The organism is Sphingomonas sp. MMS24-J13, assembly GCF_044905095.1.
GTDB lineage: Bacteria > Pseudomonadota > Alphaproteobacteria > Sphingomonadales > Sphingomonadaceae > Sphingomonas_I.
On the sequence record NZ_CP173258.1, the window covers coordinates 2,137,672 to 2,195,342 of the forward strand.

Below are 57,671 nucleotides of genomic sequence, written 5' to 3' on the forward strand. Positions count from 1 at the left end.
CTCGATTGGAATGATGCCGACGTTTATGCCGGGCTGTTCGTCGCCGATGGGGAGATGGAATGGCCCGAAGGCCGTGCCAGGGGCCATTCGGAGATCCATGATGCCTGCGTCCGGATCGGCGCCTATTTCGGCCGGATCGCGGCGGCCGCCGCGCCGACCAAAGCGTCGCATCTGCGCCACTTCGTGACCAATCAGGTGATCGACATCCAGGGCGATACCGCGCGGGCACGCGCCTACTGGTTCGATCTGGACAACGATAACAAGCCACGTTGGCCCTATGTCGCGGGCTATGGCTATTACGAGGACGATCTGGTGCGCACCGCTGAGGGGTGGCGGTTCACGCGGCGGTTGATCGTGAATGAAATGACGGGCGTATCGCGGCCGGAGAATCCGTGCTGGTGAGGAGCACTCCTCCCATTTCTATTGGACGGGCAATCCCAGCACCCTTGCGGGATTGGCCTTGAACATCAGGTTCAGGTCGTCCTCGCCGAACCCAGCCTCGCGCAGCACGCGAGCGGCGTGCACCAGTGCGTCGGCATGGGCGAAGAAGCCCGGCAGGCCACTATCCGACGAGACGAAGCAATGGGCCGGCCCCAGCGCCCGGATCATGCGCAGCGTAGCGTCCCTCGTCTTCCCGACCAGTTCGGAGGCCACCACCTCGGCATAAGCCCCCTGCGCCGTGACCCGTTTGAGCTGATCGATGGTCGGATCGGTGTACATCGGCCCGAGCCCCGGATGGGTGATGATAATGTGCGCGATGCCGCGCTTCTCGGCCTCGGCGACAATCTGAAGCATCTCCTTCGTAGAGACATGCCCGGTCGCGAGCGTCAGTTTATAGTGCGCGATCAGATCGAGCACCTCCAGTACCGACGGCAGCAACACGCCGTCCTTGGAGACGATGACGTAGGGGCGGACCTCCTTGAGGTAATTCACCTCGTTGGCTGAATCGTGGGTCGGCATCCACACGACCTTGGCGTAACCGCCCTCCACCTCGGCAAAATAGCGCACCGCCTGCGGGTTGATACCCCCACCGTCGCATTGAGGACAAGCCCCCCGAACACTTCGAGCCCCGGCACGTCCGCATATTTGCGGACGAGATACGCCTCGCCCGCGGACTCGCTCCAATGGTTCTTGAGCACCAGCCCGCGCATGCCCCGTTGCTTCGCGATCTTCGCGATCTCGAACGCGTCCCACTGGCGATCGTAAGCGTCGGGGCCGAAATGGGCGTGGATGTCGATCGCGCCCTTGAGCACGGGATCCTCGAGATGCTCCTCGACCGTCTTCTTGGTGAGCTTGCCCTTGAAATCTTCCCACGCATCGAGCCCCTCGTTCTTTGAGGGGGCGATCACCGATTGTGGTGCAGATGCCCACGTCGCCGCCGGGCCCTCCGCCCGTGCGACCCCGGTAACGAGCATTGCCGCACACGCGGCCATCCTGCCGGCTGAAACCATCTCCGCACCCTTCCACCCTGCCCGCTTCGCAGTCGCGCGGGTTTGCTTGTCCTGTATCGCGCCACTTCCCACCGGCACTGGCCCGGAAGGGAAATCCGCTATGTCGTTGACACCGATACTCCCGAAATATACTTATCATGTTATGTTTTGTGAAGCAGGTCAATGAACGGCCTGCGCACAGGAGGGGCACGCATGGATCTGGAGCTGGGCGGCAAATCGGTCGTGATCTGCGGCGGCGCGCGCGGGATCGGCCGAGCTTGCGCCGAAGCTTTCGTGCGCGAAGGTGCGCGCGTGGCGATTTTCGACTGGAACGCCGATCTGCTGGCAGAAGCACGCCAGGCGATGGGGCACGATATTCTTGCCGTACAGGTCGATGTATCCGACGCCGCCTCAGTCGATGCCGCGCACGCGCAGGCGATCGAGACATTCGGTGCTATCGACGTCGGCTTCAACAATGCCGGGATCAATTCGCCCCCGCGCGCGATCGAGGATACGAGCGAGGAAGATTGGGATCGCGTCATCAACGTCAATCTCAAGGGTATCTGGCTCTGCACTCGTGCACAGGTGCGCCACATGCGACCACGCAATCGGGGCTCGATCATCAACACGACGTCCAACGTCGCCTTCACCGGTGCGCCGGGTTTTGCCGCTTATGTCGCCGCCAAGCATGGTATCGTCGGCATCACTCGCACGGTCGCGCTGGAATTGGCCAAGACCGAAGTCCGCATCAACGCGATCGCGCCAGGCACCGTACGGACTTCGCTCGGCGGCGAGATGCGCAAGTTCGTCGATCCGTTCGCCGACGCCCTGATCCGCAAGGGGCTGCCGATCGGACGCTTCGGCGAACCATCCGAGGTGGCCGACGCAGTGCTGTGGCTCGCGAGCCCGCGCTCGAGTTTCGCGCTGGGATCGACTTTGGTGATCGATGGTGGCTTCACCGCCCAATAGGAGAGAGCGATGCGCACGAACACACCACGGCTGGGGCCGTTGACCGACGCCGAGCTCGACGAGGAGCAGGAGGCGATCATCGCGCCGTTCCGGGAGGTCGGCGCCGATTTCGGCGTTTCACGTGCGTTCGTGCGTCATCCCGCCGCGCTGAAGGCGTTCCGGGTGTGGGCAACCTATGTGATGATCGACCGCAACCCCCTGCCCGAGCGCGAGCGCGAGATCCTGGCGCTTCGCACGGCATGGCTGGTCAAGTCCGGCTATGTCTGGTCGCGCCACATCCCCTACGGCCGGAAGGTTGGACTGACGGAAGACGAGATGGCCGCGCTCAAGCGGCCGATCAAGGAGCGCGACTGGAGCGAGGCCGATGCCGCTCTGATCGCGGCCGCCGACGCGCTCGTGGCGCAGCATTTCATTCCCGACGATATCTGGACGACGCTGTCCGCTCATTTCGACGACCGGCAGTGCATGGATGCGATTTTCGTCGTCGGCCATTTCGTGATGCTGGCGATGTTCCTCAACACCGCCGGCGTGCCGATCGATCATGACGTGACGCTCGATCCCGATCTGGATCTGCGGTCCTGATCGCATCAAGTGTTAGCAAAGACCCATCCCACCCATTCGTCATTCCAGCGAAGGCCGGGATCTCAGGAGGATAGCAGGGCATCTCATCCTTCCTGAGACCCCAACCTTCGCTGCGGTGACGGCAGAAAGTTTAGCGCGTTGACAGGCAGGACTCGAGAATATACTTATCACGTTATGTTTTTGGCGTAATTCTGCGACTTTCCTCTGGCCAAGGCTCCCAAGCCGGCGCCCGACCAGATTCCGAATGATCGAAGCAAGCGGGCTGATCCGGCTTTGCGCTGGGTCAACGCGATTCCGGTTGAGATCATTGTAGATGAGTGAGTATGAGGCTGGAATGACTGAACGCTTCTTCCTTCGCGACCTGATCGACGACCGCCCCCAGGATGGGGTGTTCCGCATCAATCGCGCCTTGTTCCGCGATCCGGCCCTGTTCGCGCTCGAGATGAAGCATGTATTCGAGAGCGGCTGGGTGTTCATCGGCCTTTCGACCCAGGCCGAGAACCCGCACGATTATTTCTCCAACTTCATCGGGCGTGTGCCGATCATCGTCAGCCGCGACGGCCAGGGAGAATTGCGCTGTTTCATCAACGCCTGCCCGCATAAGGGCGTCCGGCTGGTACAGAAATTGTGCGGCAATGCCGCGCGCCACGTCTGCCCCTACCATAGCTGGACGTTCGACAGCGCGGGGGTCAATCGCAACATCAAGTGGAAGAAGAGCGGCTGTTACGGCGCCGGCTTCGACGATCAGGACCATGATCTGGCGCCGGTCGCCCGCTTCGGCGAATATCGCGGTTTCCTCTTCGCCAGCCTGAGCCCCGATGTGCCGAGCCTCGAAGAGTATCTCGGCGAGACGCGCAAGTTGCTCGATCTGGTGGTCGACAAGAGCCCCGAGGGGGTCGAACTGGTCCCGGGGCGCGTGTGCTTCACCTATGCCGCCAACTGGAAGATGCAGCTCGAAAACTGCTCGGATCAATATCACTTCACCTCGACCCACCCGAGCTACATCCGCATCCTCGAGCAGCGCGCCAAGGAGAAGACCGCGGAGGTGGTGCAGGCCACGCTGGGCGCCGCCGATTTCTGGCAGGAGGAGGCGAGCGGCGTCACCGGCGGGACGATGAGCTTCGACCATGGCCACGTGCTCAACTGGGGCATCATGCCGGTCTCTTCGGCTCAGCCCGATTTCGAGCGTGCCGAGCAGATTGCCGAGTTGCATGGGGTCGCCCGGCGCAACTGGATGTTCAACATGCGCAACCTGACGATCTTCCCCAACCTCCAGATCGCCGAGAATGCGTCGAGCCAGATGCGCGTGATCCGTCCGATCGCGCACGACCTGACCGAGATGCAGACCTGGTGCATCGCCCCGCGCGGCGAGAGTGCGCAGGCGCGGACGCTGCGCATCCGGCAGTATGAGGATTTCTTCAATCCGACCGGCATGGCCACGCCCGACGACACCGTCTGCTACGAGGAGGCCCAACTCGGCATGGCCGAACAGGAGCGGCCCTGGCTGCAGGGCCACGCACGCGGGCTGACCGCCTCGGTCGACGGCGGCAACCAGTTTTCGGACATGATCGATCTCAAGCCGGCGCGCAGCGTGCTCGCCGACGCGCAGCTTTGCGACGAGAGCCTGTTCGCGAGCTACTACCGCGCCTGGGCCCAGCGCATGGGGGAGGTGCTGTCGTGAGCACGCTTTCGCAGGCCGAAGCGGCGGCTTTCCTTTATCGCGAGGCCTTGTTCCTCAATTCGGGCGATTACGACGCCTGGCTCGCGCTCTACACCGCCGACTGCCTGTTCTGGATGCCGGCATGGCGCGACGATGGCACACCGACCGACGATCCCGAGCGAGAGCTGTCGCTGATCTATTATCGCGGCCGGCGCAATCTGGAGGATCGTATCCAGCGCATCCGATCGGGTTTCTCCGCGGCGTCGGTGGTGATGCCGCGTGTCGCGCACATGATCGGCAATGTGCTGACCGATCCGGTGGACGATGTGCGGGTGCGGCTCGATTCCTCGTTCATCGTCAATGTCCACGATGTGCGGACCAAGCGGGACCACGCCTATTTCGGCCGCTACGAGCACGAGCTGCGCCTCGAAAACGGCGGGTGGAAGATCTCGCGCAAGATCATCCGGTTGATGAACGACGTCGTCCCGACCATGCTCGACGTTTACGGCGTGTAGGAGCGGACTTATGCTGTCTTCATCATCGGCGCCCAGCGTCACGGTCGTCGGCGCTGGTGCGATGGGGTGCCTGTTCGCGGCGCGGCTGGCGGAGCAACGTGCCAACGTGACGATGGTGGACGTCGATCGCGAGCGGCTTTCGATCATCGGCCGCGAGGGCATCACGCTGGTCGATGACCATGGATCGCGGACGGTGGCGGTAAGCGCGGCGCTGGCCGCGGATGTCGCCGGGCCGGTGGATCTGCTGATCCTCTTCACCAAAGGTATCCATAGCGCTGCCGCCATCAGGTCGGTGGCGCATCTGGCGGCCACGAGGCCGGTCGCTCTGACCTTGCAGAACGGCATCGGTAATGCCGAGCTCCTTGCCGAGGGTTTCGGCCCGGAACAGGTGGTGATGGGAACCGCGCACGTGCCGGCCGATCTTACCGGGCCTTCATCGGTCGTGACGCACGGGTTCGGCTTGCTCGACGTCGGCGGCTTTACCCCCGCCGCGCAGGGCTTCGCGCCCGCCGTGGCAGCTTTGCTGCACGATGCGGGTTTCAAGACCAAGGTCGCGGGCGACATCAAGGCCGCCGTCTGGGAAAAAGTGGCCTTCAACGCGGCGCTTAACGCCACCGGCATGATCTGCCAGGTAGCGAATGCCGGCGTTGACAACGAGCCCGGCCGTCGGCTCGCTGCCAAGGTGGTGGACGAGACTGCGAACGTCGCGGCAGCGGCCGGAATTCACATCGATCGGGAGCAGATCATCGCGACGATCGACGCGGCCTTGCGCGAGCATGCTCATCACAAGGCTTCGATGCTGCAGGACCGCGAGCATGGCCGGATGACCGAGATCGAGACGATCAACGGTGCGATCGCGCGCGAAGGTGCGCGGCTGGGCGTACCGACACCGGTGTGCGATACGCTGACCGATCTGGTGCGGATCATCGAGCAGGCGGAAACCTGAGGGCGAGCAACAGAAACCTCACTCGCCTCCCGTTTCTTCGTCATGCTGAACTTGTTTCAGCATCCACCGGGCAATTTGCGCGGACAGTGCGGTCCGCACGGTGGACCCTGAACAAGTTCAGGGCGACGGGTGGATAAATCGCGGTATCCCTCTCCAAACAATAACCGGAGCGCCGCGCGAGGAGTGCGCGACGCTCCGGCAGTCGGGAGATCAGGCCAACTCGGCGGGCGCGCCGTCGAGCAGGATCGTCTTGGTTTCGAGATAATGCATCAGGCCCTGCGATCCGCCTTCGCGACCGATGCCCGATTGCTTGTAGCCGCCGAAGGGCAACGAGAAATCGCTGCGCATCCCGTTCTGGCCGACATTGCCGGTCCGCACCCGCCGCGCGACCTTCCACGCAGCATCGGCATCGTGGGTCAGCACCGATCCGTTGAGACCATAATTGGAATCGTTGGCGATGCGGATCGCGTCATCGACATCGTCGCACGGGATCAGGCTCAGGACGGGACCGAAAATCTCCTCGCGCGCGATCGTCATATCGTTGCTGACATTGGCGAACAAAGTCGGCTCGAAGAAATAGCCGCGGTTGAGGTGCGCCGGGCGGCCACCGCCGGTGACCAGATCAGCGCCCTCTTTCTGGCCCTTCTCGATATAGGATTCGACCCGATCCAGCTGTCGCTGCATCGCGAGCGGTCCCATATTGACCGAGGCGTCATCCGAATGGCCGACCCGCACCTTCTTCATCTCGGCTGCGATCGCATGGGCGATCTCGTCGTGACGGCGCCTGGGGACGATCGCGCGGGTCAGCATCGCGCAGACCTGCCCGCTGACGAGCGTGATCGCGCCGGCCAGCACCTTGGCGGTTTCCTCGGCCGAGAAATCGTCGAGGATGACCGCAGCCGATTTGCCGCCGAGTTCGAGCGTGCAGCGCGCAATGCGCGAACCGCAGACCGAGCCGATCCTTTTGCCGGCAACGGTCGAACCGGTGAAGCTGACCTTGTCGACGCCCGGATTGCAGACGAGGTGATCGGACGCCTCACGATGCCCGGGAACGAGGTTGATCACCCCCGCCGGCAGCCCTGCCTCTTCGGCGCACTCGGCGATGATATAGGCTTCGAGCGGGGTCTCGGGCGAGGGCTTGATGATGATCGTGCAGCCCGACAACAAAGCCGGCGCGAGCTTGGCGGCCATGATCATGTAGGGCACGTTCCACGGCGCGATCGCGGCGACGACGCCGACCGGCTCGTGGACGACATAGGCGACGGGGGATGCCTTGCTCTCGACCTTGGTAATGAACGGGAAGGTCCCGCCGAGATCGATCGCTTCCTGCAGATTCTGGGTGCCGCGGCCGGTGAGATAAGGCGCGATCGCAGTCAGGCCGCCCATCTGCTGGGTCCACGCCGCAGCAATCTCGGGCTCACGCTTGCGCAGCGCCTCGACGAGCCGCCCCATCGCGGCGACGCGCTCGGCCGGCGGCATCCATTGCCACGGCCCTTCGTCGAAAGCCTTGCGCGCAGCAGCGACTGCGCGATCCATGTCGGTCTCGTCGGCCTCGGCGACGCGCGCCACGACCTGCTCGGTATCGGGCGAGACAATCTCGATCTGGCGGCCCGAATGGGCTTCGACCCAGGCACCGCCAATGAACAGGCGATCGGGATGGCGAAGAACGGGGGCGCTCATGCGAAATCCTCCAGCGGATAATGGACGAGGGTATAGCCACCCGACGCATAGTTTTCGGCATCGGCCGCGACCTTCTGGCCAGCCTCGGACTGCATCGCCGCGCCGAACGCGGCCTCGTCGGCGAACTGGCCTTCCCAGATGCAGAAGAAGGGCGCCTCGCCCATCGGCGAGCGCACGTCGAACGTGTAGCGGCACGCCTCCAGCCCGGGCAGCTGCTTGGCGAGCGGCAGATGCGTACCCAGATAATAATCCTTGAAGTGCTGGGGATCGTCGGGCGTCTGATAGAGAACCAGAACCTTGTACATATCGTCTCTCCTATGATCGGCGAACCACCGCTTCTCGTTGCTTATGCACCCGCCCGTCAGTGGATTTCCATGTCCGCGAAATCGGGATGGAGCAGAAATTCGCGCACTTCATAGCCGGTGAACGGGATTTGCGAGGCGGTGCGGCCATGCTTGGTCCACCAGTAATTGTGCGCACGCGGATCGGCCCACACTTTCATCCGGTTCCCCTCGTCGACCAGCTTGTTGTAGCGCCAGTAAGCGTCTTCCTTGACCTCGATCGTGTCCTTCCCGTCGAGGATCAGCTTTTCCATGCACTGGAGCGCGTAGATCGTGGTCATTTCGTGGAACTGCGCCACGGGCAGCCCGCCATTGGTATTGGGTCCATAGAGCGCCCACAGATTGGGGAAGCCCGGCATCATGCAGCCGAGATAGGCACGCGCGCCGTCGGCGGCCCATAAAGCCTCGATCGTCTGGCCGCCGCGCCCGGTGATCGTCATCGGATAAAGGAAATCGTTGGCGCGGAAGCCGGTCGCATAGACGATCACGTCGACATCGTGCTGGACGCCCTGCCCGTCTTCGATGCCGGTGCGGTTGATGCGGCGAATGCCGTTGGTCACGAGCGTGACATTGTCGGCCTGCAGCGCATCGAGGATGCTGTACTCCGGATCGACCACCACCGGCCGCGCCGACCACGCCGGATGGTTCGGCGTCATGATCTCGACCAGCTTGGGATCGCTGAGCTTGCTTTCGAGAAAGGCGATGCTCGCGTCGCGCGCCGCCTTGTTGACCGCACTGCAGGCGAAGGGATCGTCGAAATCGGGATCGATATCGAAGATCTTCGCAAGATCGGGCCCAGCCGCATAGAAGGCCCGAAAGCGCATGAAATTGGTGTGATAGGGCAAGTTGCGATCGAGCCACTGCACCTGCGGCGACGATTCCGAGAGATAGCCTGGCACGGGAAACAGCCATTGCGGCGTACGCTGGAAGACGGTGACGTGGCCGGCGGTATGCGCGAGTTCGGGTACGAGCTGGTAGCCGGTGCAGCCCGTGCCGATCACTGCGATCCTTTTGCCGGCAAGATCGACATCCTCGGGCCAGCGCGCGGTATGCCATGACGGGCCTTCGAAATCACGCATGCCCTCGATTTCGGGCATGTTAGGCCGATTGAGGAAGCCGACGCCGGTGATCACCGCATTGGCCAGCAGGGTGTGCTCGCCTTGGGGCCCGTCGACATGGATCTCCCACATCGATGCCGCTTCGTCCCAGGTCAGCGCGCGCACTTCGGTATCGAAGGTGATGTCGCCGCGAAGATCGAATTCGTCGGCAACCCAGTCATAATATTTCTGGTTCTCGACGTGATTGCCGAACGCATAAGGATACGGAAAGTCGACCCCGAACAGGTTCATGTACGACCGGCTCGGCGTATCGACCCGCGCGCCCGGATAGCGGTTCTCGTACCAGGTGCCACCGACGCCCGAATTCTTCTCGACGATATGATAATGGATGCCGGCGCGCTTCAATTGCACCGCGGCGTTCAGCCCGCCCATGCCCGCGCCGATAATCATCACGCTGAACGTTTCGAGCCGCGCCGGATCGGGTTCAGCCTGCCATTGGAGCGACCGTGCCCACGGATCGAGCGCGGTTTCCTCGACCATCAGGTCGATCGCCTCCGCCTTGATCTCGTGACCGACGATCAGCGCCAGGCTCTCGGGCAGCCTTTCCTCGGGTCCATAGCCGATCCGGCCCGCACCTGAGTCGCGATAGGCCTTGAGGAAGTCGACGGCCTTGCGCCTTACCAGCGCGGCGTCCGCGTCGGTCGCGGGCGCCACCACTTCCGCGCGGCCCATCTTCACGCGCTTCAATTCCATCGCCTTGAGCTCGGGATCACCGGTCAGCTGATAGAGCAGACCGCGCAGCACCATCAGGTCCGCATGGCCGACCGCGTCCTCAATCTGTGCGTCACTCGCCATGCGCAATTCAGGGCGCACCGGCGCTTCGATCGTCGCCATCCTCAACCTTCCCGCTTTCGATCAAATTAACATGATAATCAGTTTAGGAGCAATGATGATTCGGTGCCCAACGCCCGCCCGAAAGCCCTTTCCCTTTGGGAGAGGGCGTAACTTCAATCGTTCGGATTGTGCGGCGGCCAAGGCGGCATCGGGCCGATGATCTTCTCCAGATCATCGGTGATCCGCCCTGCAACCATCACCACCAGCACCCGGCAATGCGCGCCGCTGCGATTGACCCAGGCGTGGTTGGTCGCGCGTTGAACGATCGTGTCCCCCCTGCGCAGCACCACTTCATGATCGGCATCGTCGAGCAGCATGACGATCTCGCCCTCGAGCACGTGGAGATAATCGATCGAGTTGGTGCGGTGCATGAAAGGTTCGGCACCCGGCACCGACGGCGGAATATCGGTGATCCGCACCCGGACACCCGTATTCGGAATACCGAAATGGACCGGGCCATCGGTCGGATCGCGTTCGGTCGCATCGATCGGCGCGGGCACGACGTCCGACTCCCAGATGTCCTGCACGCCCCAGCTGCCGGCGGCGAGATCGCCGTGGAAGGTGGGAAATCCATCGATCAGCACGATCGACTTGCCGGCCGCGTCATGCCCGGTGACGACGCGGCGAAGGCGCGGATACCGCTCCGCAATTGCTTCCTTGTCCAAGGCCATGCTCTCGCTCCCCATCCCTCTTGCCTGTCGTTTGACGGGTTATTATTAACGTGTGAAGTATATATGCGGCACGGGGCACTGCACAACCTGATTCTGACGGGGTGGCACTGGCCCTTCACATCATTAGGGTGGAAATGGATGATCGGAGTGGTGATGTCTTGCCTGGCGCGGCGATGAAGGCGTTCGATTATATCGTGATCGGATCGGGATCGGCCGGATCAATCGTGGCGGCGCGCTTGAGCGAGGATCCCGACGTTTCGGTGCTGGTGCTTGAGGCGGGACGGCGCGACGATCATCCCTTCATGCCGATGCCGATCGCCTTTCCAAAGGTAGCGACCAACCCCAAATTCGTCTGGCCATATGAGACCGAGGAGGAGCCCGGCCTAAACAATCGCAAGCTACCGATCTGGCGCGGCAAGACGCTGGGCGGATGCTCGTCGATCAATGCGATGATCAACGTCCGCGGCAGCCGGCATGATTACAATATCTGGCGCCAGCGCGGGCTGGAGGGCTGGGGCTATCGCGACGTCTTGCCCTATTTCAGGAAACTGGAGAGCAGTTGGCGCGGGCCGGGGATCTATCATGGCACCGACGGGCCGGTCGGCAATGCGCCGGTCGATATTGCCGATGCGTACTTCCCCACTCTCGAACGCGCCGCCGCCAATGCCGGGCTTCCGATCTGTGCCGATCACAATGGCGCCGATCAGGAAGGCGTGAGCCGGATGGAAATCACCACCAATTCCGGTCGCCGCGCGAGCACGTCACGCGCCTATCTCCATCCGGCGATGAAGCGGCCGAACCTGACGGTCCTGACCGGCGCGCAGACGACCCGCATCCTGATCGAGGGCAAAACCGCGATCGGAGTCGAATATCGGCGCAAAGGCGCGATCGAGCGCGTCTATGCCGATCGGGAGGTGGTGCTGAGCGCCGGCACCTACAGCTCGCCGCAAATCCTGATGCTCTCGGGCATCGGCCCGGCCGATCAGCTCCGATCGCTCGGCATCGATGTGGTGCAGGATCTGCCGGGGGTCGGCACTAATCTGCAGGAGCATCCCAACCTGCTCAACATCTACCGCACCGATGGAAAGCTGGGGCTGTCGCGCCACCTCCGGCTCGATCGCGCGACGCTCGCGGTCGCGCGCTGGGCCTTGTTCGGTGACGGGCCGTTCGCGACCGCAGGCACGATGGCGAACATCTTCCTGCGCACCCGGCCGGAACTCGAGCGCCCCGATGTTCAGATCATCACCATGCCGCTGCACCAGCATGCCGAACTGTGGTTTCCACTACTGACCAAGCCGCCTATCTACGCCTTCACCGCGCGGGTCGGCATCCTCCACGCGCAATCGCGCGGCTGGGTTAAGTTGCGATCGGCCGACCCGTTCGATCTGCCGCGCATCCGCTTCAACATGCTCACCGAGCAAGCCGACGTGGATGCTATGGTCAATGCGGTGAAGCTGAGCCGCGAAATCTTCAGCCAAGAGCCGATGTGCCAGCTGATCGCCGAGGAATTGCTGCCCGGGCCACAGTGCCAGACCGACGCCGAACTGGCGCAGGCGATCCGCGAGCAGGCCGAGCATCGCCACCACGCGGTCGGTACCTGCCGGATGGGGATCGACGATCAGGCGGTGGTCGATGCGCACCTGCGCGTGATCGGCATCTCCAATCTACGCGTCGCCGATGCCTCGGTTATGCCCGAAGACCCTTCGGGCAACACCAACGTGCCGACCATGATGATCGGCGAGAAAGCCGCCGATCTCCTGAAAGGACAAGTTTTAGAGCCGATCGACGCATAGTTTGGGGCTGGTCGGCTCAGGCATAGCCAGCATCCCGCCGTTGACTCGATCGACCGCAAAATATACTTATCATGTTATGTTTTGAAACGCAGCTGCACGAGCGGCCGGCGCGGAGAGGAAGCGGCTGATGTACGATAAATCGGACCCCCGATCGAAGCTTTCGACCGCACCGCGCGACGCCAACAACACCGGCAGCACCGCGACTCCGGCCAGCTACGGGCTCTATTATCGCGACGATCCGGTCGAGAGCGATGCCAACGGCAAGGCGTGGTACACGCGCGGCCAGGACCTGCTGGTCAATTATATCGAGGCGGCGCCGGGCGCGACTTTCTCCCGCATCGGCCAGCATGACGAATATATGATCGTCCTGCCTGACGAGAACACGCCCTACACGGTCTCGGCGTTGGGCGAGACGAAGGAGGGCCCCGGCCATCAGGTGATCATTGTGCCGCCGGGCGACAGCGAGATCACCCTGCCCCAGGGCGGTGTCGTGGTGCGCCTGTTCTCGACCCAGTCGGACGATCTCAACGCGAAGTGCGCCAATGCCGCGACCTATGCCGTGCATGATCCGGCAATCCCCGAGTTCAAGCCGTGGCCCGATCCGGTCGATGGCTTCAGGCTGCGGGTTTACGATCTGTGGAAGGATCGCGTGCCCGGAAAGATCGGCCCGATCTGGCGCTGCACGACGATCATGCTCAACTTCCCGCCGCCGGGCGGCGGCCCGCGCGACATCACGAAAATGTCGCCGCACAGCCACCCCGATTTCGATCAATGCTCGCTGGTTCTGGCCGGGTCGTTCCTCCACAATATGCGCTGGCCGTGGGGGCTCAACAAGAATGAGTGGCGCCCGGACGAATTTCCGGTGACCGAGGCGCCGTCGGCGACGATCATCCCTGCACGCGTCATCCATTCGTCGGAAAGCCTGCACAAGACCGGCAACCGCATGGCCGACATCTTCGCCCCGCCGCGGCTGGATTTCTCGCTGCTGGAAGGCTGGATCCAGAATGCCGACGAATATCCGATGCCGACTGAGACAAGCGCCTGACCGGGCCGCGATCTATGCGCGCGCCTCCCGATGCCGTTCGAAAGAGTTGACCCGATGACATCCGCCCCCCGCCCAGATCCGCGCGATTTCCGCAAACGGCTGCTCGCCCGCGAGCCGTTGATCGGCAGCTTCCTCAAATTCCCGGGGCCGCAGGCAACCGAGATTTTCGGTTCGATCGGCTATGATTTCGTCATGCTCGACGAAGAGCATTCGCCGTGGACGCGCGACCAGCTCGGCATGGGGCTGCTCGCTGCCAAGGCCTATGGCACCGCCGGCTTCGTGCGTGTCTCGCGTCCCGATGCTGCCAGCATCCTTTCGATGCTCGACGATGGCGCGATCGGGGTGATGGTGCCGCATGTCACCTCGGCGCAGAAGGCGCACGATATCGCCTCGTGGGCGCGCTACAAGGGCGGCACGCGCGGTTCGGGTGTCAGCCGCGGCGGCGATTATGGCGGGCGGGTCGGCGCCGGCGGGATCGACGGTTATTATGCCGATTCCGACGCGATCACGACGGTGTTCGCAATGATCGAGGATGCCGAAGCGGTCGAGCAGATCGACGAGATCGTCGCGGTCGACGGGATCGACGCTTACTTCATGGGCCGAGGCGATCTCGGGCTGTCGCTGAGCAACGTGCAGGGCGCGGCCCCCACGCTCGACGAGGCGGTGAAGAAAGTCGCCGACGCGGTGCTCGGGGCGGGCAAGATCCTGGCGGCGGTGACGCCGAACATGACTTCCGACGACGCCAAGGCAATGAAGGATGTCGGGGTAACCGTGCTGATGGTCGGCAGCGATCAGGGCTTCATGCGCGCGGGCGCGCTGGGGCAGCTCGGCCATTTCGAGACGCTGATGAAGGGCTGATCACAACGCCGTCATGCCAGCGAAAGCTGCATCTCGGGAGGATATGAGCGCACCTGGACAACGCACAACCCCAACTTCTGCTGGGGTGCCGAGAAGGGGATGCGCAGGGGAGAGAAGATGTCCGGACCGTATCGCCTTTATGATTCACACGCCCATCTGGTGTCGGACGATCCCGTGCGTTACCCTCACAACCCGTTCAAGCTGAACCCGCCCAAGGACGGCAAACCCGCGATCCGCGCCCCGTTCGGCCCCGGCACGGTCGGTATCCCTGGCGGCATGCACGGCCCGTCCCCCGTCAATGAAAAGCCGACCGCCGAGCAGATGCACGGCTGGATGGCCGAATTGAATGTCGTCGGCATCGCGGCGGTACAGAAGGGCATGATCTACGGCACCGACAATTCCTATATCGTCGATGCTGCCAGCCTGTTTCCGGACGAGATGAGCGCGGTGATCATCGTCGATCCGCAGGCGCCCGAGACCCCGCAGGCCATGCGCGATTGCGCCAAACGCGGCGCGGTCAGCATCCGCTTCTTCCCGGTCAATGTCATCGATAAAGCCGCCTGGTTGACCACGCCCGCCGCGATCGCGGTATGGGAACTGGCCGCCGAACTCGGGCTCGTGGTCGATCTCGAGGCACCGCCTTACGACGCCGAAGATATGATCCCTGTCGTCGAAGCTATGGCCGATCGCTTCCCCGGCATGGCGATCGTGCTCGATCACGTCTTCATGCCCGACGTGACCCAGCCTGATTTCGGCATCGGCGCCCAGTTCGACGGCTTCGCGGCGCGTAAGAACATCTACGTCAAATTCACCTCGCTGATCATGGACGTGATCCGCGAGCAGGGCGTGGCGCCAGAGGCGGTGCTGCGCCAGACGGTCGACTTCTACGGCGCGGATCAGGTGATGTGGGGATCGGACATCGGCACCTCGTCGGGCACCTACAAGGAGATGGTAGAGCGCGCGATCGCCTCGACCGCGCTGCTGACAGAGGAGGAGAGACGCAAGGTGCTGCACGATACCGGGCGGCGGGTGTTCGTCGGATGGGACGGAGCGAGCGACTAAATCAGCACGCCGGGCGCGGGGCGCGAGATGGATGGCTTCCGCCCTGCCGACATTGATAACGCTGCTGCCGGAAACGCTGCCAAAGATCGGCGGCGTTCCGGTGTCGGGTTGTTATTCATCCATCCCGAGCAAACGCAGCGGGTTGAGCGAGATCATCTTGCGAATATCCTCTTCCGAATAGCCGAGACCGAGGCAGACCTTGATGACGTTGCGGAAGCCCAGCACCGGATGATCGTTGCCGATCTGGCCGAGATCGGAGGCGAGGATCGTGCGATCGACCGTCCCCGCCTTGATCAGGCCATCCAGCGCCTCGGGCGGGAGCGGGTTGCGAGCGACCTTCGACATGCGCACGAACATGCACAGCGAATGCTCGATATAGGCGCCCATCTCGACCAGCGCGCGGATGTCGTCGTGCGTGGCATCGATGATGAAGCTCGGATGATTGACCAACAAGCGCGTGACGCCGCGCTTCAGCGCTTCCTCGAACACCGTGAATATCTCCGAGATGTGGAGATGCCCGCCCGACAGGATCACGTCGTTCGCGGCGATGAGGTCGAGGATTTCCTTGACCTCGTCCTTGACCTCACCATCGGGATCGATCGGAGTGAGCGGATCGAACATGATCATCTTCTTCGTCGTGTGCGGGAAGTTGGCCTTGATTCCGAACGGCGAGTCGTAATGGTTCTTCGACGCGAAGGTCGGCATCCACACCAGCTTGGCGCCGAGCGCGATGCCGTGATCGACCGCATATTTGTTGAAGCCGCCGACGGCATTGTTGAGCGGCACGCCCGAAAATAGCGCCACGTTGAGGTGGCCGTGCGTCTGGTTGAGCAATTCGGTGATCGGGGTCGCCGAATAATAATGATCCTTGATCAGCATCGCGCGGAAGCCCGCGGCCGAAGCCTCCTCCAACGCCTCGATATGGTTGAGATCGCGCGGCATCACCGAGGGTCCGGAGTGACAGTGCATGTCGACCGCGCCCACGAGCAGGCGCGAGACGCGATCCTCCAGATCCTCTTCGATGGGTTGGGGTGTCAGGGTCGTCGCCATGGTCGATTTCCTCCTAAGCGCCTTCCTGGATCCGCTGCCGATAGACGCGCCCATAGGGCGCAAGCGATTTCCACAGGAAGAAAGCAGTGAGCGGGCCAGCCACCAGCCGCACGGCGACGATGACGTAGCGAAGATCGGATTCCGAATGCGCGATATGATCGGTGATTAACGCCACCAAGGTCGGCCCGAGCGAACCCGCGATCGCATTCTGAAGAATGAAGTACATCACGTTGATTTGGCTGCGCATTTCGTTCGGCGTCGCCACGTTGAGCGCGGCATTGTAGCCGGCCGCGCCCATCGTGCTGAGGACGCCGCCGATCGCGAGGCAGCCAAGCGCCGCCCAAGGATTGGGCAATAGCGGCCCGATCACGAACAAGGGGATCGGCAGGAGTTGTGCGAGGAACAGCACACGCAGATTGGCATCGTCATGGCGCTTGCCGAGGATTTCGGCGAGGCGCGCGCCGCCGAACAGACCGACGGTCGATCCGATGAGAGTGACGATGCCGAGCAAAGGACCGACCTTGGCCGGCCCCCAGCCATAGGTGCGCTCGTAGAAAGCCGGCAGCCATGCGCCAAGGCCATAGACCTGGAACGACATCAGCAGAACGCCGACGATCAGCGGCACATGCAGCGCGCGCTGGGCAATTACGAAGCGGACCACCTCGCGCACGGGATAGCCCCGGGCCGGCTCGGCCCCGTGCGGCGCGGCTCGGGCACCGAGACCATCACGATCGCGGCGACCAGCAATCCGGGCAGGCCGACCACCATGAAGACGAGTTGCCAATTGTAGATCACGCCGAGCCCGGCAATGTGGATCGGCGGAATGTGCGCGAACAGCCCGATCAGCACCCCGCCGATCACCAGCGACAGCGCCTGCCCACCAAGGAAGCCCGAATTGTAGATCGCGTAAGCGCGCGGCAATTTCTGCTTGGGCACCGCATCGGCGATGAGCGAGAGCGAGGCGGGGCCGCAGCCGGCCTCACTGCCGCCGATCACCGCGCGCGATACGAAGAAAGCCCAGAAATTCTGGGCAAGTCCGCACGATGCCGTCGCAAGGCTCCACACCGCCAGGCAACCCGAGATCAGGCTCTTGCGAACGCCGCGATCAGCCATGCGTGAGAGCGGCGGGCCGCCCACGACATAGAAGAAGGTGAAGGCGAAGCCGAGCAGCAAGCTCACCTGCGTATCGGTCAGGTGGAAATCCCGCTTCATCGGCTGGACGAACAGCGCGAGGATGCCGCGATCGATCTGCGACATGATGCCGACGACTGCGGTCATGTAGACGGTGAACCAGCCGCCCCGGCCCCCGGCGGACCGAGGAACAGGCGCAGCGGGCTCGGACGGCGTCTCGATCGCCATGCTGACATTGCCTCCGGTCACCCTGCCACCCTCTTCCGCTCAAGCGTTCGGGATCATCGCCCGCGCCCGATTTCTATTTGTCTCACCCAGCGATACAGTCGCCGCGATAAATATAACATGATAAGTATATGTCGCTGGTCGACAGTGTCAACGTGACGGTTTTCGGGGGCGAAAATCCGCTTCGGACCATATTGCGAGCCGCCCCAGGCAAGCGTGAGGGCGTGAGCCCGGCAAGCCGCCGAAGATTGACGGGAACGCCCCACGCCACGGATAAAAATCGATGCGCGTAACGATCATACTTGCTGCCGCGTTGATCGCGTCGACCGCCCTCGCCGCGCCCCGGCAGGACGGACTGGCCCGCGATCTTGATCGGGTGGAGTCGGTCCGCGCGATCAAGGCGCTCCAGCACGGTATCGCGCTCGAAGTCGAGGCGGGCCGATGGAAGGACGCGGCCGCGCATTTCACTCCGGATGCGCAAGCCGAATGGGGCGACGGCAAGCCATCGTCCGGCGCGAAGGCGATCGAGACGCATTTACGCCGCTTGCTCGGTGACGGCCGGGATGGCCGCATGCCCGGATCGGTTCATGCGCAATTGCTGATGGCGCCGGTGGTCACTCTCGCCGACGATGGCGAACATGCCAAGGCGCGGTGGCACGTTATCGCGATGCTGGGCGGGACAAGCGGCACGCCGCGCTGGAACGGCGGCATCTATGAGAATGACTATATTCGGGTGAACGGCGCATGGCGTATCGCGCGCATGAATTTCTATCCGCAGCTGCATGGGCCCTATGCCGGCGGCTGGCGCGATGCTTACCCAGACCAGAAGGTCTTCCCTTATCATTATGACGCCGCGACGGTCGGCAGGCCCGCGACGTCGGGACCTGCACCGTCGCCGCTGACCGCGAATGTCGCGCGACGCATCACGGCGCTGATCGACAGCGATGCGATCGCCAATCTGCAAAATGCCTACGGCTATTATGTCGATCGCAAGATGTGGGGCGACGTCGCCGATCTTTTCGAAGCCAACGCGACCTATTCGATCGACGGAACCCCCGAAGCACGCGGGGCCGCCGCGATCCGCGCGGCGCTGGAACGGGCCGATGGCCCCGCAGGCCTGCGGCATAGCGAGCTCAACGACCATGTCCAGATCGACATGCTCGTCTGCGTCGCGCCTGACGGCGTGCACGCCCGCACGCGCGGGATCGATCTGGGCATGACGGGACGAAACGACGGCCGAGCCTATTGGTCGCTTAGCCTGTTCGATAATCGCTTCGTCAAAGCGGGCGGCGTCTGGCAGATCGCCGCGATGCGGCTGATCCCCCGGATGAAGGCGGATTATGCGACCGGCTGGGGCAAGGGCGATCTGATCGGCAACACCGCCACCGGCGAACTGCCGCTCTTTTCCTGCGGCAGCGCCCCCGCCGCACCGCTGTCGATGACGGGCGAGGAGGCCGAGGCCCAGCTCCGCCGCGCCGCTGCCCGCGACGCGATCGAGAATGTCTCGGGCGCGTTCGGCAATTATATCGACGATTTCGCGTGGGAGGATCTGGGCCGCCTCTTCACTGCGACAGGCCGGCGCGAAGCGCCTGGCGTCGGCTTCTATGTCGGTCCGGTGCGGGTCACGAAAATGGAGCAGGTGCGTTACGGCAGCCTCAAATCGCCCCGCACCTTCGTGCCGATCCACGCACGCATCCAGCCGGTCATCGACGTGGCAGCGGACGGCCGTTCGGCGAAATATCGCACCCGTCTGCTCCAGCTCAACACGGCACTCGATCGCCCCGGCGGGATAACGACTGCCATGTACGAGGATGAAATGGTGCTCGATGGCGGAGCATGGAAATTCAAGTCGGTCGAAGTCGATCACCAGATGCAGACACTCGACATCGCCAAAGGCTGGACCGGCATCCCTGACGGCAGCGGGCTGCGCCTGTTGCCGCCCGCGGATTCGCTGCTTCGCACCTTCCCGCCCGACACGCCGATCGAGGGCGAGATGTACCCGCCCTTCCCTACGATCGGCATCATGTGGTTCCATTATGCCAATCCGGTGAGCGGTCGAAAGCCCGCCTATATGACGCCGAAGTCGGCGGCGGTGGTCAGTAGCAGGGATGTGCCCAGCGATCAGTGACGGCGCGCCAAGCTTTTCTTTGGCCCCCTTTCACCCGCTTCCATCGTCGCGCCGGCTGCCTAGATAGGATGGCGGAGAACTGATCTATGGTTGCGCTTTCGATCCTCGATCTCGTCCGCGTCCGTCAGGGCGGCAATGCCCGCATCGCGCTCGATGCGGCACGCGATCTGGCGGCCTTTGCCGAGACGCTCGGCTACACCCGCTTCTGGGTGGCCGAGCATCACAATATGCCGGGCGTGGCCTCGGCCGCGACCTCGGTCGTGATCGGCCATATCGCGGCGGGGACTAAGACGATCCGGGTCGGCGCGGGCGGGATCATGCTGCCCAACCATTCGCCGCTCGTGATCGCCGAGCAATTCGGCACGCTCGCCACCCTCTTCCCTGACCGCATCGACCTCGGCCTCGGCCGCGCCCCCGGCACCGATCAGATGACGTGGCGCGCGCTACGCCGTGATGCGATGAGCGCTGACCGCTTCCCTAGCGACGTGCTGGAGTTGCAGGCTCTGTTCGAACCGGTGCAGGAGGGTCAGCGCATTCAGGCCGTGCCAGGTGCCGGCACGCGGGTGCCCTTGTGGATCCTGGGATCGAGCCTGTTCGGCGCGCAGCTCGCGGCGCAACTCGGCCTGCCCTATGCGTTTGCGTCGCACTTCGCCCCGGCGGCGCTGCTCGACGCGCTCGCCGTCTATCGCCGCAATTTCGAGCCTTCCGAGCAACTGGCGCGCCCTCACGCGATGGTAGGCGTCAATATCATCGCTGCCGATACGGATGCGGAGGCGCGCCGGCTGGCCACAACCCAGCAAATGTCGGTCGCCGATCTGTTCCGCGGCGCCCGTGGGCTGAGCAAACCGCCGATCGACGATATCGACGATTACTGGACTCCGGTCGAACGAGCGCAGGCGGCAGGCTTCCTGGCGCGGTCGATCGTGGGGTCGCCTGCGACCGTGGCGGACGGCATGGCGAGACTAGTCGAGGAGACCGGAGCGGACGAATTGATGATCGTGTCGGATGTGTTCGATCATCAGGCGCGGTTGCGCTCGTACGAGTTGATCGCCGAAGCCGCTGCGCCGCTTGCCAAGGCGGCCGAATGACATGTTCCCTCTCCCGAAAGGGAGGGAAGGCCTCACAGATGCAACCCGCTCCGGATCCGATCGAACATCGATCGGAAGAATCCCCCTACTCCCGCATCCGGATCGACCTCCTGCGGCACCGGACGCGCCGCCGGGCGGGCGCCGATCGCGCCTTCCATGAAGCTGCGCCAGACATGGGCCGGCATGCCGCCACCCGCCACCCCTGGCAAAGGCTGGTTGTCGTCGCGGCCGACCCACACCGCCGTTACCAGGCCACCGGCAAAACCGACGAACAGCGCGTCGCGGTTATCCTGTGAGGTGCCGGTCTTGCCATAGACTTGCGTGTTGAGCCCGGCCCCGCGCGCCGTGCCGGTGTTGACCGCGGTGGAGAGGAGATCGAGCAGCATTTGCCGCTGATTCTCGTCCAGCCGGCGCTGGCCGTTCGCCGCACCCCCCGCATCCTGCGGCAGACCGTAAGGCCGCACCGGATAGGCACCACCCGCAACCGCCGCATAGGCTCCGGTGAGTTCCAGCAGGTTGGTGACCGATGTGCCGAGCCCGATCCCTGCATCGGGGCGAAGGGGACTCTGGATACCGAGGTCGCGCGCGGCCTGGATGACGGCATCGGAGCCGACCCTTTGCGTCAGCCGCACGGCTGCAACGTTGCTGGAGCGGGCAAAGGCCTCGCGCAGCGGGATCGGCCCGAGATAATGGCCGTCGGCATTGCGCGGCGACCAGCCTTCGATCGTGATCGGGCGATCCTCGACCTCGTCGTCGGGGGTCATGCCCGCACGCAGAGCCGCCAGATAGACGAATAACTTGAAGGTCGAACCCGGCTGCCGTTTGGCCTGCACCGCCCGGTTGAAACTGCTTGCACCATAATTGCGGCCACCAACCATCGCCACGACCCGGCCATCGGGACGCATCGCCACCAGTGCGACCTGTGAGCCGGGCAGACGGGCATGCGCGACCGCGGATTCGGCGAGGCGCTGGAGCCGGGCGTCGAGCGTCGTGCGGATCGTCGTGGTGGCATAGGCATCTTCGGCCTGCGCGGTCAGCGAATCGCCCTGGGTCGGCTTGGCCCGCACCATCGGCATGACCCAATCGCTGAAATAGGTCGCCTGGGTCGGCTCGGGCGCCGGACGGAGGCGTAGATTGACCGCCAGCGCGCGGCGCGCCTCATGCTCGTCGATGAAGCCCGCATCCCTCATCGCAGCGACGACCAGCGCTGCACGAGCCTGCGCGCCCGCCAGATTGGCGCTCGGCGCCAGCCGCGACGGCGCCTTCATCAGCCCGGCGAGCATGGCCGCCTCGCCGATCGTCAGCCGCTCGGGCGGCTTGCTGAAATAATGGCGAGCGGCGGCGCGCAAGCCATAGACGTTGTCGCCGAAATAGACGTCCGATAGGTAACGCGAGAGGATCTCGTCCTTGGTCAGCCACAGTTCGAGCCAGGGCGCGATCAGGAATTCGCGGAACTTGCGGGCAGCCGTGCGATCCGAATCGAGATAGACCTGCTTGGCGAGCTGCTGGGTGATCGTGCTGCCGCCTTCGCGCATCTGGCGGGCGCGCAGATCATGCCACGCTGCGCGCATCATGCCGCGCGGATCGACGCCGAAATGATGGTAGAAGCGGCGATCCTCGATCGCGACGAACGCCTCGCCGACATGGGCGGGCAGCGCGCGAACGTCGACCGGCCGATCGGTGATCGCCCCCCGCCGCGAGATGAGCGATCCGTTCGAGGCGAGCAGAGTGACACTGGGCGGCACGATCGGCCGCAAAGTCTGCGATGGCGGTGCGACGATCGCAAGCCACGTGCTTGTCACGACGAGCAGCAGGGCCAAAGCCGTGAGGAGCCACCCCGCCCTGCGCCAGCGGCGGGACCACAGGATGTGTGGCGGGATCCCGGTCTGCGCCGGTGGTGAAGCGGGGATCCCGGGGATCGGCGCAGCGGTTGGCGGCTCCTCGCGCTGACGCGTTTCATCGGGGCGGAGATCGAGCATCTAGTGTATTATACGAACAAAACACATCGAGTGGAAGTGTTTAAGATGGCATCCCGATCGCCCAATCCTAACGGCCGTCGCCAAGCATTCCCGGTCGGAAATCGGACCGGCGGCTGACGACCTTCCCGGACTGCAAAAACAATCTCCCGCTTGGGAAATTCGGCGAGGGAGCGTTAATCCGTTCGTTGCGCGAGGTTACGGTTGACGCCCAGCGCAACGATCGTCCCGATTGCGCCAGAGAGCAGATACAGGCCGGCTGCGAGCAGGCCTAGATGCGTCGCCAGCAGCAACGCCGCCAGCGGCGCGAAGCCGGCACCGAACAGCCACGCCAGATCCGACGTTAGCGCCGATCCGGTGTAACGCGAGGTCTGCGAGAAGCTCGAGGCGACCGCGCCCGAGGATTGGCCGAACGACAGGCCAAGCAGGATGAAACCCACGACCATGAACGCAGCCGCGCCGATCTCGCCCGTATCCAGCAGCTGCGGCGCGAACCCGCTATAAACTGCGATCGCGGCGGCCGATCCGCCCAGCACCCAGCGCCGCCCGAATCGATCCGCCAGATAACCCGAGCCGACCATCGCACAGATGCCGACGATCGCGCCGACGATCTCGATCACCAGAAAGCGCGGCGCGGTCTCGGTGGTGAACAGCACGACCCACGAGAGCGGAAACACGGTCACCATGTGGAACAGCGCGAAGCTGGCCAGGGGCGCGAATGCGCCAATGACGATGTTCCACCCGTCCGACTTCAAGGTCGCGGTGACGCGCGACGGCTGGAGCTCGAGCGATTTGAACGCCGCCTCATATTCGGGCGTGACGACGATGCGCAGCCGCGCGAACAGGGCCACGACATTGAGCGCGAACGCCACGAAGAAGGGATAGCGCCAGCCCCAATCGAGAAAGTCCGCCGACGACAGGCTGACGAGGAAGAAAGCGAACAGCCCGCTCGCCACGATCAGCCCGAGCGGCGCGCCCAACTGGGGGATCATCGCATACCAGCCGCGCTTGTTATCCGGCACGTTCAGCGCGAGCAAAGAGGCAAGCCCGTCCCACGCGCCACCGAGCGCCACGCCCTGCCCGATCCGGAATACCGACAGCAGCAAGGCGGCCAGTCCGCCGACCTCGGCATAAGTCGGCAGGAAAGCGATCGATACGGTCGAGCTGCCAAGCAGGAAGAGTGCGATGGTGAGTTTCGTGCCGCGCCCGAAATGGCGATCGAGCGCGAGAAAGATCAGCGAGCCGATCGGGCGCGCGACGAAAGCGAGCGCGAAGATAGCGAACGACAGCAGGGTGCCCGTCAGCCGATCGACATAAGGAAAGATCGTCGCAGGAAAGACCAGCACGGAAGCGATTGCATAGACGAAGAAATCGAAGAATTCGGACGTGCGCCCGATGATCACCCCGATCGCGATCTCGCCCGGATGCATGTGCGGCTGGCCGCTCGCGTTCAGCACGCGGGCGTCATGTTCCATCGGCGTCGACGATATATTGGCCATGCGGCTACTCTGATCCTTTGACCCCGGCCTGTTTGCGCAATGGCGCAAGCGGCAGAATTGTTCCGTTCGATCGCCCCTTAGCGGTGAATGGCTGTGCGGGGGCATAGGACAAATTGTCCAATCGTGCCGGCCAGAGCAGCGGCGTAGTCGGCGCGCATGTTGCACCGCCGCATAGACCGCATCCTGCCATTCCTACCGCTTGCGCTGCTCGCCGGCTGCAAGATGGAGGTGCTCAACCCCGCGGGCGATGTCGCACGCCAGCAGGCCAACCTGCTGATCGTCTCGACGATCCTGATGTTGCTGATCATCATCCCCGTGATGGCGCTGACCGTGCTGTTCGCGTGGCGCTATCGGGCCGCCAACAAGGCCGCCGAGCACCGGCCCGATTGGGACCACTCGACCGCGCTCGAACTGGTCATCTGGTCGGCGCCGCTCCTGATCATCATCATGCTGGGTGCGATCACCTGGATCAGCACGCACACGCTGGATCCCTATCGCCGGCTCGGCCGGATCGCGCCCGGGCAGATGATCCCCGCCAACGCCAAGCCGCTGGAGATCGAGGTCGTCGCACTCGATTGGAAGTGGCTGTTCATCTATCCCGAACAGGGGGTCGCGACGGTCAACAAGCTGGTACTGCCGGTCAACCGCGAGGTGCGCTTCCGCATCACCTCCAGCGCGGTGATGAACAGTTTCTACGTGCCCGCGCTCGCCGGGCAGATCTATGCGATGCCGGCGATGGAAACCAAGCTCCACGCCGTGCTCAACAAGCCGGGCACGTTCGAGGGCTTTTCGGCCAATTATAGCGGCGCCGGCTTCTCGGGCATGCATTTCCCGACGATCGGCGTCGACAATGCCGGCTTCGATAGCTGGGTCGCACAGGCTAAGGCCGCGGGCGGCGCGCTCGACCGCGACGCCTATCTCAAGCTCGCGGAGCCGAGCGAGAATGTGCCGGCCCAAAGCTGGGCTTCGGTCGACACCCGCCTGTTCGACCAGATCACCACCATGTGCGTCACACCCGGCCCGCAATGCATGCAGACTTGGGGGCATGGCGAGAAGCCGATGCACGACATGCCCATGACCCCATCTCCTTTGCCCGCCGACGACGCCTCGCGTCACACGTCCGCGCCACCGCATCACGGCTGAGAAAATATGTCGCCTGAACTCATCAAATTCGTCTTCGGTCGCTTCTCGCTCGACTCGCTGCCGCTGCACGAGCCGATCCTGGTCGCGACCTTCATCGGTGTCGCGATCGGCGGGGCCGCCCTGATCGGCGCGCTGACCTACTTCCGTTGCTGGGGCTATCTCTGGAAGGAGTGGTTCACCAGCGTCGATCACAAGCGGATCGGTGTCATGTATATGGTGCTGGGCCTCGTCATGCTGCTGCGCGGCTTCTCCGACGCGATCATGATGCGCGCGCAGCAGGTGATGTCGTTCGGATCGAGCCAGGGCTTCCTGCCCGCACACCATTATGATCAGGTCTTCACCGCGCACGGCGTAATCATGATCTTCTTCGTGGCGATGCCGTTCGTCACGGGACTGATGAACTTCGCAGTGCCCCTCCAGATCGGCGCGCGCGACGTCTCCTTCCCCTTCCTCAACAATTTCAGTTTCTGGATGACCGCGATGGGCGCCGCCATCGTGATGATGAGCCTGTTCGTCGGCGAGTTCGCGCGTACCGGCTGGCTGGCGATGGCGCCGCTCTCGGGGCTCGATTATTCGCCGGACGTCGGCGTCGATTATTATATCTGGGCCCTGCAGGTCGCGGGCATCGGCACCCTATTATCGGGCGTCAATCTGGTCTGCACGATCGTCAAGATGCGCGCGCCGGGCATGACGCTGATGAAGATGCCGATCTTCACCTGGACCGCGCTCTGTACCAACATCCTGATCGTCGCGGCCTTCCCGGTGCTCACCGCGGTGCTCGTCCTGCTCGGGCTCGATCGCTACGTCGGCACGCATTTCTTCACGAACACCATGGGTGGAAACTACATGATGTACGTGAACATGATATGGATCTGGGGCCATCCTGAAGTCTACATCCTGATCCTGCCCGCGTTCGGCGTGTTCTCTGAAGTCACCTCGACCTTCTGCGACAAGCGCCTCTTCGGCTACACGTCGATGGTCTATGCGACGGTCGTCATCACGATCCTGTCCTACCTCGTCTGGCTGCACCATTTCTTCACGATGGGATCGGGCGCCAGCGTCAACAGCTTTTTCGGCATCACGACGATGATCATCTCGATCCCGACGGGCGCCAAGATCTTCAACTGGCTGTTCACGATGTATCATGGCCGCATCCGCTTCGAGCTGCCGATGATGTGGACGATCGCGTTCATGCTGACCTTCACGGTCGGCGGCATGACCGGCGTGATGCTGGCCGTCCCCCTGCTGATTTCGTGCTCCACAATTCGCTCTTCCTGGTGGCGCACTTCCACAACGTCATCATCGGTGGCGTCGTGTTCGGCATGTTCGCCGGCATCGCTTACTGGTTCCCCAAGGCGTTCGGCTTCAAGCTCGATCCCTTCTGGGGCAAGGTGAGCTTCTGGTTCTGGGTGTCGGGTTACTGGTTCGCCTTCACCCCGCTCTACGTGCTCGGCCTGATGGGCGTGACGCGCCGTCTGCGCCACTTCGACGATCCGTCGCTGCGCATCTGGTTCGAGATTGCGGCCTTTGGCGCGGCGCTCGTCGCGGTCGGCATCGCCGCCTCGCTGATCCAGTTCTACGTCAGCTTCCGCGATCGCGAGCGGCTGCGCGACACGACCGGCGATCCGTGGGGCGGCCGTACGCTGGAATGGGCAACCTCCTCGCCGCCGCCGGCCTACAATTTCGCCTTCACGCCGGTGATCCACGATCTCGACGCCTGGTACGACATGAAGAGCCGTGGCTACGTCCGTCCGGTCGACGGCTTCCGCCCGATCCTGATGCCGAAGAACACGCCGACCGGCATCTATCTGGCGGGCTTGAGCGCTGCCTGTGCGGTCGGGCTGATCTGGTATGTCTGGTGGCTCGCCGCGATCAGTTTCGTCGGGATCATCGTCGTCGCGATCCACCACACGTTCAACTACAATCGCGAGTTCCACATCTCGAAGGACGAGGTGATCGCGACCGAGGGCGAACGCACACGCCAGCTTGCGGCGCAGGGGGCCTGAGCGATGGCAAACCACGACGCATCCCACGCGATCGACGATAAGGTCTTCTACGTCGTCGACGAGCATGATCACGAAGCCGGCGGCAGCACGATGCTCGGCTTCTGGATCTACCTGATGAGCGACTGCCTCATCTTCGCGATGCTGTTCGCCGCCTATGGCGTGTTCGGCACCAGCTATGCCGGCGGCCCGCGGCCGTCCGAAATCTTCGAGCTGCCACTGGTCGCAGTCAACACGACCATGCTGCTGCTGTCGTCGATCACCTACGGCTTCGCGATGCTGGCGATGGAAGAGGATCGCAAGACCAGCACCTTGGTGTGGCTGGCGATCACCGGCTTGTTCGGCGCGGCCTTCGTCGGCATCGAACTGACGGAATTTTCGAAGCTTATTGCCGACGGCGCCACCCCGCAGCGCAGCGCCTTCCTCTCCTCCTTCTTCACCCTCGTCAGCACGCACGGGCTTCACGTCACGATGGGCCTCGTCTGGCTGGTGACGTTGATGGTGCAGGTCGGCCGCTACGGCCTGACCACCGCCAACCGCCGGCGGCTGATGTGCCTGTCGCTGTTCTGGCACTTCCTCGACGTGATCTGGATCGGCGTCTTCACCTTTGTCTATCTGCTCGGAGTCCTGAGATGAGCGCCGATCCGCACGCCATGGGCGATCATCCGTCGCACGGCACCCGCCGGTCCTATCTGACCGGCTTCGCGCTCTCGGTCGTCCTGACCGCGATCCCCTTCTGGCTGGTGATGGCCGGCACGCTGCACGACCCGCAGACGACCGCTTTGGTCATCATGGGTTTCGCGTTCGTCCAGGTGGTCGTCCACATGATATACTTCCTCCACATGAACAGCCGTTCGGAGGGTGGTTGGACGATGATGGCGCTGATCTTCACCTTGATCCTGGTCGCGATCGGCCTGATCGGGTCGCTGTGGGTGATGTACCATATGAACGTCAACATGATGCCCGGGATGATGCCGGGCGGGCAGCCGGGCGACATGAGCGGGATGTGAGACGCCTCCTCCTGCCCGCGATCGCGCTCGTCGTGATCGCGGGCCTGGTGGCGCTCGGCGTGTGGCAACTGGAGCGCCGCGTCACCAAGCTCGCCTTGATCGATCAGGTCGAGCATCGCCTTGTTGCCTCGCCGGTCTCCGCTCCGGGGCCAGAGGCCTGGCCCGGCATCGGACCGCAATCCGCTTATACGCGCGTGGCGGTTCACGGCACCTTGCTGCGCGATCGCTCGACCCTGACGCAGGCGGTGACGGCATTCGGGCCCGGTTTCTGGGTGATGACGCCGATGAAGACCGACCAGGGTTTCACCGTCCTGATAAACCGCGGCTTCGTGTCCTCAGGCTTCACCGGCCCGGCCGGGACGACGCCCCTGCCCTCGCACGTGACCATAACCGGCCTGCTGCGCGTCACCGAGCCCAAAGGCGGCTTCCTGCGATCCAACGATCCCGCCGCCGATCGCTGGTACTCGCGCGATGTCGCCGCCATCGCCGCCAGACGCGCGCTGGGGCCGGTCGCACCTTACTTCATCGACGCCGACGCGAAATCCGAACCCGGCTCGCCGCGCGGCGGGCTTACGGTCGTGAGCTTCCCGAACAATCACCTTCAATACGCCCTGACATGGTTCGCCATGGCGGGCCTGCTTGCCCTTGCCACCGTGCGGATGGTGTTGCGCCCGTCCCGAGACTAACATGCGGCCGATGGCCGAAGCACGGATCCTGTCAGCAGTTGAGCGTGCCAAGCAGCGCGCCGAGATTGCCGGCCGCCGCAACATGCTGCTGCTCACCCATTTGCGCTGGTTCGCCTCGCTCGGGCAGCTCGTCACGATCCTGACCGTCCATTTCTGGCTCGGCGTCAATCTGCCGATCGGCCCGATGATCACCGTGCTGGCAGGACTGGTGCTACTGAACATTCTGACCTTGATCATGCTGGCGGGGCGACACGCCGTCGCGAACTGGGAGCTGTTTCTGGCGCTCCTGGTCGATCTCGCCGCTTTGACCTCGCAGCTTTACATGAGCGGCGGCGCCTCGAACCCGTTTGCGCCGATCGGGCTGCTGCAGGTGGTGGTCGGTGCGGTCCTGCTCGAAGCATGGTCGAGCTGGGTGCTCGCGGCGATGCACAGCGCCGCATTCGGGCTGCTCACAATATATTATCGTCCGCTCGAACTGCCGCTTGAGCATACGAGTTCGCTCGCGCCGATCCATATCTTCGCGAGCTGGCTGAACTTCGTGCTGGTGGCGGTGCTATTGGTCTTCTTCGTTACGCGGATTGGCCGCAACTTGCGGATGCGCGATGCCAGCCTCGCCGAGATGCGGCAGCAGGCGGCCGAGGAGGATCATATCGTCCGCATGGGCCTGCTCGCCTCGGGCGCCGCGCACGAGTTGGGGACGCCGCTCTCATCGCTCGCCGTGATCGTCGGCGACTGGCGCAAGCGCCCCGATTTCGCGGCCAATCACAGCCTTATCGAGGACATTACCGAGATGCAGATCGCGGTCGCGCGCTGCAAGGAGATCGTCGGCGGCATCCTCTACGCCTCGGGCGAAGCACGCAGCGAGGGTCTCGAACGCACCACCCTACGCCGGTTCGTCAAGTCAGTCGCAGATCAGTGGACCCTACAACATCCCGGCGTGTTACGGCTCGACGACAGGCTGACCGAAAATCCCGCAATCGCCGCCGATCGCACGCTCGCACAGATCGTCACCAACGTGCTCGACAATGCGGCAGAAGCGGACGCCACCCTGGTCGAGATGACCGCCGAGACAAAGAAGGGCAATCTCCTGCTTATCGTGCGCGACGACGGCAGCGGCTTCCCGACCGAAATGCTGCGCAACTTGGGCACACCTTACCATTCGAGCAAGGATCGCCGTGGTGCGGGGCTCGGCCTGTTCCTGGCCGTCAACGTGATGCGCAAGCTAGGCGGATCGATCGAGATCCGGAACGGGCGCGTCCGCGGCGCGCTGGTGACGCTGTCGATCCCGCTCGACGCCTTGGCCCTGAGCGACGCCGATGGCTGAGCGCAACCTGCTGATCATCGAGGATGACGAGGGCTTCGCGCGCACGCTGTCGCGATCGTTCGAACGGCGCGGCTATAAGGTCCGCGCGCTGCACGGCGAGACCGGCTTGCCGGCGTTGCTGGAAGAATTTACTCCCCATTTCGCCATCGTTGATCTGCGGCTGGGCGGCGCATCCGGTCTGTCTTGCGTGCAGACACTCCATGCTCATGACGCCGCGATGAGGATCGTGGTGCTGACCGGTTTCGCCAGCATCTCCACCGCGGTCGAAGCGATCAAGCTCGGCGCCACCAACTACCTGACCAAGCCATCGGACAGCGATGATATCGAACGCGCCTTCGGCCGATTGGAGGGCGACGCCGACGTCGATCTCGCGGCCCGCCCGACCTCGATCAAGACGCTCGAATGGGAGCATATCCACCAGACATTGTCGGAGGTGAACTTCAACATATCGGAAGCCGCCCGGCGACTGGGGATGCACCGGCGGACCCTGGCACGAAAGCTCGAGAAGAGACATGTGGGGTGAGTGTTTTCACCGCCAAGCACCCTTCAACCGACGGGAATGGCCCCGCTAGTTCGCGACATTTTCAGCGGCCCCAGCAATCGATCAGTCGCGCTGCCACGTCCGATCGACTGCGATCGAAGCGACCTTGTCGCCGGCAAGGTTCATCCGCACCGTCCAGCGGACCTGATCGAGATATTCGTCGACGGTCTCGACATCGCGATAGGTGCAGGTTTCCACACCATCGGCTGCAACCGCCCCACAGCGTGCGCCCGCCAGCGTGAGAAGGCGTTCGGCACCCCGCCGATCGGCGCCGGCCGGAACCGCCGCCTCGATCGCCGCACGGGCGCCAGCAAGCTGATCGATCGAGGCGTGGTGGATCTCGACATAGGCCGGGTTTGATCCGGTCAGCGGATCGCGTGGCTGCTGGTATTCGAGTTCGCGAAAGCGTAGCGAACCGCCAGGGGCGCCCGCCTGCGCGGCACCGCCCAGCATCGCGGCGGCAAATGCTGCGGCAATAACGATCTTACGCATGACGATCTCCTTCGTGGGGGGATTTCCTGAGTGAATGGTTCGGTGCTTGAGGGACCCGGTCGGCCGCCTGCTGCGCGTCTGGATTGATCCAGCCGCCACCCAGCGCCCGGATCAGCCCGACGCTCGCCTGCAGGCGCAAAGTGGTCAGGATCAGCGCCTGGCGCCGCGTGCGCAGCGCGGTGGTCTGCGCGGTCACCACGTCCAGATAATCGACCGCGCCCTTGACGTAGCGGTTGAGCGAAAGCGCTTCGGCCTGCCCCGCTTGTGTCACGGCGCGATCCTCGGCCTCGGCCTCGACCCCATAGAGATGGAGCCGCGCAAGGTTGTCCTCGACATCCTGGAATGCCTGCAGCACGTGGCGGCGATAGGCGGCAGTCGACTGGTTCCATTCGGCACGCGCGACCGCGAGCTGCGCGCGCCGGCGCCCGCCGTCGAAAAGATTGAGGACCAGATTGGGCCCGATCGACCAGAACAGGTTGGGGGCCGAGATCAGATCGGGCAGCCCGGTATTCTGTACGCCAACCTGTCCACCCAGCGAGATCGCCGGGAAGAAGGCCGCCTTGGTGACGCCGATCCGCGCATTGGCGGCGGCCATGCGGCGTTCCGCCGCGGCGACGTCCGGGCGTCGCTGGAGCAAGGCCGATGGCAGGCTCGCCGGCACAATCGGGATCGGCAACCCGGTCGCCGCCGGCTGGACGGCGAAACTGGACGCCGGCGTGCTGGTCAGGCTGGCAATCGCATGCTCGGTCAGTGCGCGCGCGGCCCGGATGTCGGCGAGTTGCGCTTGCGCTTCGGCCAGTTGCGCGCCCGAACGGCCGGTATCGACACCCGAGGCGATGCCGCCGCGAAACCGCCGTTCGGTCATCGCATCGGCCTTGGCATAGGCATCGACGGTGGCGGACAGGAGTTGGATCTGCAGATCGTAGCCGCGCAACGCGATATAGCTCGAGGCGAGTTCAGCCTCGAGACTGAGGCGGATCGCGGCAAGATCGTCGGCGCTCGCCTCGGCGTCGGCCCTGCCCGCAGCAATGCTGTTGCGCACGCGCCCCCACAGATCGAGCTCGTAGGAGGCGCTCGCGCCGATCGCGTCGGCCGGATATTGGTTGGGCTGGTTCGCGCCGCGCAGCGGCCGGTTGTCGGACTGCCGATTACCGCTGATTTCGGTGTTGAAGCCGATCGTGGGAAGCAGCCCCGCATGCGCCTGCACCAGATAAGCGCGCGCCTCGTCGTAACGGCCGAGCGCCTCGGCAAGCGTGGGATTATCGCGATCGACACTTTGCTCGAGGCTATCGAGGGTCGTATCGCCAAAGACGGCCCACCATGCCCCCCGCATGGCGAGATCGGCCGGAGCGGCAGGTATCCATGGTCCCGCTTCCTTGTAGGCGACGGGTGTGGCGATCGCGGGTGGGCGATAGGGCGGCGCGAACGAACAGCCGGCGAGCATCGCCAGCAACGCGGCCCCGGCCGCCAGTCGCACCCTAGCCATGGGCCGTGTCCGCGACCCGGACGAGTTCGCCGTCGGCAATAGAATCGGGCGGGCTGTCGATGATGCGCTGGTTTGGCCCGAGGCCCGAAGTAACCTCGATCGTGCCACCCAGATCGCGCCCAAGCTTGATGGGCAGCATCCGCACGCGACTGTCCGGCCCGATCGTGGCCACCCGGATGCCCTGTGCGCGGAACACCAGCGCACTCGACGGGATCGCGATCGTGGCGCCAGGCGATGGCGCGGCGATCTGCACCTGAGCATAGCCGCCGGGCTTGAGCAGTCCCCCCGGATTGTCCGCGACGAGCTGAATCTGCAGCGTGCCAGTCTGTGGGTTGATCACCCCCGAAGTGCCGATCAGTTCGGCAGTGAAGATACGACCGGGATAATCGGGAACGGTGAGGGTGGCGCGCAGGCCGGGGCGCATCGCCGCCGAATAGGCTTGAGGCACGCTGACGTAGAGGCGGATCCGGTGCACGTCGGCGACCGCGAACAAGGGCTGCTGGGTGCTCGCACCCGGCCCGACCAGATCGCCGACATCGGCACTGCGCAACGTCACCACGCCGGCAAAGGGCGCGCGCAGCGTGGCGAATTGCTTCTGGGCAAGGAGGCGCCCCAGATTGGCGCTGGCCGACTGGACCGAGGCGTTGCTGGCCGCCAGCTCGCCATTCTTCTCGTCGGCTTCCTGATGCGAGACCGAATTGGTCGAGAGGAGGTCGTTCCAGCGTGCTGCGGTGCTTTTGGCGAGTCCGGCGCTGGCGCGCGCCTTCGCCAGATCGGCCCGCGCCTGCACGATCTGCTGATCGAGTTCGGGCGTGTCGACAATACCCAGCGGTGTGCCGGTGGCGACGGTGGCGCCGATGTCCCGATCCCAATTCCGGAGGTAACCGCCGACGCGGGCATAGATCTTGGCGGCGTTCCACGCCTCCATCGTTCCCGGCAAGGTCAGCGGATCGCGCGCGGTCGAAGCCTTGACCGGCACCAGATGGACGGTCGGCACGGCGCGCGCATCGGACCAATGCTGCGCTTCGCTCGCATCGCTGGCTCGGGTCCAGAAGCCGATGCCGACGATCAGGACGGCCACCCCCGCGGCGACCATTCCTGCCGTCTTCAAGCCGCGCGGCGCCCACGGCGTCGTGCCCTCATTCTGCATAAACTGGCTCTCCGGAGAAGGCATCGGCACCGGACGCAGCCTTCGGGCTGCGATCACGGCGATGCGCGATGCTGAAGACGACCGGCACGAACACCAGGGTCGCCATGGTGGCGAAGATCAGCCCGCCGATGACGGCGCGGCCGAGCGGCGCGTTCTGCTCGCCCCCCTCACCCAGCCCGAGTGCCATGGGCGCCATGCCGATGATCATGGCCAGCGCGGTCATCAACACCGGACGGAAGCGGGTCGCCCCCGCCTCGGCCGCCGCCTTGAGCGCGTCGCCCGTGATCGCGAGCCGTTCGCGCGCAAAGCTCACCACCAGGACCGAATTGGCGGTGGCGACCCCCATGCACATGATCGCCCCGGTCAATGCCGGTACCGACAAGGGGGTGTGTGTCGCGAACAGCATCCAGACGATACCGGCCAGCGCGGCCGGCAAAGCCGAGACGATCACGATCGGATCGATCCACGACTGGAAGTTGACGACGATAAGCAGGTAGATGAGCAGGATCGCGCCGGCGAGGCCGAGCACCAGCCCGGTGAAGGCGGTGTTCATCGTCTCCACCTGGCCGCGCAGCGTCACCGACGCGCCCTTGGGCCGCTGCGCCTTCGTGTCTTCGATGATCCGCTGGATATCGGCCGCGACCGCGCCGAGGTCGCGCGACTGGGTGGTCGCATAGACGTCGTAGGAGGTCTGGACCGCGTAATGCGACACGACCGCTGCCGAGGGCTCGCGATGGAGCGTTCCAAGCGCGCCGAGGATTTGGAAATCGCCGGGCTTGGATCCGGTCACGGGCACATTGTTCATGCCCGACATCGAATCGATGCGATATTGCGGGGTCTGGACGACGATCGGGTAGGAGACGCCGTTGCGGGGGTTGAGCCAGAAGGCCGGCGCAACCTGAAAGCTGCCCGCGAGGTTGACCGAGAGGCTTTTCGTGACGTCGTTTTCCGTGATGCCGAGCCGATCGGCGCGGCTGCGATCGACGTCGAAGGCGAGTTCGGGATAGTCGCTCGCCTGCTGCAGCCGTACGTCGGCAATGCCGGCGACATGGCGCAGGCGCGCGACCAGCAGGTGGGCATATGCCTCGTTCGCCTTGAAATCGGGGCCCGCGACCTGAACGTCGATCGGCGCTGGGGCACCGAAGTTCAGGATCTGGCTGATGATATCGGCCGGCAGAAACGAGAAGGTCGAGCCTGGGAAGTTTTCCGGCAGCGCCCCGCGCAGCGCACGAACATAGCCGGCCGTCGGCGCATGATCCTTGCTGAGGGTGACGAGAATATCGCCATCCTGCGGACCGACGCCGCCAGTGTTCGAATAAGCGCGATTGATGCCGCTGACCGGCAACCCGATATTATCGACGATGGAGACGAGCTGATCGGGCGGGACGATCGCGCGAATCCGCCCCTCGATGTGATCGAACAGGGCGGCCGTTTCCTCGATCCGGGTGCCGACCGGAGCTCGAACGTGAAGGTTGATCTGGCCGGAATCGACCGAGGGGAAGAAATTGCGACCGAGCGCTGGAATGAGCGCCAGCGAAACCAGCATCAAGCCAAGGAAAGCGGGGACGAACAGTTTGCGGCGCGCAAGCGCAAGGGCCAGCACCGAAGAATAATAAAGCCGCATGCCTTCGAACCGCTGTTCGAAGCCATGCTGGAAACGCCGGAACGGATTGCGCGTCTCCGGCCGGCCGGCGCCTGCATCGTGACTCGCCATGATCTGCGCGGTGTGCTCGGTCGCGTGATCGCGCAGCAGATAATTGCCCATCGTCGGCACGAGCGTGCGCGACAGGACGAACGAGGCGATCATCGCGAACACCACCGCCTTCGCCATCGGCGCGAACAGGAAGCCCGCGACACCCGGCAGGAAGAACATCGGCACGAACGCGATGCAGATGCAGAGCAGCGAAACGAAGGCCGGCCCAACGATCTGCTCCGCGCCGTCGAGGATCGCCTGGCGCACCGGCTTGCCCTGTTCGAGGTGCCAGTTGATATTCTCGATCGTGACCGTGGCGTCATCGACGAGGATGCCGACCGCGAGCGCAAGCCCGCCCAATGTCATGATGTTGAGCGTCTCTCCTGCCGCAGACAAGGCGGCCACCGCCGCCAGCACCGCGAGCGGAATCGATGCGGCGATGATCACTGTCGAGCGCCACGATCCCAGAAAGACCAGGATCATGAGCGAGGTTAGTGCAGCGGCGATGATGCCTTCGCGCACCACGCCCGAAACAGCGGCCTTCACGAACAAGGACTGATCCGACAGCGGCTGGACGTGGAGGCTCGCCGGCAATGTCTCGGCGAGCTTGGGCAAGAGCGCCTTCACCTGATCGACGATGGCGATGGTGGAGGCCGAACCGCTTTTCAGCACGGTCATCAGCACCGCGCGGCTGCCATCGACGCGCACTTCGTTGCGTTGGGGCGGCGAACCGTCATGCACATGCGCGACATCGCGCATGTAGACGGTGCTGCTCCCGATCGTCTTGATCGGCATATTGTTGAGCTGGTCGATCACCGCCGGGCTGTTGTTCAGGCGGAAATTATATTCATACTGACCGATCTTGGTCGTGCCGGCGGGCACGATCTGGTTCTGCGCGGCAAGCGCCCCCCCACATCGGTTGCCGAAAGCTGGCGCGCCTGAAGCGCGTCGGGATCGAGATCGATCTGGATCTGGCGCTCGCGTCCGCCATAAGGCGACGGGATCGCGGCCCCCTGCACGGCGGCAAGCGACGGGCGGATGAAGTTCTGTCCGAGATCGTAGATCTTCTGTTCGGACAGATCGGGCGCCGATAGCGCAAGCTGCAGGATCGGCACGGTCGATGCGTTGTAGTTGAGGATCAAAGGCGGCGTGATGCCCGGCGGCATCTGCTTGAGCACGGTCTGCGAAACCGAGGTCACCTGCGCGGTCGCGGTGCGGATATCGACGCCCGGCCGGAAGAATATCTTCACGATGCCGATGCCGTTCAACGACTGGCTTTCGATATGATCGATATCGTTGACGGTCGTCGAAAGCTGGCGCTCGTAATAATAGACGACGCGCCCCGCCATGTCCTCGGGCGGCAGGCCGCGATAGGTCCACACCGCGGCGATCACCGGGATCTTGATGTCGGGAAAGATGTCGGTCGGCGTCTTGAACCACGCAATCGTGCCCGACAACAAGATCAGAATTGCGAGAACGACGAAGGTATATGGTTTACCAAGCGCGAGCTTGACCAAATGAAGCATTATACGGTCTCGACAAATACAAGTGCCGATGACGCCGCTCGAAAGGGAAATGTCTTGCTGGCGCCATCGACGTGATGCCAGTGCAGGATTTTGTGCAGTGCGGCGAGTGAAATGATTTTCACTCGGAAGGGATGGGTTAATCTATAGGCGTCATCCCAGCGAAAGCTGGGATCTCAGGAGGATTGAGCGCGCTCAACTCGCCCGAGCCCGCTGCTCTCCCTGGGGTGACGTACTTCCGATCACTCTCGGCACCGTATCCGCGCCGCCAATCCTGGCGCCGCATCCCCCAGTTCGAACGAAAAGTCATGGAGACGCACGATCGCCATGACGATGCTCAAGCCCACGCCGGACCCCGGAACATCGACCGAATTGGCGCCACGGAAGAACCGCCGCAACACCGCCTCGCGTTCATTCTCCGCAATGCCGCGGCCATTGTCGCGGATTTCGATCACCACGCCGTCGTCGGCGCGGGCCGTCAGCGAGACATGGCCGCCGGCGGCGGTGAATTTCAGGCCGTTGTCAACGAGGTTGCTCACGGCCTCGAACAGCAATTTGGCGTCGCCATTGACGCTCAGCCCGTCCGGGCAATCGAGCACGAAACCGATCCCGGCCTCCTCCGCCACCGGCTCGTACAATTCGTATACCGTAGTCAGCATCGGCAGCAATTTGACCTCGCCGAATCCCGCGCGCCGCCTCCCGTCCTCCAGCTCCGAGATGCGCAGCAGAGCCGCGAAGCGATCGAGCACCGTCTCCAAATCCGCCGAACCTGCTTCCGCAATCTCGCCCGCAGCGGCCGGCAACCCCGGCATTTCCGCGATCCGCCCGAGCAACCGGCGCACATGCGCCAGCGGCGCGCGCAGATCGTGGGCGATGACGTCGGTCACCTCCTTTACCTGCAAGATCACGCGGCCGACATCCTCGACCATCACATTGACCGTGCCGGCGAACTGATCGAGTTCGTCGTGCCGACCCAGCACCGGCATGCGCGCATTGAGATCGCCCGCAGCGATGCGCCTGCTGACGCGCTGCAGATCGCGCACGCGCCGCAACGGGGCGAGACTGAGCAGGAAGCCGCACACCAGTACCGCGAGCGCGATTACGAGGCCGCTCGTTATCAGGATCGTCAGCATCCGTCGCCGCAGATCGACTACCGGCGCCATATCGCGCGCGATGATCAGGGTTTCGCCCGCCGCCGTCCGGCTCGCGAGCATGCGCACCGGCTGCGGGATGCCCGGCCCTTCGGGTACGTCGACCGGCCGATCGAACAGCAGGCCCGACGGTATCGCGATATTGCCGACGATCAGACGCCCGTCTGCCGATTCCAGCGCATAATAGTTCAACCGGCTGGTATTCTGCGCGATGTCCGCGGTGATGCGGGCTGGCAGATCGGCCACGCTCACCGCGTGGAGCCGCTTCGCCTCGAGCCGCAGGATCGCGTCGCTGCGCGCATCCAACTCCTCAGCGGTCTGGAGGTAGATCAATCCGATCATTCCCGCCATGCCGAGCGCGAAGAGCAGGCCGAGCAATGCGGTCAGGCGAAAGGTGCTGATGCTCCTGACGTCGCGGAAGCGCAGCCGATCAGACAGCGTCAAATCGATAACCCTCGCCCTTGACGGTGGCGATCACCGATGGCTGCCCCGGCCGATCGAGCTTCTTGCGCAGGCGCGCGATATGGACGTTGATCAGGTTGGCGCCCGGATCGAAATGATAGCCCCACACCTGTTCGAAGATCATCCGCCGGCTGACGATCGTGCCCTGATGCCGCATCAGGAATTCGAGCAGACGGAACTCCATGTGGAGCAGCCTCACCGTATTGCCATCGACCTGCACGGTACGCGCGATGAGATCGACCTCGATCGCGCCGGCACGCAGGATCGCTGAGGGCGAGGGCTGCTGGTGCCGGCGCAGCAGCACCGCGACGCGGGCCGCCATTTCGGACGGCGCAAAGGGCTTGACCAGATAATCGTCCCCGCCCGCGCGTAGGCCGGCGATGCGCTCGTCGACATCGCTCATCGCGCTGATCATGAGCACCGGCACATGGACATTGTGCGCGCGCAGCCGCGATATCAACGTCAACCCGTCGACCCCCGGCAGCATGCGATCGAGCGTGATCGCATCGAACGGCTCGCGGAGAGCCTGCTCCAGCGCGAGCGCTCCGTCGGGTATGTGAGTAACCACATGATCGTCGGCCTGCAGAGCGGCCGTGATCTCACCGGCCGTCTCCTTATCGTCCTCGATCACCAAAATATGGGACATTCGGCCAGTTTACCCTACATTTGGCGATCGGCAACGCCCGCCGCCGCGCCTCAGAAATAGTCGGCCAGTTGGAAGTCCATATGGCGCCCGTCGGCCAGGCCGAGCTGGACCGGCGTGCCGGCCGGACGATAGCCTTGCCGCTCTCCCGGTGCCGGCCAGGCCTGATCGATCGCGCGTCCATCGAGCGCGACGATATCGTCGCCGGCACGAAGGCCCGCATGCCAAGCCGGGCTGTCCGGCGCGACATGGCCGACCCTGATGTGATCGGTATAACGCACCCCGCCGATGCCCGAGCGATCCTTGGGAAAGGGTTTCGCCAGCGCAACCGGATCGGGCCTCAGCCAAAGTGAATCCGCACCGAGATTGAGCGTCGCGTCGAACGCCGCGAACAAGGGCCAGCCGATGTTGATCGGCCGCTCCATCTGCCAATTCTCGACCACGCAGACCGGGATTTCGGCGAGGGTGAACGGCCCGATCCGAGCGTTGCGCAAGGTGAAGATCTGGCTGACCGCCTGCCCTTCCGCGCCCACCGTCATCGTCGTCGAGACGCGCCGATCGCGCAGCAGGCCGAGATCGGCCGCCCATTCGCGCGAGATCGACATGGGCAACGCACTGCCCAGATCGATGATCGCATAATCATGAAGCCGCCCCTCGAGCGTGATCGCGAGCGACGGGAAGGCGCGATCGGCACCCTGCACCTCCAGCCGCCTGTGCGATGCCGGATGCCCAACCGTGGACGCAGTGAGAAAACGCGCGCGATCGCCCGGGAAGTCCATCTCCACCGCGACATTGCGCAGCACATCCTGCCCGATCACGAACGGGATCCTGCTCGATACCGATCGCTCGATACCGCTCATATCATAGCTGGCGACGCTGACATGGTGGAAGCTCGCGACATCGAGTGCAAGATGATCGACCCGGTAGAGCGAGCCGCTGACCGGCCCTGTGAACGTGGTCGCAAGCGTCGAACCCTCGAACGGCAATTGCAGATCGAGCGCGAGATCGTCACGGATTACGCTGCGCGTCGCGCCGCTATCGATCACGGCGTTGAACGGCTTGTCGTTGAGCCGCGCGGGTAGCGAAAGATAGCGCGCCGATCCGAGGTTCAACGGATGCCATTCGCCCTGATCGGGGCCAGCAATGGAATCACGCCTGAGGCCGGCCGTGGCGGACGCACGCCCTGCGAACAAGGCGGCCCCGCCGATCGCTGCCAGAGCCTCACGTCGTTGGAGATTTCGCATGGCGACTGTCCCATATCGGTTTTGCCCGAGGCGACAGGCCACCCATCGGAGTCAGCGCGCTGAACGCACCGATCCGTTAAACCTGTTCCAGAATTTCGATAAATTAGGTTTTCCACAGTAGTTTCAAAGTGAAATTAATTTCATGTTGCCGCAAATCATTCAAATATGGAGAGATTAAATTTCTTAAACCTTCAACTATTCTACTATGTAACAGAACCGTCATGGCGCAGCCCTAGCCGCCCCGGGACGTTCACTCAGGGTGGACATTAAGGGGTATGAGACGATGAAATTGCATATTGCGTTGCTAGCCACGGTGGCAGCCACTTCGCTGATCGCCGGTGGAGCGACAGCGGCGCCGCGCAAGACGAAGCACGAGGCGCCTTCGACCAAGGCGTTGCTCGATCAGATCCACACGATGCAGGCCGAACTCGACGAACTGCGCTCAGAGGTCCACCAGCAGACGGCCGCGCAGGCCGCGACCCAGCAGCAGGCCACCGCCGCGCAGACCCAGGCCGCCGCCGTTCAGAGCCAGGTTGCGGCAGTCCAGACCCAGATCGCGTCAGCCCCCGCGCCGGTGAGCAAGGAGCAGGTCAACACCCAGATCGCGAGCGCGATCGACAAGGAACATCATAACGATAAATTCTACTTCAAGGGAATCACGATTACGCCGGGCGGCTTCCTGGAACTCGCGGGCATCTATCGCGACCATTTCCAGGGCAACGACATCTCGTCGAGCTTCGCGGTCAACTTCCCCAATGCGCGGCAATATCACGAGCATGAAGGCCGCTTCACCGCACGCCAGAGCCGCGTCTCCTTCCTCGCGCAGGGCAATGTGAACAAAAGCATCGTCGCCTCGATGTATGGCGAGTTCGATTTCCAGGGTGCCGCGCAGACCGCCAATTCGAACCAGTCGGACAGCTACAATCCCCGCATCCGCAACCTCTACGGCACGATCGACTGGAACCGCGGCGATTATGGCCTGCATCTGCTCGCCGGCCAGAACTGGTCGCTGGTGACGATGCAGTCGAAGGGCATTTCGCCCCGCGCCGAGGTCACGCCGCCGCAGGTCGACGCGCAATATATCCCCGGCTTCGCCTGGGCTCGTCAGCCGGGCGTCCGCATCGCCGCCGACTTCATGGATCACGCGCTGTGGGTCGCAGTCGCGGCCGAAAATCCGCAGAACAATACGGCGGCGGGTGGCGTGGCCTCAATCTCGGGCACGACCGGCGGCTCGGGCTTCAACAGCCTCAACAGCAATTCATTCAACGACGTACCCGACATCATCGGCAAGGTTGCTTATGAGGCCAATATCGGCGGCCGTTCGCTCCACCTCGAAGGCTTCGGCATCGTCCGCACCTTCAACGAGCGCCTGATCTCGGGCACGACAGGGGCCAACCGTAGCGTCAGTACCTTGGGCTATGGCGGCAGCATCAACCTGCAGGTCGTGCCGAAACTGCTCGATGTCCAGTTCTCGGGCTTCGGCGGCAAGGGCATCGGGCGTTACGGTTCGGCGGGCCTGTCCGATGTCGCCTTCTCGACCGACGGTCGGGTCCATCCGATCAACGAGTTCATGTTGCTCGGCGGTGTGACCGTGCATGCCAGCAAGGCGCTCGACCTCTACGGTTTTGCCGGCGAGGAGCAGGAGAGCCTGTCCAAATATGCGCCGAATTTCGGCAGCATCGCCACCAGCAATGCCGGTTGCTTCATCGAAGGCGGCACCTGTTCGCAGAATACGCGCCGCATCCGTCAGCTCACATTCGGGTTCTGGGACAAATTCTACCAGGGTTCGTTCGGCCGCGCGCAGGTGGGCATCCAGTATAGCTATACCCAGCGCCAGCTCTTCGAAGGCGCGGGCTACGACGGCTATCCGCAGGCCGGCAACAGCATGGGCTTCCTGAGCTTCCGTTATTATCCGTTCTGATTCCGCTGCCCGTCATGGCTCGCGCCGTGACGGGCATTCGGTCAGTCGGCGAATCTTCCTCGACACAATCAGCAGGCACGGTCGGCCAAGGCCGCGGTACCAGTCATCGTCGGATGGGCCTGCTCCTTCACCCCCTTTCGGGCGATGACGCGATCGAGTTGACTCCGCCCGCAAGTCGCGGAAATTGCCCGGCCAATCCGGCCGCGCCAGACTGGTGACACATCGAACAACGTCGCTTATAGAGCGCGGGCGGCGCCGCGAACGCAGGAGAGGCGTTGATCATGGGGGCCGGTCGCGAGAAGAGAAAAGGCGGCAAATCTGGCTATGATCAGGCTTGGACCCTCGCTGTCGCACGCGCGACTGATCGCGCGGTCACAGCTGCTTCGCTTCGGTATGAACCCCGCCCCTGCGGTTGTTGGAACTACGGAAACCCCGTATCCGATCGCCATCATTTTGAAGCAAATTCATGCAGAAACCGAAATGAATCGCGTCTAGGGGGCGAGCTTCTTAAAAGCGTTGCCCCGCGCAGAAGTTTGACGTTCATCAAATTTTGCGATGCTGCAACGCATCCGGTGATTTGCGTTCGAGAGAAAGCGTACGATGTCGACTGATCCGATCAAGGCCGCTCCGCTTCGCCCCGGCACCTATGCCCGCGGCGCCGAAACCGTCGACCTCATCCTCAAGGCCGCGCTCGAGGTTCTGCTGGAAGAGGGGGCGAGCGGCTTTTCCCTGCGCCGGATCGCGGCCAAATGCGGCATGAAGGTAGGCAATCTCAGCTATCATTTCCCCCGCAAGGAAGCCCTCATCCAGCTCCTGCTGGAAGAATTGCTCGAATCCTACGGGCGGCTGCTCGATCGCACCGTGCGCGAGACCGATCTGACGTCCGAAGAGCGCCTTCGCGCCGTGATCGACATCTGCCTGGTCGACATTCAGTCGAGACGCACGACCCATCTCTTCACCGAATTGTGGGCGTTGGCCAACCACAACGCCTTCATCGCCGATCGGGTCGAGGCATTCTATCGATCGGTGCAGGACATCATCGGCGAATATGTCGGCGAACTGAATCCCGCGCTCAACGCCGAGGAGGTTCAGATCGTCGCGCTCTACATCAGCGCGTCGATGGAAGGTACGACCCCGTTCCTGGGACATAACAAGCCTTGGCATGCCCAGATGGGCCAGATCAGAAACCTTTCGTCCAAAACGCTGGTGCATCTTGCCAAGACCGTGACACCGAGTGATATTCGCGGCCCTGAAGAGCCGGTCCAACTCAAGCCCCGGCCCCGCAAAGGGGAGAGTGCCCGAAGAACCTGACGTGCCCTGGCAGGCACGAGCGCCTGCCATGGGAGCTTGGGTTTGGAGGATCGGCATTATTTGCGGGACCGCGTCGTCGCGGCTCTGGCATGCCTTCAGCCGGGCATCGATCCGGTGTTCCTCGTATTGCTATCGGGCAATCCCGCCATTCCGCTTTCCAGCCACGGGCTGATCGTCAGCGCGAGCCAGCTCGGGATGATGCTGGGCGCAGTCTTCTACTGGCGCTTGCCGGGGCGCATCGGCCGCGGACGTGCCGCGCTGGTTGCCGCTGCCGCGCTTGCCACCAGCTTGATGACGGCGTTCGCCGATACGGTCGCGGTGCTGGTCGCCCTGCGAGCGCTCTATGGCCTCGGTACTGGCATTCTCTACACCCGCGCCGCGAGTGCCGCAGCCGCGCGCAACGCGCCGCAGGCGTTCGGTACGATCTTCCTGATGCAGCTTTTGCTTTCGTCCTTGGTAGCAGCGGTGCTGCCCTGGCTGGCCGGCCAGGCGGGGCCGGCGATCGGCCTCGCCGCACTCGCAATCGGCCCGGCGACGATCCTGATCCTGTTGGCTTTGTCGCGCGGGCCCGAAGCGCAGGCCCGGCCGCGCTTTGCCGCGACGACGCGCGCAACCGACAAAGCTGGATCGATCGCCGCCGCAGCAGCCCTGTTCCTGTTCATCTGCGCTACGATGATGATCTGGAGCCATGTCGGCGCGGCCGCAATGGAAGCCGGCCTCGACGATGGCGAGATCGGCTGGGGCGTGGCGATCGGATCGCTGAGCGGGGCAGTGCCGGCGATCGCGAGCTCCTATCTGCGCAGCCGCCTGCCGTTGCTGATCGGCGCCGGCGCGAGCGCACTGGCGATGATCTCACCTTTGCTGTTCGGGGGCGTAATGGACGTCGTCACCTTCACGATACTGATGGTGCTGTTCAACGTCGGCTCGACTTATGTGATCATTCGCTGCTCGGCGTTGGCCGTGGAGCTCAACCCGACAGGTTTCATGCGCCGTGCCGCGTCGGCCATGCACCCCGCCGGCATGATCGCGGGGCCCATGATCGGCTTCATCGCGATGCGCTTCAACGGGCCGGTCGGTCTGATCGACATGGCTGTCGTCGCCGTGTCGGCCGCGATGGTGGCGCTCACCATGGCGCGTTCCAATGCCGCCCGGTGGCGGCTGCTCAAGGCCTGAAAAATGGTGGATTCCGCCGAAACGACGATCGATCCGGCACACCGCGAGGCGCTCGTACCAGCGTGGGGCAGACCCTGATCGTTGTCGCGGCGCTGGCGCGGGCGCGCCCGCCGATGCCGGCCCTGGCTTAGGCGCTTTCGCTCGTCGCCGATTTACTCCAGACGGAACGCATGACCTACCGCACCCTCTACCCCGCGATCGAACCTTATGAGACCAGCATGCTCGATGTCGGCGACGGCCACAGCATCTACTATGAGCGCAGCGGCACACCCGGCGCCAAGCCGGCGGTGTTCCTGCATGGCGGACCGGGCGGCGGAATCTCTCCGCGCCATCGCTGCCTGTTCGATCCGGCGCTCTACGACGTCATGCTGTTCGATCAGCGCGGCTGCGGACGTTCGACCCCGCACGCCAACTTGGACGCCAACACCACCTGGGATCTCGTCGCCGATATCGAAAAGCTGCGCGCGCTGGCGGGCGCCGATCGCTGGCTCGTGTTCGGCGGATCGTGGGGATCCGCCCTCGCATTAGCCTATGCCGAAACGCATCCCGATCATGTGAGCGAACTGGTCCTGCGCGGCATCTTCACCGTGCGAAAATCCGAACTCGACTGGTATTATCAATTCGGCGCGTCCGAAGTCTTCCCAGATTATTGGGCTGAATTCGTGGCCCCGATCCCGCCCGAGGAGCGCGGCGATCTGCGCAGCGCCTTCCGCAAACGGCTGGTCGGCGACGATCCCGTCGCACAGATCGAGGCCGCGAAGGCATGGTCGCTATGGGAAGGCCGGACGATCAGTCTGCTGCCCGATCGAGCGACCTCGGCCGGGTTCGAGGACGGCCATTTCGCGCTCGCCTTCGCGCGGATCGAGAACCATTATTTCGTCCATCATGGCTGGCTCGAGGAAGGCCAGTTGATCGCCAATGCCGGGCGGCTGCGCGACATTCCGGGGACGATCGTGCAGGGCCGCTACGACATGGCCTGCCCGGCGCGATCGGCCTACGATCTGCATCAGGCGTGGCCTGAGGCAGATTTCCGGCTGGTCGAGGGCGCCGGGCATGCGTTCAACGAGCCGGGGATATTGCACGAATTGGTCGAGGCGACCGACCGGTATGCGGGGAAGATCGGTTAGGGGCTTTTGTTATGGGGAGGCCATCGATGCGCTCGGAACGGACGGGGACGGGCAGTTCTCTCATGAAGCGCCCGTACATTCTCATCGCACTCCTACTCGGCACAAGCGCCTTGGCCGCGTCGAGCGCGGACAAGTCCGCCACACTGATCATCCGCGGCGGTACGATCTACGACGGATCGTCGCAGACCCCTCTGATCGGCGACGTCGCAGTTGCAGGCGACCGGATCGTCTATGTCGGGCAGACCGCCGCCGATCCGTACCGGAGTGCGCACGTAATCGATGCCAAGGGTCTGGTCGTAGCGCCAGGCTTCATCGATCCGCACACCCATTCGGATGCCTTTCTCCTGGGCAAGACCGCCGAGGCCAGGCTGGTGCTGCCCTGGCTGAAGCAGGGCGTGACCACGATCTTCACCGGCAGTGACGGTGCCGGCCAAAGCGGCAAGAGCGATGTCGCCGGCTATCTCGCCACGCTCGACGCCGCGCCGATCGGCCCCAATGTCGTCAGCTATGTCGGTTTCGGCGCGGTGCGTCACACCGTACTCGGCGACGATGCCCGCGCACCAACCGATTCCGAGCTGACCACCATGAAGATGATGGTGGCCAAGGGGATGTGCGAGGGCGCGTTCGGGCTTTCGACCGGACTGTTCTACGCGCCTCAAAGCTTCGCCAGGACCGAAGAGGTGATTGCGGTCTCGCGCGAGGCGGGATTGCGCGGCGGCGTCTACGATACCCACCAGCGCGACGAGGGCACCGGCCATACGATCGGCCTGATCCCGTCGATGCAGGAGGTGATCCGGATCGGGCGCGAGGCGCACATGCCGGTCCATTTCTCACACCTCAAGGCCGGCGGGATCGAGGCGCACGGCAAGGCGCCCGAGATGATCGCCTTGATCGATGCAGCGCGGCGCGAGGGCATCGATGTGACCGCCGATCAATATCCCTACAATGCCTCGCAGACGAGCCTCGCGGCGCTCAATCTGCCGCCCTGGGCGCTCGACGGCGGGCAGGCGGCGCTGGCCAAACGCGCAGCCGATCCGGCGATGCGCGAGAAGATCAAGACCGAGATGCGCGGCTTCATCGCCGGGCGCGGCGGCGCCGAAACGCAGATGGTGATCGTCGCCGGCCAGCCATATAGCGGCCAGCGGCTCGACCGGATCGCGCGCGATATGCAGCTCGATCCGGCCGAGGCGGCGCTGCGGCTCATCCTCCAGACCGAAGGCCGCGCGCGCGTCATCTCGTTCAACATGGCCGAGAGCGACATCGAACTGATCATGCGGCAGCCCTGGACGATGACCGGATCGGACGGATCGGCTGGTCACCCCCGCATGTACGGCACCTTCGCCGAGAAATATGCCAGATATGTCGTGGCGGAGAAGGTGATCGGCCTGGCCGATTTCATCAATTCCAGCACGGGACGTACCGCCGATTTCTTCAAGCTGGAGGGGCGCGGGCATCTGCGCGCCGGCGCATTCGCCGATGTGGTGGTGTTCGATCCCGCCACCTACCGGCCGCGATCGACCTATACCGCGCCGACCGAATATGCCGAGGGGGTGCGGACCTTGCTGGTCAATGGCGTGCTGGCGATCGATGGCGGGCAAGTGGTGGGCAAGGGCAGCGGGCGGGCGTTGCGGCATGTGCCGACTGCGGGGACTTGTTCTTAGGAGTTGGGCAAACCCCACCCCGTTGGCCCCGAGCAAAACCCCTGACTTAACCCCAGAACCCCGCCTCGGGCGGCAGCATGATCCCGCCCTCGCTCAGCCGCACCCCGCCCGGCCGATCCTCGGTCAGCCACAACGGCCCATCCAGATCGGCACAATCGGCCTGTACCGCCACATGGAAGGCCGGCGCGATCGACAGCGACGTCGAGATCATACAGCCGACCATCACGTCCATCCCGATCGCGCGCGCGCCCGCTGCCAGATCGAGCGCCTCGGTCAGCCCGCCGGTCTTGTCGAGCTTGATGTTGACCATCCCATAGCGCGGGCGGAGCCGTGCGAGATCGGCCGTGGTGTGGCAGGATTCGTCGGCGCAGATCGGCACCAGCGGTTCGAATCCCTCCAGCGCGGCATCGTTGGCGGCGGGCAAAGGCTGTTCCAGGAATTCGACCGCCAGATCGGCCAGCACCGGCTGCATCCGCTCGACCAGATCCATCGTCCAGGCTTCATTCGCATCGACGATCAGCCGTGATCCCGGCACTTCGGCCCGGATCGCGCGGAGCCGTTCCTCGCAAAGCTCGCCATCGACCTTGACCTTGACGATCGCGGCACCGCGCAAGGCGCGCGCCTTGGCGCCCATCGCCTCGGGCGTATCGATGCCGATCGTCAAGGCGGTCGGGATCGGGCTCAACGCGGACAGACCCGACGGGCTGTCATCCAGCACCGCTTCCAGATCCCACAGCGCGCAGTCGGCCGCGTTGCGTGCCGATCCGGCGGGCAATAATCGGCGCAGATCGTCACGGGTAATGCCCTCGCGCAAAGCACCCTCGATCGAGCGAAGCTGTTCGAGCATCGCCTCGACGCTCTCGCCATAACGCGGGGTCACCGCGCCCTCGCCGCGCCCGCAGGCATCGTCCTGCTGGATCTTGACCGTTACCACCTCGGCGACGGTGCGAATCCCGCGCGAGATGCGAAACGGCGTCTTGAGCGGCCATTGCTCGGCGGCGATGGTTACAGTGCGAAGCATGCGCCGAACCGATCGATGATCCGATCGACGCCCATCGCCACCGGATCCTGGCATGGCAGGCCGAGCAAATCCTCCGCCTCGGCACAGGCGCGCTTCGCCGCCTCGGGCGTCAGGGATGCGGTGTTGAGCGCGATGCCGACCGGGATGACATCGGGATTGGTTAGCCGCGCGGCCTCGAGATTGCGTTCGAGGCACAGGGCCAGATCGGGCACGGTATGGACCGCCATGCCGCGCATCCGCACCCGGCCGGCTTCGTGGCAGAGCACGACGGCGTCAGGCTGCGAACCGTGCAGCAAACCGAGCGAGACGCCGGCAAAAGAGGGATGGAAGAGCGAACCCTGCCCTTCGATCAGATCCCAGCCGCCATCCTCACGCGCAGGCGATAGCTGCTCGACCGCGCCCGAGATGAAATCCGCGACCACTGCATCGATCGGCATGCCCGATCCGGCGATGAGGATGCCGGTCTGACCGGTCGCGCGGAAATCGGCGTTGATGCCGCGTGCGCGCATCTCACGCTCCAGCGCCAGCGTGGTATACATCTTGCCCACCGAGCAATCGGTGCCGACCGTGAGCAGCCGTTTGCCGGCCCGGCGCACGCCCTTGCCGACCTTGAGATCGGCCGGCGGCTCGCGCACATCCCACAAGGTACGACCGAGTTCCTGCGCCACCGCGCTGATCTCGGGATTGCTCGAAAGGCGTTGGTGAAGCCCGCTGGCGATATCGAGCCCCGCCCGCAGCGCCTGCACGACATGCTCGACCATCTCGGGCGCGATCACGCCGCCGGCATTGGCGATGCCGAGCACGAGGGTGCGGGCACCGCGCGCCGCGGCTTCCTCGAAGCCAATATCCTCCAGCCCCAGATCGATCGCATCGTCGGTGGTGCGGAACTGGCCGAGGCAAAGCTCCGGCCGCCATACCGCGATCCCGCGCGAAGTCTTCACCGACAGGGGGTCGGCGACCTTGCCGATATAGAGAAGGTAGGGCGGAAGGATCATGGTAGCCTCTTGCTGAACGTGCCGAACTCAAACCCGATCGCCACGACCGCGCAATCATCAATCGCGCCGAATGGCATAACCTCAGGGTATGGGTGCCAGAACCACCCCGGTTACGGCCGGACTTGAAGCCCGCTAAGCCGCCACTTCCTTCTCGATCTCCTGCGTGCGTTCGCCATGGATGTGAATGAGCGAGGCCATCAGATCGTCCTCCTCGCTTGACATGACCGCGACGGTGACCGCCTCGTCACAGCCTTCGCCGGCGAGATACGCATGCCCCATGCCGGAATCGATATAGATCGACTCTCCCGCATTGAGGACGACCGGATCGTAATATTCGGTGTGCACGATCACCTGTCCTTCGGCGACGTAGATGAACTCCTCGCCCGAATGGCGCACGAGATCGCCGAATTCGGCGAGGGACTTTGCCCGAACCCGAGTGATGTTGGGGATCATGCGCTTCTGGCGCAGTTCGGTGCACAGATAATAATAATCGTAATTGGCGGTGTTGACCCGCAACGCCGTCTCCAGCCTGCCGATACTGCGCCGCCCGGTGACCGCCGGGGTGGCCGACGCCTCCCCCTCGGCGAACAGCTCGGACATGCGGATATTGAGCCTCTGACTAAGCTGCTGGAGCTTGTCGTAAGTCAAGGTCAGGCGATCATGCTCGACCTTCGACAGGGTCGAGATCGGGATGCCGCTGCGTTGGCTCATCTCCTTGAGCGTCCAGTCGTTGCGGCTGCGTAGACCGCGCAGAACTGAGCCGAGGGTCGACGGGCGGCTTGGCATGGTAAAACGGTCTCCCACTTGCTCCGCATATCGCTTGACGCATCCTGATCAGGATCATACCATCCTGATCAGGAACAACCTAGCGCTTAAACTGCGGGTTCGGATCGAAATCTACCATTGCTTTGCGTGGGCGCGCAATCACGGGTCGGATTTGGCCGGGTCGTCGCCGGCACAGCCGGGCGCCGCATGAGGACCATTGGCATGATCGAGGTCAAGACGCTGACGCTTCGGGCTACGGTCAAGTCGCTCCCCCTCGCAAAGCCCTTCCATATTTCCGGCCATGTCTTCACCACGAGCGACGTCGTCGAAGTGATCTTGTCCGATGGCCGCCACATCGGCCGGGGCGAAGCGTCGGGCATCTATTATATGAACGATGACGTTCCGGCGATGATGGCGGCCATCACGAAGATCCGCGACAAGATCGAATACGGCATCACACGCGCCGAACTGCGCGAGATCCTGCCGGCCGGCGGTGCGCGCAATGCGATCGATTGCGCCCTGTGGGAACTGGAGGCGCGCCAGACCGGACGGCCGGTGTGGCAGCTGGCCGAACTAGAAGAGGAGCCCGCCCCGATCGTCACCACCTTCACCCTGGGTGCTGGCAGCCCGGAGGAGATGGCCGAGGGCGCGATTGGATTCAGCGGCGCGATCGCGATCAAGCTCAAGCTGACCGGCGAACTCGATCTGGACATTGCCCGGGTGAATGCGGTGCGTGCCGCGCGGCCCGATTGCTGGATCGGCGTCGACGCCAATCAGGGTTATGAGATCGACGATCTCGATGCCTTGATGACGGCGTTGGTCGCGGCCGAGGTGAAACTGCTCGAACAGCCTCTGCGACGCGGACGCGAAGCCGATCTGGAGGGATTCAAACGGCGCATCCCGATCGCCGCCGACGAAAGCATCCTGACGCTTGCCGATGTGCCGGACGCCGTCGGCCTGTTCGACGTGATCAACATCAAGCTCGATAAATGTGGTGGGCTGACCGAGGGGCTGGCGATGGCGCGGCTGGCGCGGTCGCTCGGGCTTCAGGTGATGGTCGGCAATATGGTCGGATCGAGCCTCGCAATGGCGCCGGCCTTCATCCTCGGCCAGTTGTGTGACATCGTCGACCTCGACGGACCGATCTTCCTGGCTGCCGACCGCACGCCTTCGATCGTCTATGAAGCGGGCACGGCTTTTTGCCCGAGTCCTTGTGGGGCCGTGCCGGCGCGTGAATGATGTAACCGACAAAATCGTCGCGAAGGGGAAATCGATGCTCAAGCGCCTGTGGCTGGCTTGCTCCACCGGAATCGCGCTCGCTGCCGCCACACAGGCCGCGCCACCGCCACCAAAGCTCGAGGCCTTTCTCTCCTACCCGTTCGAGAGCGAGCTGACGGCGCCAAAAGCCGGCGGCAGGCTCGCCTGGATCGAGATGCGCAAGGGCATCCGCAACATCTGGATCGCCGACGGCCCGGATTACAAGCCGCGCCAGCTGACCGACGGCACGCGCGACGACGGACAGGAATTCTCGTCGCTCGCCTTCTCTCCCGATGGCAAGATGCTCGCCTGGGTGCATGGCGGGGGCGAGCATAACAGCTGGGCGAACAACCTGCCGCCGCCCAACCCGGATTCGTCGGTGATCCAGCCGCAGATGGAAATCTGGGTTTCGATCGGCGGCGGGGCGCCGGTCAAAGTCGCCGAGGGCGAGGCGCCGGTCTTCGCGCCGGGCGGCAAGCTGACCTTCCTCAAGGACGGTCAGGTCTTCACCGTCGATCCTTCCGGACAAGGCAAGCCGGTCAAACTCTTCTACGATCATGGCAAGATCGGCGGCCTCGCCTGGTCGCCCGACGGCAGCAAGCTCGCCTTCGTCTCGCATCGCGGCGATCACAGCTTTATCGGCGTCTATTCGTCGCCTGACCGGCCGCTCGCGTGGATCGCGCCGACCACGTCGTTCGACGACAATCCCGCCTGGTCGCCCGACGGTACACGGATCGCCTTCTCGCGGCAGGCGGGCATCGCCGATATCCTGTCGTCGCCGCTGGAGGAGAAGCCCAATCCCTTCTCGATCTGGGTCGGCAGCATCGCCGACGGCACGGCAAAACTGGCGTGGCGCAGCCCGAAGGTCATCAACGGCTCGTTCCCGCAAGTGCCTGACGGGCTCTTCCTGATGTGGGGCGCGGGTGATCGCCTGACCTTCCGTGCCGAAATGGACGGCTGGCCGCATCTCTACTCGTTGCCGGCGTCGGGTGGCGAACCAACCCTGCTGACGCCGGGCAATTTCATGGTCGAGCATGTGTCGATGACGCCCGATCATCGCAGCCTGCTCTATAGCGCCAACAGCGGCACCGCCGAGGGCGATATCGATCGCCGCCATATCTTCCGGGTCGCAGTCGACAAGCCTGGGCCGGTCGGGCTGACGCCGGGCAGCGGGCTCGAATGGACGCCGGTCGGGCTCGGTGACAAGATCGCCTTCGTCGGTTCAACCGCCACGACGCCGATGCGCGTAACACTGGCCGATGCCGGCGGGAAGAACGCGCGTCCGCTGGAAACGACGACGATCGATTATACCGCCAAGCTGATCGTGCCCAGGCCGGTGACCTTCACTGCTTCGGACGGCATGCTGATCCACGGCCAACTCTTCCTGCCCAAGGGACGCGGCAAGCATCCGGGGCTGATCTTCGTCCATGGCGGGCCGCCGCGGCAGATGCTGCTCGGCTGGTCTTACATGGATTATTACACCCACGCTTATGCGATGAACCAATATTATGCGTCGCGCGGGTTTGCCGTGCTGTCGGTCAATTACCGGCTGGGGATCGGTTATGGCCGGGCGTTCCAGCATCCCGCCAAGGCCGGCGTCGCAGGCAATTCGGAATATCTCGACGTGCTCGCCGGCGCAGCGTTCCTGAAAGCCCAGCCCGAGGTCGATCCGGCGCGGCTCGGTATCTGGGGCGGCTCCTATGGCGGGCTGCTGACCGCGCACGCGCTCGCGCACAATAGCGACATGTTCAAGGTCGGCGTCGATTTCCACGGGGTCCACGATTGGACGCTCTATCCCGGCAAGGTCGGGCGGCCGCAACGTTACGAGCAGGGCGATTACGACATCGTTCTCAAGACCGCGTTCGAAAGCTCGCCCGAGGCGGCGATCGCCGGCTGGAAATCGCCGGTGCTGCTGATCCACGGCGACGACGATCGCAACGTCCGCTTCGACCAGACGGTCGATCTTGCGCGAAGGCTGGCCGCGCAGGATACTCCGTTCGAGGAATTGATCCTGCCGAACGAGATCCACGGCTTCCTGCGCTATGACAGCTGGCTGCGGGCGGACACGGCGGCGGTGGCCTTTCTGGAAAGCGTGCTGAAGCCGTAATCGTCAAAATCCTGGCCGCTCGGGGATTTTACCGGTCCTTTCCTTAAGGAGCGCGTGAACAGCAGGCACTCGACCGGTGGGTGGGGAACGGCGAGCACCTTGCCGCGCCTTCAATATGACGCGTGCGGTGACACCATAAACCGTCTCAATCAGAGAAATTTTTCTTTTCAGGCCAACCCGTTCGGATTAGAGATTTGAGCCGGTTGGTGCGGCTATCGGCACTTTGCAGGCACACGAGGGGATTTCAGATGCACTATGCGACGGTGACACGGTGAGCGAAAGCGACAGCGCAGCCGCGCGCGCGATCGAACTCCCCTTCCCTTACCTGCTTTTCCTCGGCGACGTGGAGGATAAGGGCCATGCCAAGACGGCGTTCGGCTTACGCGATTGGGTGCCCGAAAAATGCGTCGCCGAGCTTGCTTTGCCGGCCGCGCAGGTTTCGACCGGCCTGCCCGCGATGCGCCCGGCCGAAGCGAAGGCGCATGGCGCGCGATCGCTGGTGATCGGCGTCGCGGCGTCGGGCGGCGCGATCAAACCGGGATGGATGCCGAGCCTGATAGAGGCGTTAGAGGCCGGTCTCGATCTGGTGAGCGGCATGCACAGCCGCATGGCCGACATTCCACTGCTGGTCGAGACCGCGCAACGGCTCGGCCGGAAGCTGATCGATATCCGCGTCCCGCCCGCCAATCTGCCGGTTGGCACCGGGCTCAAGAGATCGGGCAGGCGTCTGCTCACGGTCGGCACCGATTGCGCGCTCGGCAAGAAATATACGGCTCTCGCGCTGGCCCGCGGCATCGCGGCGCGCGGCGTCGCATGCGATTTCCGCGCGACCGGCCAGACCGGGATCATGATCGCGGGCGGCGGCATGCCGATGGACGCGGTCGTCGCCGATTTCGAGGCAGGCGCCGCCGAAGTGCTGAGCCCCGCCGCAGCTGACGATCATTGGGATGTGATCGAAGGACAGGGATTGCTTTTCCATCCGAGCTTCGCCGCCGTTTCGCTCGGCCTGCTCCATGGCAGCCAGCCCGACGTAATCGTGGTCTGCCACGAGCCGGGGCGACACCGAATGCTTGGCTCGGAGGATTTCGCCACGCCGTCGATCGAGGAAGCGATCGAACTCAACCTGCGCCTGGGCAGCCGGACCAATCCCACGATCCGCTGTGGCGGCGTTTCGCTCAACACCTCCGAATTGTCCGCAGACGAGGCCGAAGCCATGATTGCGGCTGAGAGCAAAAGGCTCGGCCTGCCCGTGGCGGATCCGGTGCGCGGCGGCGCGGCCTTCGAGCGGCTGGTGGATTGCTGCCTTTCCTGATCGAACGGGGACGTTCCATGACGCTCAAGACGCTGCTCGCCTGCTCCGCCGCCTTGCTGCTCGGCAGCGCCGCGATCGCGGCATCGTCCGACTACGATATCCTGATCCGCAACGGCAAAGTGCTCGATGGCGCGGGCAATCCGTGGGTTAAGGCCGATGTCGCGATCAAGGACGGTCGCATCGTCCGGATCGGCAAGCTGACCGGCTCGGCGACCCGCGTGATCGACGCGACCGGTCGCTACGTCTCGCCCGGCTTCATCGACATGATGGACCAATCGGGCGAAACCTTGCTGGTCAGCGGCGGGGCCGAGAACAAGTTGCTCGAAGGCGTCACCAGCGCGATCGCGGGCGAAGGCGGCACGCCGGTACCGGCCGATCAGATCAAGGCCTATTTCGACAAGCTTCAGGCCCAGGGCATCGCGATCAACTTCGGCAGCTATTATGCCACTTATCAGGCGCGCGAGAAGGTGATGGGCGATCGCGCCGGCACGCCGACGCCAGCGCAGATGGCGGTGATGGCCAAGGAGGTCGACACCGCAATGCATGCCGGCGCGTTCGGCATCAGCACCGCGCTGATCTATTCGCCGATCACCTTCCAGTCGACCGCGGACCTGATCGCACTCGCCAAGGTGGCGAGCCAGTGCAACGCTATCTACGCCACCCATATGCGCGACGAGGGACCCAAGCTGATCCCGGCGATCGAGGAGGCGATCCGGATCGGCGAGGAAGGCGGCGTCAAGGTCGAGATCTTCCACCTCAAGGCCGGCTACCGCGCCGGTTGGGGCAAATTGATGCCGGAGGCGATCGCGACGGTCGAGGCGGCGCGTGCCCGCGGGGTCGATGTTGCCGCCGACATGTATGTCTACAACGCCGGGGGTACCGGCATCGACATCACCGTTCCGACGTGGGTGTGGAAGGATGGCGAGGCCAAGGCGATCGAGCGGCTCAAGGATCCCACGATCCGCGCGCGGCTGAAGCAGGAGGTCGCTGCCGGGCCGCAGCCCGACTGGACCAACATGGTGCAGGCCGCCGGCGGCTGGGACAATGTCGTGCTCGGCAACGCGCAGAGCGCGCAGTACGACAAATATAACGGGATGAGCTTCGCCAAGATCGGCGCTGCGCTCGGCAAGGATCCGGCCGACGCGGCATGGGACATCATGATCGCCGGGCTGCCGCACCGATCGATGGCGCTCTATTTCATGATCGGCGAGGACGACATCCGCACCGCCTTGCGCCAGCCGTGGGTCAGCATCGGCAGCGATGCCGGATCGTCGGTCAAGCTCGGCCAGATCGACGGGCTCGGCCTGCCCCACCCGCGCGCTTATGGCAATTTCACCCGCGTCATCGCCGAATATGTCCAGAAGCAGCATGTGCTGACGCTGGAGAATGCCATCCGCAAGATGACGAGCTGGCCGGCCCAGCGCATGGGGCTGAGCGATCGCGGGCTGGTGCGCGAAGGGATGCGCGCCGACGTGCTGGTGTTCGATCTCGACAAGGTGAAGGATGTGGCGACCTACCAGCAGCCCCTGCTACCCTCGACCGGGATCGAGGAGGTGATCGTCAACGGCGTGATTACGATCGATCAAGGCCGCCCTACCGGCGCACGCGCCGGGCAGGTATTGCGGCACACATGTCCTGCGTGATCGATCGGGCAGCAATCGCCGCATCGCCGCCTTCAGCGCCTGACGAGGGCACCGCACGCTGGCACGTCGAAGGCCTTGCCTCGACGCAATCGCCATTGCGAATTCTGGGCCTGCTGGCGCAGCGTGATCGGTTGTTCACGAGTTGCGAGGCGCGTGTCGAGGGCGACGCGCTATCGATGACGATCGCCGTCGATCATATCGCCGTCAGAGACGCCGAACTGATCGC

General features: G+C 64.1%; 46 protein-coding genes and 3 pseudogenes (2 of these 49 only partly in view). 29 read left to right on the forward strand and 20 right to left on the reverse strand.

The annotated features are described in order from the left end of the window. Window positions 1–402, forward strand: the 3' portion of a protein-coding gene (locus AB4Z44_RS09995; protein ID WP_404713886.1) for a nuclear transport factor 2 family protein. Its footprint begins 87 nt before the window's first position; only the last 402 of its 489 coding nucleotides appear in the window; its start codon lies off the left edge, out of view; its stop codon occupies window positions 400–402. Between the two features lie 18 nt (window positions 403–420). On the opposite strand, the pseudogene AB4Z44_RS10000 reads toward AB4Z44_RS09995, so the two are convergent. Beyond that, window positions 421–1,451 (reverse strand): annotated as a pseudogene (locus tag AB4Z44_RS10000) (DUF6282 family protein). Window positions 1,452–1,643: 192 nt separating this feature from the next. Between AB4Z44_RS10000 and AB4Z44_RS10005 the strand changes: the two are divergent. The 5 genes from AB4Z44_RS10005 (at window position 1,644) to AB4Z44_RS10025 (ending at window position 6,102) form a co-directional block, all read left to right on the forward strand. After that, entirely contained in the window at window positions 1,644–2,399 is a 756-nt protein-coding gene (locus tag AB4Z44_RS10005; RefSeq protein ID WP_404713887.1) for an SDR family NAD(P)-dependent oxidoreductase, read from the forward strand. A gap of 9 nt (window positions 2,400–2,408) precedes the next feature. Then, a complete protein-coding gene (locus AB4Z44_RS10010; protein WP_404713888.1) occupies window positions 2,409–2,981 on the forward strand; it encodes a carboxymuconolactone decarboxylase family protein in 573 nt (190 codons plus the stop codon). A 334-nt stretch (window positions 2,982–3,315) separates the two neighbouring features. After that, a complete protein-coding gene (locus AB4Z44_RS10015) occupies window positions 3,316–4,662 on the forward strand; it encodes an SRPBCC family protein (RefSeq protein WP_404713889.1) in 1,347 nt (448 codons plus the stop codon). Beyond that, on the forward strand, window positions 4,659–5,156 hold the full coding sequence (locus AB4Z44_RS10020; protein WP_404713890.1) for an aromatic-ring-hydroxylating dioxygenase subunit beta: 498 nt from the start codon (window positions 4,659–4,661) through the stop codon (window positions 5,154–5,156). The genes AB4Z44_RS10015 and AB4Z44_RS10020 overlap by 4 nt, the downstream gene beginning before the upstream one ends. A gap of 10 nt (window positions 5,157–5,166) precedes the next feature. After that, entirely contained in the window at window positions 5,167–6,102 is a 936-nt protein-coding gene (locus AB4Z44_RS10025) for a ketopantoate reductase family protein (protein ID WP_404713891.1), read from the forward strand. 210 nt (window positions 6,103–6,312) lie between these two features. On the opposite strand, the gene AB4Z44_RS10030 is transcribed toward AB4Z44_RS10025, so the two are convergent. From AB4Z44_RS10030 to AB4Z44_RS10045, 4 genes are all read right to left on the reverse strand, one after another. Next, complete coding sequence (locus AB4Z44_RS10030) at window positions 6,313–7,782, reverse strand: aldehyde dehydrogenase (protein ID WP_404713892.1); 1,470 nt, start codon at window positions 7,780–7,782, stop codon at window positions 6,313–6,315. Next, entirely contained in the window at window positions 7,779–8,087 is a 309-nt protein-coding gene (locus AB4Z44_RS10035; protein ID WP_404713893.1) for an EthD family reductase, read from the reverse strand. Before AB4Z44_RS10035 ends, AB4Z44_RS10030 begins: the two co-directional genes overlap by 4 nt. Window positions 8,088–8,143: 56 nt before the next feature. Continuing rightward, complete coding sequence (locus AB4Z44_RS10040) at window positions 8,144–10,075, reverse strand: flavin-containing monooxygenase (RefSeq protein ID WP_404713894.1); 1,932 nt, start codon at window positions 10,073–10,075, stop codon at window positions 8,144–8,146. 113 nt (window positions 10,076–10,188) lie between these two features. Continuing rightward, a complete protein-coding gene (locus AB4Z44_RS10045; protein WP_404713895.1) occupies window positions 10,189–10,746 on the reverse strand; it encodes a cupin domain-containing protein in 558 nt (185 codons plus the stop codon). Between the two features lie 173 nt (window positions 10,747–10,919). On the opposite strand from AB4Z44_RS10045, the gene AB4Z44_RS10050 reads away from it, so the two are divergent. From AB4Z44_RS10050 to AB4Z44_RS10065, 4 genes are all read left to right on the forward strand, one after another. Next, window positions 10,920–12,539: a GMC family oxidoreductase gene (locus tag AB4Z44_RS10050; RefSeq protein WP_404713896.1), complete on the forward strand. Its 1,620-nt coding sequence runs from the start codon at window positions 10,920–10,922 to the stop codon at window positions 12,537–12,539. Between the two features lie 127 nt (window positions 12,540–12,666). Beyond that, window positions 12,667–13,584, forward strand: coding sequence for a hypothetical protein (locus AB4Z44_RS10055; protein ID WP_404713897.1), 918 nt, complete (start codon window positions 12,667–12,669; stop codon window positions 13,582–13,584). A 54-nt stretch (window positions 13,585–13,638) separates the two neighbouring features. Then, window positions 13,639–14,442, forward strand: coding sequence for an HpcH/HpaI aldolase/citrate lyase family protein (locus AB4Z44_RS10060; protein ID WP_404713898.1), 804 nt, complete (start codon window positions 13,639–13,641; stop codon window positions 14,440–14,442). Window positions 14,443–14,559: 117 nt separating this feature from the next. Further along, entirely contained in the window at window positions 14,560–15,504 is a 945-nt protein-coding gene (locus AB4Z44_RS10065) for an amidohydrolase family protein (RefSeq protein ID WP_404713899.1), read from the forward strand. 111 nt (window positions 15,505–15,615) lie between these two features. Here the strand turns inward: AB4Z44_RS10065 and AB4Z44_RS10070 are convergent, their stop codons facing one another. The 3 genes from AB4Z44_RS10070 to AB4Z44_RS10080 are packed head-to-tail and all read right to left on the reverse strand — an operon-like array spanning window position 15,616 to window position 17,934. Next, on the reverse strand, window positions 15,616–16,554 hold the full coding sequence (locus AB4Z44_RS10070; RefSeq protein ID WP_404713900.1) for a DUF6282 family protein: 939 nt from the start codon (window positions 16,552–16,554) through the stop codon (window positions 15,616–15,618). 13 nt (window positions 16,555–16,567) lie between these two features. Beyond that, window positions 16,568–17,224: an MFS transporter gene (locus AB4Z44_RS10075; protein WP_404713901.1), complete on the reverse strand. Its 657-nt coding sequence runs from the start codon at window positions 17,222–17,224 to the stop codon at window positions 16,568–16,570. Then, on the reverse strand, window positions 17,200–17,934 hold the full coding sequence (locus AB4Z44_RS10080; protein ID WP_404713902.1) for an MFS transporter: 735 nt from the start codon (window positions 17,932–17,934) through the stop codon (window positions 17,200–17,202). The genes AB4Z44_RS10075 and AB4Z44_RS10080 overlap by 25 nt, the downstream gene beginning before the upstream one ends. A 259-nt stretch (window positions 17,935–18,193) precedes the next feature. On the opposite strand from AB4Z44_RS10080, the gene AB4Z44_RS10085 reads away from it, so the two are divergent. Then, on the forward strand, window positions 18,194–20,038 hold the full coding sequence (locus AB4Z44_RS10085; RefSeq protein WP_404713903.1) for a nuclear transport factor 2 family protein: 1,845 nt from the start codon (window positions 18,194–18,196) through the stop codon (window positions 20,036–20,038). Between the two features lie 86 nt (window positions 20,039–20,124). Beyond that, the gene (locus AB4Z44_RS10090; RefSeq protein ID WP_404713904.1) at window positions 20,125–21,126 is read left to right on the forward strand and encodes an LLM class flavin-dependent oxidoreductase; all 1,002 of its coding nucleotides are present in this window, start codon (window positions 20,125–20,127) and stop codon (window positions 21,124–21,126) included. Between the two features lie 32 nt (window positions 21,127–21,158). On the opposite strand, the gene AB4Z44_RS10095 is transcribed toward AB4Z44_RS10090, so the two are convergent. Together AB4Z44_RS10095 and AB4Z44_RS10100 are read right to left on the reverse strand one after the other, a co-directional pair. Beyond that, window positions 21,159–23,105, reverse strand: coding sequence for a transglycosylase domain-containing protein (locus AB4Z44_RS10095; protein ID WP_404713905.1), 1,947 nt, complete (start codon window positions 23,103–23,105; stop codon window positions 21,159–21,161). A gap of 173 nt (window positions 23,106–23,278) precedes the next feature. Then, entirely contained in the window at window positions 23,279–24,601 is a 1,323-nt protein-coding gene (locus tag AB4Z44_RS10100) for an MFS transporter (RefSeq protein ID WP_404713906.1), read from the reverse strand. Window positions 24,602–24,757: 156 nt separating this feature from the next. On the opposite strand from AB4Z44_RS10100, the gene cyoA reads away from it, so the two are divergent. The 7 genes and pseudogenes from cyoA to AB4Z44_RS10135 all read left to right on the forward strand — a co-directional run bounded on the left by cyoA (window position 24,758) and on the right by AB4Z44_RS10135 (window position 31,290). Beyond that, entirely contained in the window at window positions 24,758–25,744 is a 987-nt protein-coding gene (gene cyoA / locus AB4Z44_RS10105; protein ID WP_404713907.1) for a ubiquinol oxidase subunit II, read from the forward strand. 6 nt (window positions 25,745–25,750) lie between these two features. Continuing rightward, a pseudogene (gene cyoB, locus AB4Z44_RS10110) lies at window positions 25,751–27,750 on the forward strand (cytochrome o ubiquinol oxidase subunit I). A 3-nt stretch (window positions 27,751–27,753) separates the two neighbouring features. Then, window positions 27,754–28,383, forward strand: coding sequence for a cytochrome o ubiquinol oxidase subunit III (gene cyoC, locus AB4Z44_RS10115; RefSeq protein WP_404713908.1), 630 nt, complete (start codon window positions 27,754–27,756; stop codon window positions 28,381–28,383). Next, window positions 28,380–28,757 carry a cytochrome o ubiquinol oxidase subunit IV gene (cyoD, locus tag AB4Z44_RS10120; protein ID WP_404713909.1) on the forward strand — a complete coding sequence of 126 codons (378 nt, stop codon included), beginning with the start codon at window positions 28,380–28,382 and terminating at the stop codon, window positions 28,755–28,757. The genes cyoC and cyoD overlap by 4 nt, the downstream gene beginning before the upstream one ends. Then, entirely contained in the window at window positions 28,754–29,443 is a 690-nt protein-coding gene (locus tag AB4Z44_RS10125; protein ID WP_404713910.1) for an SURF1 family protein, read from the forward strand. Before cyoD ends, AB4Z44_RS10125 begins: the two co-directional genes overlap by 4 nt. Window positions 29,444–29,453: 10 nt before the next feature. After that, the gene (locus AB4Z44_RS10130; protein ID WP_404713911.1) at window positions 29,454–30,767 is read left to right on the forward strand and encodes an ATP-binding protein; all 1,314 of its coding nucleotides are present in this window, start codon (window positions 29,454–29,456) and stop codon (window positions 30,765–30,767) included. Continuing rightward, window positions 30,760–31,290: a response regulator transcription factor gene (locus AB4Z44_RS10135; protein ID WP_404713912.1), complete on the forward strand. Its 531-nt coding sequence runs from the start codon at window positions 30,760–30,762 to the stop codon at window positions 31,288–31,290. Before AB4Z44_RS10130 ends, AB4Z44_RS10135 begins: the two co-directional genes overlap by 8 nt. An 81-nt stretch (window positions 31,291–31,371) precedes the next feature. Here the strand turns inward: AB4Z44_RS10135 and AB4Z44_RS10140 are convergent, their stop codons facing one another. The 7 genes and pseudogenes from AB4Z44_RS10140 to AB4Z44_RS10170 form a co-directional block, all read right to left on the reverse strand. Beyond that, window positions 31,372–31,800: a hypothetical protein gene (locus AB4Z44_RS10140; protein WP_404713913.1), complete on the reverse strand. Its 429-nt coding sequence runs from the start codon at window positions 31,798–31,800 to the stop codon at window positions 31,372–31,374. Beyond that, window positions 31,793–33,286, reverse strand: coding sequence for an efflux transporter outer membrane subunit (locus tag AB4Z44_RS10145; RefSeq protein ID WP_404713914.1), 1,494 nt, complete (start codon window positions 33,284–33,286; stop codon window positions 31,793–31,795). The genes AB4Z44_RS10140 and AB4Z44_RS10145 overlap by 8 nt, the downstream gene beginning before the upstream one ends. Beyond that, window positions 33,279–34,436: an efflux RND transporter periplasmic adaptor subunit gene (locus tag AB4Z44_RS10150; protein WP_404713915.1), complete on the reverse strand. Its 1,158-nt coding sequence runs from the start codon at window positions 34,434–34,436 to the stop codon at window positions 33,279–33,281. The genes AB4Z44_RS10145 and AB4Z44_RS10150 overlap by 8 nt, the downstream gene beginning before the upstream one ends. Further along, window positions 34,426–37,655, reverse strand: a pseudogene (locus AB4Z44_RS10155) (efflux RND transporter permease subunit). The gene AB4Z44_RS10150 and the pseudogene AB4Z44_RS10155 overlap by 11 nt, the downstream one beginning before the upstream one ends. 239 nt (window positions 37,656–37,894) lie before the next feature. Further along, window positions 37,895–39,247 carry a sensor histidine kinase gene (locus AB4Z44_RS10160; RefSeq protein WP_404713916.1) on the reverse strand — a complete coding sequence of 451 codons (1,353 nt, stop codon included), beginning with the start codon at window positions 39,245–39,247 and terminating at the stop codon, window positions 37,895–37,897. After that, window positions 39,234–39,911, reverse strand: a complete 678-nt coding sequence (locus tag AB4Z44_RS10165; protein WP_404713917.1) for a response regulator transcription factor — start codon at window positions 39,909–39,911, stop codon at window positions 39,234–39,236. Before AB4Z44_RS10165 ends, AB4Z44_RS10160 begins: the two co-directional genes overlap by 14 nt. A 50-nt stretch (window positions 39,912–39,961) precedes the next feature. Next, window positions 39,962–41,152, reverse strand: a complete 1,191-nt coding sequence (locus AB4Z44_RS10170; RefSeq protein ID WP_404713918.1) for an aspartyl protease family protein — start codon at window positions 41,150–41,152, stop codon at window positions 39,962–39,964. Between the two features lie 283 nt (window positions 41,153–41,435). Here AB4Z44_RS10170 and AB4Z44_RS10175 point away from each other — a divergent pair, with 283 nt between their 5' ends. From AB4Z44_RS10175 to AB4Z44_RS10195, 5 genes are all read left to right on the forward strand, one after another. After that, the gene (locus AB4Z44_RS10175; protein WP_404713919.1) at window positions 41,436–43,073 is read left to right on the forward strand and encodes a hypothetical protein; all 1,638 of its coding nucleotides are present in this window, start codon (window positions 41,436–41,438) and stop codon (window positions 43,071–43,073) included. A 600-nt stretch (window positions 43,074–43,673) separates the two neighbouring features. Further along, complete coding sequence (locus AB4Z44_RS10180) at window positions 43,674–44,384, forward strand: TetR/AcrR family transcriptional regulator (RefSeq protein WP_404713920.1); 711 nt, start codon at window positions 43,674–43,676, stop codon at window positions 44,382–44,384. Between the two features lie 60 nt (window positions 44,385–44,444). Next, window positions 44,445–45,557: an MFS transporter gene (locus AB4Z44_RS10185; RefSeq protein ID WP_404713921.1), complete on the forward strand. Its 1,113-nt coding sequence runs from the start codon at window positions 44,445–44,447 to the stop codon at window positions 45,555–45,557. Window positions 45,558–45,727: 170 nt separating this feature from the next. Then, entirely contained in the window at window positions 45,728–46,684 is a 957-nt protein-coding gene (gene pip / locus AB4Z44_RS10190; RefSeq protein WP_404713922.1) for a prolyl aminopeptidase, read from the forward strand. A 62-nt stretch (window positions 46,685–46,746) separates the two neighbouring features. Next, window positions 46,747–48,345, forward strand: coding sequence for an amidohydrolase family protein (locus AB4Z44_RS10195; RefSeq protein ID WP_404713923.1), 1,599 nt, complete (start codon window positions 46,747–46,749; stop codon window positions 48,343–48,345). A gap of 46 nt (window positions 48,346–48,391) precedes the next feature. Here AB4Z44_RS10195 and dgcA read toward each other — a convergent pair whose 3' ends face one another. From dgcA to AB4Z44_RS10210, 3 genes are all read right to left on the reverse strand, one after another. Then, the gene (dgcA, locus tag AB4Z44_RS10200) at window positions 48,392–49,366 is read right to left on the reverse strand and encodes an N-acetyl-D-Glu racemase DgcA (protein WP_404713924.1); all 975 of its coding nucleotides are present in this window, start codon (window positions 49,364–49,366) and stop codon (window positions 48,392–48,394) included. Beyond that, a complete protein-coding gene (dgcN, locus tag AB4Z44_RS10205; protein WP_404713925.1) occupies window positions 49,351–50,361 on the reverse strand; it encodes an N-acetyltransferase DgcN in 1,011 nt (336 codons plus the stop codon). Before dgcN ends, dgcA begins: the two co-directional genes overlap by 16 nt. Window positions 50,362–50,493: 132 nt before the next feature. Then, complete coding sequence (locus AB4Z44_RS10210; protein WP_404713926.1) at window positions 50,494–51,147, reverse strand: helix-turn-helix domain-containing protein; 654 nt, start codon at window positions 51,145–51,147, stop codon at window positions 50,494–50,496. 201 nt (window positions 51,148–51,348) lie between these two features. On the opposite strand from AB4Z44_RS10210, the gene AB4Z44_RS10215 reads away from it, so the two are divergent. The 5 genes from AB4Z44_RS10215 to AB4Z44_RS10235 all read left to right on the forward strand — a co-directional run. Next, window positions 51,349–52,365: a dipeptide epimerase gene (locus AB4Z44_RS10215; protein ID WP_404713927.1), complete on the forward strand. Its 1,017-nt coding sequence runs from the start codon at window positions 51,349–51,351 to the stop codon at window positions 52,363–52,365. Window positions 52,366–52,399: 34 nt separating this feature from the next. Beyond that, window positions 52,400–54,490, forward strand: coding sequence for a S9 family peptidase (locus AB4Z44_RS10220; protein WP_404713928.1), 2,091 nt, complete (start codon window positions 52,400–52,402; stop codon window positions 54,488–54,490). A 271-nt stretch (window positions 54,491–54,761) separates the two neighbouring features. Beyond that, window positions 54,762–55,802 (forward strand): DUF1611 domain-containing protein, encoded by a 1,041-nt coding sequence (locus tag AB4Z44_RS10225; protein WP_404713929.1) that lies wholly within the window; start codon window positions 54,762–54,764, stop codon window positions 55,800–55,802. Between the two features lie 17 nt (window positions 55,803–55,819). Further along, entirely contained in the window at window positions 55,820–57,445 is a 1,626-nt protein-coding gene (locus AB4Z44_RS10230) for an amidohydrolase family protein (RefSeq protein WP_404713930.1), read from the forward strand. Next, window positions 57,433–57,671: the 5' portion of a hypothetical protein gene (locus AB4Z44_RS10235; protein WP_404713931.1), read on the forward strand. It continues 70 nt past the right edge of the window; 239 of the gene's 309 nt are visible here — the first part of the coding sequence; the start codon lies at window positions 57,433–57,435; its stop codon lies beyond the right edge, outside the window. The genes AB4Z44_RS10230 and AB4Z44_RS10235 overlap by 13 nt, the downstream gene beginning before the upstream one ends.

Bases quoted from the DNA above. Each gene is read 5' to 3' on its own strand.
- AB4Z44_RS10150 (WP_404713915.1), bottom strand. From the start codon at position 34,436: ATGCAGAATGAGGGCACGACGCCGTGGGCGCCGCGCGGCTTGAAGACG.
- AB4Z44_RS10180 (WP_404713920.1), top strand. From the start codon at position 43,674: ATGTCGACTGATCCGATCAAGGCCGCTCCGCTTCGCCCCGGCACCTAT.
- AB4Z44_RS10210 (WP_404713926.1), bottom strand. From the start codon at position 51,147: ATGCCAAGCCGCCCGTCGACCCTCGGCTCAGTTCTGCGCGGTCTACGC.
- cyoC (WP_404713908.1), top strand. From the start codon at position 27,754: ATGGCAAACCACGACGCATCCCACGCGATCGACGATAAGGTCTTCTAC.
- AB4Z44_RS10025 (WP_404713891.1), top strand. From the start codon at position 5,167: ATGCTGTCTTCATCATCGGCGCCCAGCGTCACGGTCGTCGGCGCTGGT.
- AB4Z44_RS10030 (WP_404713892.1), bottom strand. From the start codon at position 7,782: ATGAGCGCCCCCGTTCTTCGCCATCCCGATCGCCTGTTCATTGGCGGT.
- AB4Z44_RS10195 (WP_404713923.1), top strand. From the start codon at position 46,747: ATGAAGCGCCCGTACATTCTCATCGCACTCCTACTCGGCACAAGCGCC.
- AB4Z44_RS10055 (WP_404713897.1), top strand. From the start codon at position 12,667: ATGTACGATAAATCGGACCCCCGATCGAAGCTTTCGACCGCACCGCGC.
- AB4Z44_RS10095 (WP_404713905.1), bottom strand. From the start codon at position 23,105: ATGCTCGATCTCCGCCCCGATGAAACGCGTCAGCGCGAGGAGCCGCCA.
- AB4Z44_RS10140 (WP_404713913.1), bottom strand. From the start codon at position 31,800: ATGCGTAAGATCGTTATTGCCGCAGCATTTGCCGCCGCGATGCTGGGC.
- pip (WP_404713922.1), top strand. From the start codon at position 45,728: ATGACCTACCGCACCCTCTACCCCGCGATCGAACCTTATGAGACCAGC.
- cyoD (WP_404713909.1), top strand. From the start codon at position 28,380: ATGAGCGCCGATCCGCACGCCATGGGCGATCATCCGTCGCACGGCACC.
- AB4Z44_RS10090 (WP_404713904.1), top strand. From the start codon at position 20,125: ATGGTTGCGCTTTCGATCCTCGATCTCGTCCGCGTCCGTCAGGGCGGC.
- AB4Z44_RS10100 (WP_404713906.1), bottom strand. From the start codon at position 24,601: ATGGCCAATATATCGTCGACGCCGATGGAACATGACGCCCGCGTGCTG.
- AB4Z44_RS10175 (WP_404713919.1), top strand. From the start codon at position 41,436: ATGAAATTGCATATTGCGTTGCTAGCCACGGTGGCAGCCACTTCGCTG.
- AB4Z44_RS10060 (WP_404713898.1), top strand. From the start codon at position 13,639: ATGACATCCGCCCCCCGCCCAGATCCGCGCGATTTCCGCAAACGGCTG.
- AB4Z44_RS10045 (WP_404713895.1), bottom strand. From the start codon at position 10,746: ATGGCCTTGGACAAGGAAGCAATTGCGGAGCGGTATCCGCGCCTTCGC.
- AB4Z44_RS10230 (WP_404713930.1), top strand. From the start codon at position 55,820: ATGACGCTCAAGACGCTGCTCGCCTGCTCCGCCGCCTTGCTGCTCGGC.
- AB4Z44_RS10220 (WP_404713928.1), top strand. From the start codon at position 52,400: ATGCTCAAGCGCCTGTGGCTGGCTTGCTCCACCGGAATCGCGCTCGCT.
- AB4Z44_RS10085 (WP_404713903.1), top strand. From the start codon at position 18,194: ATGCGCGTAACGATCATACTTGCTGCCGCGTTGATCGCGTCGACCGCC.
- AB4Z44_RS10165 (WP_404713917.1), bottom strand. From the start codon at position 39,911: ATGTCCCATATTTTGGTGATCGAGGACGATAAGGAGACGGCCGGTGAG.
- AB4Z44_RS10015 (WP_404713889.1), top strand. From the start codon at position 3,316: ATGACTGAACGCTTCTTCCTTCGCGACCTGATCGACGACCGCCCCCAG.
- cyoA (WP_404713907.1), top strand. From the start codon at position 24,758: ATGTTGCACCGCCGCATAGACCGCATCCTGCCATTCCTACCGCTTGCG.
- AB4Z44_RS10010 (WP_404713888.1), top strand. From the start codon at position 2,409: ATGCGCACGAACACACCACGGCTGGGGCCGTTGACCGACGCCGAGCTC.
- AB4Z44_RS10035 (WP_404713893.1), bottom strand. From the start codon at position 8,087: ATGTACAAGGTTCTGGTTCTCTATCAGACGCCCGACGATCCCCAGCAC.
- AB4Z44_RS10005 (WP_404713887.1), top strand. From the start codon at position 1,644: ATGGATCTGGAGCTGGGCGGCAAATCGGTCGTGATCTGCGGCGGCGCG.
- dgcN (WP_404713925.1), bottom strand. From the start codon at position 50,361: ATGATCCTTCCGCCCTACCTTCTCTATATCGGCAAGGTCGCCGACCCC.
- AB4Z44_RS10070 (WP_404713900.1), bottom strand. From the start codon at position 16,554: ATGGCGACGACCCTGACACCCCAACCCATCGAAGAGGATCTGGAGGAT.
- AB4Z44_RS10145 (WP_404713914.1), bottom strand. From the start codon at position 33,286: ATGGCTAGGGTGCGACTGGCGGCCGGGGCCGCGTTGCTGGCGATGCTC.
- AB4Z44_RS10050 (WP_404713896.1), top strand. From the start codon at position 10,920: ATGAAGGCGTTCGATTATATCGTGATCGGATCGGGATCGGCCGGATCA.
- AB4Z44_RS10215 (WP_404713927.1), top strand. From the start codon at position 51,349: ATGATCGAGGTCAAGACGCTGACGCTTCGGGCTACGGTCAAGTCGCTC.
- AB4Z44_RS10065 (WP_404713899.1), top strand. From the start codon at position 14,560: ATGTCCGGACCGTATCGCCTTTATGATTCACACGCCCATCTGGTGTCG.
- AB4Z44_RS10135 (WP_404713912.1), top strand. From the start codon at position 30,760: ATGGCTGAGCGCAACCTGCTGATCATCGAGGATGACGAGGGCTTCGCG.
- AB4Z44_RS10040 (WP_404713894.1), bottom strand. From the start codon at position 10,075: ATGGCGACGATCGAAGCGCCGGTGCGCCCTGAATTGCGCATGGCGAGT.
- AB4Z44_RS10170 (WP_404713918.1), bottom strand. From the start codon at position 41,152: ATGCGAAATCTCCAACGACGTGAGGCTCTGGCAGCGATCGGCGGGGCC.
- dgcA (WP_404713924.1), bottom strand. From the start codon at position 49,366: ATGCTTCGCACTGTAACCATCGCCGCCGAGCAATGGCCGCTCAAGACG.
- AB4Z44_RS10130 (WP_404713911.1), top strand. From the start codon at position 29,454: ATGGCCGAAGCACGGATCCTGTCAGCAGTTGAGCGTGCCAAGCAGCGC.